The organism is Mesorhizobium waitakense (genome assembly GCF_056431085.1).
Genome location: NZ_JBWKME010000115.1, coordinates 1 through 55,854 on the forward strand (window position 1 = coordinate 1; position 55,854 = coordinate 55,854).

At 62.1% G+C, this 55,854-nt stretch carries 53 protein-coding genes and 3 tRNA genes (1 of these 56 only partly in view); 26 read left to right on the plus strand and 30 right to left on the minus strand.

Annotation, left to right across the window (positions count from 1 at the left end; translation table 11 throughout):
- From AC07FD_RS24465 to AC07FD_RS24475, 3 genes are all read left to right on the plus strand, one after another.
- On the plus strand, positions 1-198 hold a 198-nt coding region (locus AC07FD_RS24465; RefSeq protein WP_478351940.1), incomplete at its 5' end, for a hypothetical protein.
- A 146-nt stretch (positions 199-344) separates the two neighbouring features.
- Positions 345-1,217 carry a DMT family transporter gene (locus AC07FD_RS24470; protein WP_478351941.1) on the plus strand — a complete coding sequence of 291 codons (873 nt, stop codon included), beginning with the start codon at positions 345-347 and terminating at the stop codon, positions 1,215-1,217.
- Positions 1,218-1,365: 148 nt separating this feature from the next.
- Positions 1,366-1,503: a hypothetical protein gene (locus AC07FD_RS24475; protein WP_164548697.1), complete on the plus strand. Its 138-nt coding sequence runs from the start codon at positions 1,366-1,368 to the stop codon at positions 1,501-1,503.
- A 111-nt stretch (positions 1,504-1,614) separates the two neighbouring features.
- Here AC07FD_RS24475 and AC07FD_RS24480 read toward each other — a convergent pair whose 3' ends face one another.
- The gene (locus AC07FD_RS24480; RefSeq protein WP_095091667.1) at positions 1,615-1,869 is read right to left on the minus strand and encodes a GlsB/YeaQ/YmgE family stress response membrane protein; all 255 of its coding nucleotides are present in this window, start codon (positions 1,867-1,869) and stop codon (positions 1,615-1,617) included.
- Positions 1,870-1,999: 130 nt separating this feature from the next.
- Between AC07FD_RS24480 and AC07FD_RS24485 the strand changes: the two genes are divergently transcribed.
- The 3 genes from AC07FD_RS24485 (at position 2,000) to AC07FD_RS24495 (ending at position 3,967) form a co-directional block, all read left to right on the plus strand.
- Positions 2,000-2,464, plus strand: coding sequence for a YidB family protein (locus AC07FD_RS24485; RefSeq protein WP_478351942.1), 465 nt, complete (start codon positions 2,000-2,002; stop codon positions 2,462-2,464).
- Positions 2,465-2,860: 396 nt separating this feature from the next.
- A complete protein-coding gene (locus tag AC07FD_RS24490) occupies positions 2,861-3,451 on the plus strand; it encodes an ankyrin repeat domain-containing protein (RefSeq protein WP_478351943.1) in 591 nt (196 codons plus the stop codon).
- Positions 3,452-3,457: 6 nt separating this feature from the next.
- Positions 3,458-3,967 (plus strand): YHS domain-containing (seleno)protein, encoded by a 510-nt coding sequence (locus tag AC07FD_RS24495; RefSeq protein WP_478351944.1) that lies wholly within the window; start codon positions 3,458-3,460, stop codon positions 3,965-3,967.
- An 11-nt stretch (positions 3,968-3,978) separates the two neighbouring features.
- Here AC07FD_RS24495 and AC07FD_RS24500 read toward each other — a convergent pair whose 3' ends face one another.
- From AC07FD_RS24500 to AC07FD_RS24510, 3 genes are all read right to left on the minus strand, one after another.
- Positions 3,979-6,156 carry a tetratricopeptide repeat protein gene (locus AC07FD_RS24500; RefSeq protein ID WP_478351945.1) on the minus strand — a complete coding sequence of 726 codons (2,178 nt, stop codon included), beginning with the start codon at positions 6,154-6,156 and terminating at the stop codon, positions 3,979-3,981.
- Positions 6,157-6,737: 581 nt separating this feature from the next.
- A tRNA-Gly gene (locus AC07FD_RS24505) sits at positions 6,738-6,811 on the minus strand.
- 89 nt (positions 6,812-6,900) lie between these two features.
- Positions 6,901-6,985 (minus strand) — tRNA-Tyr (locus AC07FD_RS24510).
- Positions 6,986-7,184: 199 nt separating this feature from the next.
- Here AC07FD_RS24510 and AC07FD_RS24515 point away from each other — a divergent pair.
- Positions 7,185-8,033, plus strand: a complete 849-nt coding sequence (locus AC07FD_RS24515; RefSeq protein WP_478351946.1) for a TrmH family RNA methyltransferase — start codon at positions 7,185-7,187, stop codon at positions 8,031-8,033.
- 115 nt (positions 8,034-8,148) lie between these two features.
- On the opposite strand, the gene AC07FD_RS24520 is transcribed toward AC07FD_RS24515, so the two are convergent.
- The 3 genes from AC07FD_RS24520 to gcl form a co-directional block, all read right to left on the minus strand.
- Positions 8,149-9,084, minus strand: a complete 936-nt coding sequence (locus AC07FD_RS24520; RefSeq protein ID WP_478352009.1) for a 2-hydroxy-3-oxopropionate reductase — start codon at positions 9,082-9,084, stop codon at positions 8,149-8,151.
- 92 nt (positions 9,085-9,176) lie between these two features.
- On the minus strand, positions 9,177-9,974 hold the full coding sequence (gene otnI, locus AC07FD_RS24525) for a 2-oxo-tetronate isomerase (RefSeq protein ID WP_478351947.1): 798 nt from the start codon (positions 9,972-9,974) through the stop codon (positions 9,177-9,179).
- Positions 9,975-9,998: 24 nt separating this feature from the next.
- Complete coding sequence (gcl, locus tag AC07FD_RS24530) at positions 9,999-11,780, minus strand: glyoxylate carboligase (protein ID WP_478351948.1); 1,782 nt, start codon at positions 11,778-11,780, stop codon at positions 9,999-10,001.
- Positions 11,781-11,992: 212 nt separating this feature from the next.
- Between gcl and bhcR the strand changes: the two genes are divergently transcribed.
- Complete coding sequence (gene bhcR / locus AC07FD_RS24535) at positions 11,993-12,814, plus strand: HTH-type transcriptional regulator BhcR (protein ID WP_095091670.1); 822 nt, start codon at positions 11,993-11,995, stop codon at positions 12,812-12,814.
- A gap of 16 nt (positions 12,815-12,830) precedes the next feature.
- Here bhcR and AC07FD_RS24540 read toward each other — a convergent pair whose 3' ends face one another.
- From AC07FD_RS24540 to AC07FD_RS24550, 3 genes are all read right to left on the minus strand, one after another.
- Positions 12,831-13,073 (minus strand): hypothetical protein, encoded by a 243-nt coding sequence (locus tag AC07FD_RS24540; protein WP_478351949.1) that lies wholly within the window; start codon positions 13,071-13,073, stop codon positions 12,831-12,833.
- Between the two features lie 153 nt (positions 13,074-13,226).
- On the minus strand, positions 13,227-13,529 hold the full coding sequence (locus AC07FD_RS24545) for a BA14K family protein (RefSeq protein ID WP_478351950.1): 303 nt from the start codon (positions 13,527-13,529) through the stop codon (positions 13,227-13,229).
- Positions 13,530-13,787: 258 nt separating this feature from the next.
- Complete coding sequence (locus AC07FD_RS24550; protein WP_095090675.1) at positions 13,788-13,979, minus strand: hypothetical protein; 192 nt, start codon at positions 13,977-13,979, stop codon at positions 13,788-13,790.
- A 538-nt stretch (positions 13,980-14,517) separates the two neighbouring features.
- On the opposite strand from AC07FD_RS24550, the gene AC07FD_RS24555 reads away from it, so the two are divergent.
- Positions 14,518-14,593, plus strand: a tRNA-Thr gene (locus AC07FD_RS24555).
- Positions 14,594-14,715: 122 nt separating this feature from the next.
- Positions 14,716-15,258, plus strand: coding sequence for a hypothetical protein (locus AC07FD_RS24560; RefSeq protein ID WP_478351951.1), 543 nt, complete (start codon positions 14,716-14,718; stop codon positions 15,256-15,258).
- 156 nt (positions 15,259-15,414) lie between these two features.
- On the opposite strand, the gene AC07FD_RS24565 is transcribed toward AC07FD_RS24560, so the two are convergent.
- Positions 15,415-15,981, minus strand: coding sequence for a DUF2569 family protein (locus AC07FD_RS24565; protein ID WP_478351952.1), 567 nt, complete (start codon positions 15,979-15,981; stop codon positions 15,415-15,417).
- A gap of 113 nt (positions 15,982-16,094) precedes the next feature.
- A complete protein-coding gene (locus tag AC07FD_RS24570) occupies positions 16,095-16,709 on the minus strand; it encodes a TetR/AcrR family transcriptional regulator (protein ID WP_478351953.1) in 615 nt (204 codons plus the stop codon).
- Between the two features lie 93 nt (positions 16,710-16,802).
- Between AC07FD_RS24570 and AC07FD_RS24575 the strand changes: the two genes are divergently transcribed.
- Genes AC07FD_RS24575 through AC07FD_RS24595 form a run of 5 tightly spaced genes read left to right on the plus strand, consistent with a single transcriptional unit; the run spans position 16,803 to position 21,380 of the window.
- The gene (locus AC07FD_RS24575) at positions 16,803-17,894 is read left to right on the plus strand and encodes a polyamine ABC transporter substrate-binding protein (RefSeq protein ID WP_478351954.1); all 1,092 of its coding nucleotides are present in this window, start codon (positions 16,803-16,805) and stop codon (positions 17,892-17,894) included.
- Positions 17,895-17,907: 13 nt separating this feature from the next.
- Positions 17,908-18,774 (plus strand): ABC transporter permease, encoded by an 867-nt coding sequence (locus tag AC07FD_RS24580; RefSeq protein WP_478351955.1) that lies wholly within the window; start codon positions 17,908-17,910, stop codon positions 18,772-18,774.
- Between the two features lies 1 nt (position 18,775).
- Positions 18,776-19,558: an ABC transporter permease gene (locus AC07FD_RS24585; RefSeq protein WP_477399302.1), complete on the plus strand. Its 783-nt coding sequence runs from the start codon at positions 18,776-18,778 to the stop codon at positions 19,556-19,558.
- Positions 19,555-20,619 (plus strand): ABC transporter ATP-binding protein, encoded by a 1,065-nt coding sequence (locus AC07FD_RS24590; RefSeq protein WP_478351956.1) that lies wholly within the window; start codon positions 19,555-19,557, stop codon positions 20,617-20,619. Before AC07FD_RS24585 ends, AC07FD_RS24590 begins: the two co-directional genes overlap by 4 nt.
- A gap of 2 nt (positions 20,620-20,621) precedes the next feature.
- A complete protein-coding gene (locus tag AC07FD_RS24595; RefSeq protein WP_478351957.1) occupies positions 20,622-21,380 on the plus strand; it encodes an MBL fold metallo-hydrolase in 759 nt (252 codons plus the stop codon).
- Between the two features lie 8 nt (positions 21,381-21,388).
- On the opposite strand, the gene AC07FD_RS24600 is transcribed toward AC07FD_RS24595, so the two are convergent.
- The 6 genes from AC07FD_RS24600 to AC07FD_RS24625 all read right to left on the minus strand — a co-directional run bounded on the left by AC07FD_RS24600 (position 21,389) and on the right by AC07FD_RS24625 (position 27,671).
- Positions 21,389-22,093: a TetR/AcrR family transcriptional regulator gene (locus AC07FD_RS24600; RefSeq protein WP_478351958.1), complete on the minus strand. Its 705-nt coding sequence runs from the start codon at positions 22,091-22,093 to the stop codon at positions 21,389-21,391.
- Between the two features lie 110 nt (positions 22,094-22,203).
- The gene (locus AC07FD_RS24605) at positions 22,204-23,631 is read right to left on the minus strand and encodes an amidase (protein WP_478351959.1); all 1,428 of its coding nucleotides are present in this window, start codon (positions 23,629-23,631) and stop codon (positions 22,204-22,206) included.
- A gap of 89 nt (positions 23,632-23,720) precedes the next feature.
- Complete coding sequence (locus AC07FD_RS24610; protein WP_478351960.1) at positions 23,721-24,755, minus strand: extracellular solute-binding protein; 1,035 nt, start codon at positions 24,753-24,755, stop codon at positions 23,721-23,723.
- A gap of 40 nt (positions 24,756-24,795) precedes the next feature.
- Positions 24,796-25,596, minus strand: coding sequence for an ABC transporter permease (locus AC07FD_RS24615; RefSeq protein WP_478351961.1), 801 nt, complete (start codon positions 25,594-25,596; stop codon positions 24,796-24,798).
- A complete protein-coding gene (locus tag AC07FD_RS24620; RefSeq protein WP_478351962.1) occupies positions 25,589-26,509 on the minus strand; it encodes an ABC transporter permease in 921 nt (306 codons plus the stop codon). Before AC07FD_RS24620 ends, AC07FD_RS24615 begins: the two co-directional genes overlap by 8 nt.
- A gap of 4 nt (positions 26,510-26,513) precedes the next feature.
- Positions 26,514-27,671, minus strand: a complete 1,158-nt coding sequence (locus tag AC07FD_RS24625; RefSeq protein WP_478351963.1) for an ABC transporter ATP-binding protein — start codon at positions 27,669-27,671, stop codon at positions 26,514-26,516.
- A 184-nt stretch (positions 27,672-27,855) separates the two neighbouring features.
- Between AC07FD_RS24625 and AC07FD_RS24630 the strand changes: the two genes are divergently transcribed.
- On the plus strand, positions 27,856-30,930 hold the full coding sequence (locus AC07FD_RS24630; RefSeq protein ID WP_478351964.1) for a caspase family protein: 3,075 nt from the start codon (positions 27,856-27,858) through the stop codon (positions 30,928-30,930).
- Positions 30,931-30,946: 16 nt separating this feature from the next.
- Here the strand turns inward: AC07FD_RS24630 and AC07FD_RS24635 are convergent, their stop codons facing one another.
- On the minus strand, positions 30,947-31,903 hold the full coding sequence (locus AC07FD_RS24635; protein ID WP_478351965.1) for an NAD-dependent epimerase/dehydratase family protein: 957 nt from the start codon (positions 31,901-31,903) through the stop codon (positions 30,947-30,949).
- Between the two features lie 666 nt (positions 31,904-32,569).
- On the opposite strand from AC07FD_RS24635, the gene AC07FD_RS24640 reads away from it, so the two are divergent.
- A complete protein-coding gene (locus AC07FD_RS24640; protein ID WP_478351966.1) occupies positions 32,570-33,343 on the plus strand; it encodes an NAD kinase in 774 nt (257 codons plus the stop codon).
- A gap of 194 nt (positions 33,344-33,537) precedes the next feature.
- Entirely contained in the window at positions 33,538-35,130 is a 1,593-nt protein-coding gene (locus AC07FD_RS24645) for a DEAD/DEAH box helicase (RefSeq protein WP_478351967.1), read from the plus strand.
- An 89-nt stretch (positions 35,131-35,219) separates the two neighbouring features.
- Here the strand turns inward: AC07FD_RS24645 and AC07FD_RS24650 are convergent, their stop codons facing one another.
- Positions 35,220-36,134, minus strand: a complete 915-nt coding sequence (locus AC07FD_RS24650; protein ID WP_478351968.1) for a LysR family transcriptional regulator — start codon at positions 36,132-36,134, stop codon at positions 35,220-35,222.
- A 97-nt stretch (positions 36,135-36,231) separates the two neighbouring features.
- Between AC07FD_RS24650 and AC07FD_RS24655 the strand changes: the two genes are divergently transcribed.
- Positions 36,232-37,113, plus strand: coding sequence for an NmrA/HSCARG family protein (locus AC07FD_RS24655; RefSeq protein WP_478351969.1), 882 nt, complete (start codon positions 36,232-36,234; stop codon positions 37,111-37,113).
- A gap of 47 nt (positions 37,114-37,160) precedes the next feature.
- Positions 37,161-37,433, plus strand: coding sequence for a DUF2798 domain-containing protein (locus AC07FD_RS24660; RefSeq protein ID WP_457154898.1), 273 nt, complete (start codon positions 37,161-37,163; stop codon positions 37,431-37,433).
- A gap of 331 nt (positions 37,434-37,764) precedes the next feature.
- Here AC07FD_RS24660 and AC07FD_RS24665 read toward each other — a convergent pair whose 3' ends face one another.
- The 8 genes from AC07FD_RS24665 to AC07FD_RS24700 all read right to left on the minus strand — a co-directional run bounded on the left by AC07FD_RS24665 (position 37,765) and on the right by AC07FD_RS24700 (position 46,232).
- Positions 37,765-38,370 carry a hypothetical protein gene (locus tag AC07FD_RS24665; protein WP_478351970.1) on the minus strand — a complete coding sequence of 202 codons (606 nt, stop codon included), beginning with the start codon at positions 38,368-38,370 and terminating at the stop codon, positions 37,765-37,767.
- A gap of 244 nt (positions 38,371-38,614) precedes the next feature.
- Positions 38,615-39,265: a YiaD family glycine zipper/OmpA-like lipoprotein gene (locus tag AC07FD_RS24670; protein ID WP_095090696.1), complete on the minus strand. Its 651-nt coding sequence runs from the start codon at positions 39,263-39,265 to the stop codon at positions 38,615-38,617.
- A 153-nt stretch (positions 39,266-39,418) separates the two neighbouring features.
- Entirely contained in the window at positions 39,419-39,787 is a 369-nt protein-coding gene (locus AC07FD_RS24675; protein WP_478351971.1) for a GFA family protein, read from the minus strand.
- A gap of 137 nt (positions 39,788-39,924) precedes the next feature.
- The gene (locus AC07FD_RS24680) at positions 39,925-40,299 is read right to left on the minus strand and encodes a hypothetical protein (protein WP_095090697.1); all 375 of its coding nucleotides are present in this window, start codon (positions 40,297-40,299) and stop codon (positions 39,925-39,927) included.
- A 193-nt stretch (positions 40,300-40,492) separates the two neighbouring features.
- Positions 40,493-40,912, minus strand: a complete 420-nt coding sequence (locus AC07FD_RS24685) for a GFA family protein (protein WP_478351972.1) — start codon at positions 40,910-40,912, stop codon at positions 40,493-40,495.
- Positions 40,913-41,050: 138 nt separating this feature from the next.
- A protein-coding gene (prfB, locus tag AC07FD_RS24690) for a peptide chain release factor 2 (protein WP_477417861.1) occupies positions 41,051-42,182 on the minus strand; the annotation gives its coding sequence in 2 pieces (ribosomal slippage) (positions 41,051-42,115 and positions 42,117-42,182; 1,131 coding nt in all).
- A 117-nt stretch (positions 42,183-42,299) separates the two neighbouring features.
- Complete coding sequence (locus tag AC07FD_RS24695; RefSeq protein WP_477228494.1) at positions 42,300-44,756, minus strand: penicillin-binding protein 1A; 2,457 nt, start codon at positions 44,754-44,756, stop codon at positions 42,300-42,302.
- Positions 44,757-44,969: 213 nt separating this feature from the next.
- Entirely contained in the window at positions 44,970-46,232 is a 1,263-nt protein-coding gene (locus tag AC07FD_RS24700; RefSeq protein WP_478351973.1) for an N-acetylmuramoyl-L-alanine amidase, read from the minus strand.
- Positions 46,233-46,885: 653 nt separating this feature from the next.
- Between AC07FD_RS24700 and AC07FD_RS24705 the strand changes: the two genes are divergently transcribed.
- A complete protein-coding gene (locus AC07FD_RS24705) occupies positions 46,886-49,849 on the plus strand; it encodes an Rne/Rng family ribonuclease (RefSeq protein ID WP_478351974.1) in 2,964 nt (987 codons plus the stop codon).
- 189 nt (positions 49,850-50,038) lie between these two features.
- On the opposite strand, the gene AC07FD_RS24710 is transcribed toward AC07FD_RS24705, so the two are convergent.
- Both AC07FD_RS24710 and AC07FD_RS24715 read right to left on the minus strand, forming a co-directional pair.
- Positions 50,039-50,986: a glutaminase gene (locus tag AC07FD_RS24710; RefSeq protein WP_478351975.1), complete on the minus strand. Its 948-nt coding sequence runs from the start codon at positions 50,984-50,986 to the stop codon at positions 50,039-50,041.
- A gap of 4 nt (positions 50,987-50,990) precedes the next feature.
- Positions 50,991-52,139 carry a pyridoxal phosphate-dependent aminotransferase gene (locus AC07FD_RS24715; RefSeq protein ID WP_477287645.1) on the minus strand — a complete coding sequence of 383 codons (1,149 nt, stop codon included), beginning with the start codon at positions 52,137-52,139 and terminating at the stop codon, positions 50,991-50,993.
- A 145-nt stretch (positions 52,140-52,284) separates the two neighbouring features.
- On the opposite strand from AC07FD_RS24715, the gene AC07FD_RS24720 reads away from it, so the two are divergent.
- The 5 genes from AC07FD_RS24720 to accC all read left to right on the plus strand — a co-directional run.
- Positions 52,285-53,679 carry a M48 family metalloprotease gene (locus AC07FD_RS24720; protein WP_478351976.1) on the plus strand — a complete coding sequence of 465 codons (1,395 nt, stop codon included), beginning with the start codon at positions 52,285-52,287 and terminating at the stop codon, positions 53,677-53,679.
- Positions 53,680-53,749: 70 nt separating this feature from the next.
- The gene (locus tag AC07FD_RS24725; protein ID WP_477397440.1) at positions 53,750-54,553 is read left to right on the plus strand and encodes a DsbA family protein; all 804 of its coding nucleotides are present in this window, start codon (positions 53,750-53,752) and stop codon (positions 54,551-54,553) included.
- A 148-nt stretch (positions 54,554-54,701) separates the two neighbouring features.
- Positions 54,702-55,136 carry a type II 3-dehydroquinate dehydratase gene (aroQ, locus tag AC07FD_RS24730; protein WP_095090709.1) on the plus strand — a complete coding sequence of 145 codons (435 nt, stop codon included), beginning with the start codon at positions 54,702-54,704 and terminating at the stop codon, positions 55,134-55,136.
- Between the two features lie 26 nt (positions 55,137-55,162).
- Positions 55,163-55,621 carry an acetyl-CoA carboxylase biotin carboxyl carrier protein gene (accB, locus tag AC07FD_RS24735; RefSeq protein WP_478351977.1) on the plus strand — a complete coding sequence of 153 codons (459 nt, stop codon included), beginning with the start codon at positions 55,163-55,165 and terminating at the stop codon, positions 55,619-55,621.
- Positions 55,622-55,631: 10 nt separating this feature from the next.
- Positions 55,632-55,854, plus strand: the 5' portion of a protein-coding gene (gene accC / locus AC07FD_RS24740) for an acetyl-CoA carboxylase biotin carboxylase subunit (RefSeq protein ID WP_095090710.1). The gene runs 1,121 nt beyond the window's last position; 223 of the gene's 1,344 nt are visible here — the first part of the coding sequence; its start codon is at positions 55,632-55,634; its stop codon lies beyond the right edge, outside the window.

Genomic DNA, 55,854 nt, shown 5'->3' on the forward strand with positions numbered 1-55,854 from the left:
CGTGCCGATGTTCACATGAGGCTTGTTACGCTCGAATTTACCTTTTGCCATAGTCTCTTTCCTTGGACGGCCTGGACCTTCAGTTCAGTCGAATGCGGGGCGATTAGCGACAAAGGCCAAAAAACACAAGCGTCTTTTGGCCGGGTGCCGTCTCACTCAGTCCGAACCATTGATCCGATTGCGGGGATGTGGCGCTGATATAGGAAGGGGCGAGACGAAATGAAATGGGTGGCAGGCGGATCGATCGAAGCCGCCACGGCGCTGTCTTGCCTGCCATCCGTGTCTGATTCACCGACGGTTCATGGCCCATTGCGGTCGTCATCGAGGTCTGATTTCTTCGCCGGATGCATTTCATCCCGACCGCCATCCGCGGCCCCCTGTTCATGATCGTCTCGACCGGGTCGTATCTCGTCAACGATACGATGATGAAACTCGCGACGTCGGGCCTGCCGTCCTACGAAGTGCTGTTTCTGCGCGGTGCGGCGGCAACGCTCTGGGGTTTCCCGCTGTTGTTCGCGCTGGGCTACGGCAAGCAGATTCCGCTGATCTTCGACAGGCACGTGCTGCGCAGGAACCTGCTCGAGCTGGCGGCGATCCTCTGCTACGTGGTGGCGCTCGCCAACATGCAGATCGCAGATTCGACGGCGCTCGGTCAGATCACGCCGCTGTTGATGCTGGTCGGCTCCTCGATCCTGTTCGGCGAGCGGATCGGCGGCCAGCGCATGGCGCTGATCGGGCTCGGCTTCATCGGCGCGCTGATGGTGGCGCAACCGACCATGCAAGGCATTTCGGTCTACGCCTTGCTGGCGCTCGGCAACGCGACGCTGTCGGCGGCACGCGACCTTGCCGGCAGGCGGGTTACGGCCGAGGTGCCGGGGATGATCGTGGCGATCTCCGCCGTCGTGGTGGTGCTGATCGGCTCCGGTGCCGCGCATCTGGTTTCCGAACGCTGGGTCATGCCCGAGGCGCGCCATCTGCTGCTGATGGCAGGCGCCGGATTTTTCCTGATCTTCGGCCACTTCTTCATCTTCATGGCCTACCGCGTCGGGCCGACCAGTGCGGTAGCGCCGTTCTACTATTGCTTCACCGTCTGGCGGTCATTTCGGGCCTGTTGGTGTTCGGGCAATTTCCGAACGCGCTCGCTGTTTGCGGCATCCTGCTGGTGGTGGGCAGCGGACTTGCCATCGTCTCGCTGGACCAGCGCAAGCGCCGGCTGACGGTCGTCGCCTAGCCCTACCCAAGCAGGCCAAGCGGACGCTCACCTGCGTCTTTCAGCGCGCTGTTGCCGAGCCGAAAAAGATCGTCTAATCGGCGAAGACCGCCCAATCCAAGACGCCATGATCAATCAGCCAAGGGAGTTTCCCCATGACGGATTTTGACCAGAACAAGAACTCCGACGCCGAACACAAAGCCGCCATCCGCAAGTCGCTTGTCGGCTGGGCGGTGTTCATCGCGGGAACGCTGATCTTTTTCGCCGCAGCCGACGCAGTGCTGATGCCATAGGTCGCGTACCGGCCCGAAGCTGGTGCTCAGCAGAAATTCGAAATTTCAGACGATCCGGTCGGCCCCTGGAGCGGTTCATCGTTTCACGGAAACGCAGACCGCTCTACCACTTTACGCCCGTCCTCCGCTGAACTGGTGGTAGGCCCACAACACGACCACCGCGCCGATCACGGCAACGATCAGGCTGTAGATGTTGAGGCCGGTGACGCCCGACGCACCGAAGGCGCTGAAGATCAGGCCGCCGACAATGGCGCCGACGATGCCGAGCACGATGTCCATCAAAATGCCCTGGCCGCTCTTGTTGACGATCTTGCTGCCCAGGAAGCCGGCGATGACGCCGAGTATGATCCAGCTGATGATTGACATTTTTTCCTCTCCATCCACCCGCCAGCCAAACATTTTCATAGGATTGTCAAAAGCTCAAGCCAGCTTGAAATTCCGCCCGCATGCCCCATTGTTGAGGTGGGGTTGGGCTGGTCGTTATGGAGGATCCACTATGGGACTTTTTGACAACGCCGTTCCCGGCGGCAACATCACCAAACCGCTGATGATCGCGCTTGGCGCGCTGCTGGTCGGAAAAATGCTGAGCGGCAGAAGTGCCGAACAACCGGACCAGAGCGAGACCCCGGCCCCGACCGGACCTGCTCCCACCGGAACGACCTCCGCCGACGGCGGCCTGCTCGGCGGATTGGGCGGCCTGCTCGACAAGCTCAGGGATGCCGGCCACGGCAATGTCGCCGACTCATGGGTCGGCACAGGGCAGAACCAGTCGATCAACGCCAATGATCTCGGCGCCGCGCTGGGGCCGCAGGTCATTCACGAGATCGCGCAGCGGACGGGGATGGACGAGCAGGAACTGCTCAAGCAGCTGTCCACGGCCCTGCCCGGCGTCATCGACAAGCTGACGCCGAACGGCCAGGTGCCGCAGCAGCATCAGGTTGCGTCCGCGTTCAACAGCTAGCGCGGGCGCAGACATCTACACAGTGGAGGAGCGCTGCGCGGCTTGCCGCGCGGTGTTTCGACTTGGAGATCGTGCGGACGAAGGTCTGTCTGGGTGAACACTCCAAGGTCAAACCGTCACCCTGAAGGACCGATTTTTGACCCGGAGCAGACTCTCGCAGGCGAAGATGCACATGATCGCTTTGCGCCGCATCTCGGGCACTACGACGGTCCCGTCCATTCACCAAAAGCGGACATCGATGGAGCAGAGGCAACAGACAGCTTTGCGCCAAGTCTGGTCGTTCGTGGCGCAATCCCAAGCGGACATTTCATTTTTCCCGGCAACGTCGAACTGCCACAATGCGGAGCACTGTCGTCCCGAACTTGTACGCTATCCTCGCGCGTGATATCGATACTGATGCGTGGACTGCTGATACTTGTCGTATTGGCGCTTGTCGCGACCAATGCAGCGGCGGGCGACTTGTTGTTCGACGCCATAGCTGCCGGCGACAAAGTGGGTGTCGAGCAAGCTCTCGCGAGTGGCGCCGACGTTGACACCCGGGCACGCGACCAAGCAACCCTTCTCATAGCTGCAGCACTCGACAACCAGCCGGAAATCGCTGAATTCCTGCTGGGCAAGAGTGCCGACGTCATGGCGCGCAACTCGGGCGGCTTCACCCCACTTCATGCGGCGGCCTTCTCGGGCAGCCTGCCGATCGCCAAGCTGCTGCTGGAAAAAGGCGCGGTGCTCGACGATTCCGCCAACAAGGCGGGTGCTACGCCGTTGTTGGTGGCCGGCGAGGAAAACCACGTTGAACTGGCCGAATTCCTTATTGCGAAAGGTGCCGATGTGAACCATCCCGAGGGCCATGGCTACATGCCGACAACGCGCGCATTCTGGAAGGGCAACACTGATATCATACGACTGTTCAAACGCCATGGTGCTACTTGCCAAGCTAAGATCCTTGGCGAAGCGGACGCGGCGAAGTGCGCCGAAATCCACGATTAACGGAGGATGCAGATGAGCACGATGAATAAGTCACGACTGGTTCGGAATTTGGGGGCGGTTGCCCTGGTCGCGATAGCTGCGGTCGCCGGCGCGGGATCGGCCTGTGCCGACGATTCGGTAAACACCGGCTATTTCGGCGGTGTGGCGATCATGGGCTACGACACGGTCGCTTACTTCACTGACGGCAAGGCCGTGAAGGGATCCGAAGAGTTCACTTATGACTGGCTGGGGACACCCTGGCATTTCGCCAGCAAGAAACACTTGGAAATGTTCATGAGCGAACCGGTCAAGTACGCTCCTCAGTATGGCGGCTACTGTGCTGCCGAAGTCGTGGGCGGAGGGGTCACGATCAATGTCGATCCGGAAGCATTCAAGATTATCGACGGCAAGCTCTACCTGATCTACGACGTCGGCAATGCGGACCACTTCGCCGCGCATGCAGCTGAAAATATACCGAAAGCCGATGCCAACTGGCCGAAGGTGGCGGCCAATTTGGAGCTCGACAAGTATCACTGAGACGCGTGCATCTACTGAACCACCGCGAAGTGGAATACCTTGCTTGAGTTGACGAAGGAATAGCCACCGCCTCCATCGTCGCTGCGTTTATAGACAGGTCCGCAGTCGGGGCGCCCGAACATATTTTCACTCTGCTCGCACAATAGGTCGCCATCGACAAAGACGGTCTCGGTGAGTAGTCGCGTCGTCGAACGGAACGCGGCCTTGCCGTCCTTTCCGACCTGCAGGATGGCTGGCTGAAGACCGGGCTCAAGTTGACCTTGCAACGTATGGCCAAGGACAAGGGAGTTAATCTCGTCTCCCTTCAACTGGTCGTGTTGGTCGGCGATGAAGCCGAACGGCCATTCGGGCAAGCCCGCCTGCTGCAGCGCGTCAATGATGAGAGCCGAATCCCGGGGGTTACGATATTGGACACCGTTGAGCCGCAATGCCGACAATGAATCGTACCCCGGTGTCGACATGGAACTTAGTCCCTCGGCGATCGCCGCCCTCGCATCCGGCAAGCGGCCGGCGCGGACGTAGGCGGCAGCGAGGGTAATTCTGAAATCTCCGACCGACGGCGCATCGTCTCGCGTGCGTTCGAGCGCCTCGATCGCCTTCTCGTTGCTGCCCTGGACAAGAAAGACCAGACCGGCAATTTGCCGGTTGATGGCCGAAAGGTTGGGATCGAGCCTGAGCGCTGTCTCGACCGCTGCGGCTGCCTCGGCATGATTGCCGGCGAACAGTTGCACGTATCCCAGAGCTATTTGCGTCTCCGCATCGCCGGGGCCGAGTGCGACGGCTCGCTCGGCCGAAGCGATGGCTTCCTCGTAGCGGCGATCCACGACCTGCATGATGCCAAGAATCGCATAAGGCGACGAAAGGTCCGGGTCGAGTTGCAGCGCACGGCTTGCCTTCTCATAGGCGCGCTTGCGCGCGGGCGCGCTCTGCATGATGTCGTTGAACGATTCGCGCCAGATATAGACTGTCGTGCTTGCATCCGCCGCGAAGGCTTCGGCAAAAGTGGGGTCGAGCTCCTCCGCCTTGTCGTAGAGCGGAAGCGACTCCCGCAACCCGGCCCGTCCGCCGGTGCGTGCCGCCTGCTCGGCTCTGAGATAGTAGTCGTAGGCCTCTAGATCTTCTGTCGGCGGACGCGCCATCCGCTCGCTTTCCACCGTTGATGGTTGCAAGCCGAGCGCCTTGGCGATCTCCCGGCTCATCTCATCCTGGACGCCAAACACGCCGGCCATACCGCGATCGAACCGGTTGGCCCACAGATTGTCGCCCGTTGCCGTATCGATGAGTTGGGCATTGAGGCGGATTTGCTCGCCGGTGCGGCGGACGCTCCCCTCGACGACGAAGCGGACGCCAAGGTCGCGCGCGACTTCTGCCAGCGCTGCAGGCTTGTCCTTGTAGGCGAACACCGAGTTGCGCGCGATGACGTCCAGACCGGAAAGCTTGGTGAGGTCGGTGATCAGATCTTCGGTGATGCCGTCAGCGAAATAGTCCTGGCCTGGATCGCCGCCGAGGTTTGCAAATGGCAGCACGGCAACCGATGGCCGCGATGGCACCGAGAACTTCTGCCACGCAAAAATGCCGGCAATCGCGGCAATCGTCAGGACGGCGGCGCCAGCCAGGATCATGACGCGCAGGCCCGGCCGGTGGGGCGCGGCCGTGACCTTTCCCAATGCCGCGGGATCGAGCAAGAGTCGATAGGCGCGCACCGGATCGGCGATATTCTTGAGGCGCTGCTCTCCCAGACTGGCAAAGCCGACGTCCACCTTGTGCACCGCGTGGTCGAACGCCGTGCCCGAGATGCAAATACCCCCGGGCTCCGCCATTGCCTCCAGGCGCGCGGCAATGTTCACGCCATCGCCATAGATGTCATCGCCCTCGACGATGACGTCGCCGAGATTGACGCCGATGCGAAACCGGATCTGCCGCGCTTCGGCGGCGCCCCGATCGCGCTCCGCCATTCGGCGCTGGATCACGGCAGCGCACTGGACGGCATCGACGACGCTGGCGAACTCGACGAGCGCGCCGTCGCCCATGAGCTTGATAATGCGGCCGTGGAATTCCTTGATCGCGGGGTCGACCAGTTCGCGACGGCAACCCTTCAATCGTTCGAGCGTGCCTACCTCGTCCTCGCCCATGAGGCGGCTGTAGCCAACCACATCGGCAGCAAGTATCGCGGTAAGCCTTCGCTCCATACCTGCCTGCGCCCTCCCCGGTCGATCAAGCGGCTTCGCTGCAGCCTATTCTAGTCCCGCGTCGGACGCGAGTGCGCGCGACCGCTATCCCGAGGATGTCGGGGTTACTCAGTATGCGCAACGCTCCGATCCTTCCAACCGCGAGTTCTGAACGGAATGCTCTTCGACAAGATGTCCGCTTAGGTCAACAGCGCCGACTTGGCTGAATGTCCGCTTTGGAGGCCGAAATGCGGTGGGAATGACCAGATCGGGTCAGCTCACGACATCAGACCTTGAAGGTACAACGTCCGCCATCGCTCTTCCCCACACAACAAGCGGACCTACTGCTTCCGGCCCACTGCGGTCATCTGAGAACTAGAGGCGGATGGCCGCTTCTGTTTGCTCGGTCTGGCAGATGAGCCGAAAGGCGGCTTTCCACCCGTTTCGCGCACGTCCTTTCAGTGCCGCTCTCTGTCGAGGGTAAGCTCAGCAAGCTGAATATCTGCAGCGGACCGTTAGGAACAACAGCGCAGTACTGACAGGCGCAATGACACGACACTATCGATCTCAGGAAAAATCTCGTATAAATATCAAACAGTTAATGGAGCGGGTAGCGGGAATCGAACCCGCATATTCAGCTTGGAAGGCTGCTGCTCTACCACTGAGCTATACCCGCGCCTTGCACTGAAGTACCGGATTCCCCCGAAAAGCGCCATGCACTTTTCGGTCCGATGCTTTCGCGTTTCAGGGCTTCCGGGCCGGCAGTGGTGGAGAGGGTTGGATTCGAACCAACGTAGGCTAAGCCAACGGATTTACAGTCCGTCCCCTTTAACCACTCGGGCACCTCTCCAGTCTGCCGCCGGAGCCATGCAACGAGGCATTCACGCCAATCCGGACCCGAGTTAAGGTCTTCTCCGAAACCAGCGAAGCGCCTTATGGCGGCAAGGCCATTGGGTGTCAACCGCGCAACCGGCGTTTTTCGATGTTGTTCGCCGGCTGCGGCGACGAGCCATATCCTTGGCCTGAGGAGACGGCTATAGAAGCCGGCCATGAGCGACAAAACCAACACCCCCAAAGACACCCATTACGCCAAGCTGCGCCGCGCCTATCGCGACGAGAAAAGCGGCGGCGCGCCGGCGTTCAGGCCCCGGCAGCCGGTTCCGCCGGGCGAACATGCCGCGGACGGCCTGGTGCGGCTCTATGGCCTGCACACGGTGCGGGCGGCACTCGACAATCCGCGCCGCAAGATCAGAAAGATGCTGGTCACGCGCAATGCGGCCGAGCGCCTGGAAATCGCCGATATCGCCGCCCTGCCCTTCAAGGCGGAACTGGTCGAACCAAGGGACATCGACAAGATCACCGGCTCGGACGCCGTGCACCAGGGCGTGCTGATCGAGGCCGAACCGCTGAAGCCGAAGCGGCTTGATGCACTTGGCGATGCCAGGCTGGTGCTGGTGCTCGACCAGGTCACAGATCCGCACAATGTCGGCGCCATCCTGCGCTCGGCGGTCGCCTTTGGCGCCGGCGCGCTCATCACCACGGCACGCTACAGCCCGCAGGAATCGGGCGTGCTGGCGAAATCGGCCTCCGGCGCGCTGGAGCATATCGACCAGATCGAGGTGAAGAACCTGGCCGACGCGCTCGGCCAGTTGCACGAGGCCGGGTTCCAGACCATCGGTCTCGATTCGGACGGGCCGGCGGAACTCGAAACGAGTTTTGCCGGTGACAGAATAGCGCTGGTGCTCGGCGCCGAGGGCAAGGGCCTGCGCCAGAAGACGCGCGAGACGGTGACGACGCTGGCGCGGCTCGACATGCCCGGCGCCATCCGTTCGCTCAATGTGTCGAACGCCGCGGCGATCAGTCTCTATGCGGCGCGGGCATTTTTGAAGCGCGGTTGAGCCTCACGCCAGACATCTCGAAATGCGAAACGGGCTCCAGCGACGGACGCAGGAGCCCGTTCTTCGACAGGCCCGAGTTGGCGGCTTGGGAACGTTGCGCCGCCCTCTCCCTGACCTATGCCGCTTTGCCTTTGACCCCGGCGGCCTTGCCGCCAACCTCGAAATTGGCCATCCGCTCCAGCGCCCTGACCAGCGCCGAGTGATCCTCCTTGGCGCCGCTATTGGCGGCGCAGGAATTGAACAGCTGCTGCGTGGTCGAGGTGTTGGGCAGCGACACGCCGAGTGCCTTTGCCCCTTCCAGTGCCAGGTTGAGATCCTTCTGGTGCAACTCGATGCGGAAGCCCGGTGCAAAGGTGCGCTTGACCATGCGCTCGCCATGCACTTCGAGAATGCGCGAGGCCGCCAGTCCACCCATCAACGCCTGCCTGACCTTGGCCGGATCGGCGCCGGCTTTCGATGCAAAAACAAGTGCTTCGGCGACGGCTTCAATGGTCAGCGCGACGACGATCTGGTTGGCCACCTTGGTCGTCTGGCCGACGCCGTTCGGCCCGACCAGGGTGATGTTCTTGCCCATTTTCTCGAACACGGGCCTGGCGCGCTCGAACGCCTTGTCCTCGCCGCCGACCATGATGGTCAGCGACGCCGCCTTGGCGCCGACTTCGCCGCCCGAAACCGGCGCGTCGAGATAGTCGCAGCCGAGTTCGTTGATCTTTTTCGCAAACACCTTGGTCTCGATCGGCGAGATCGAGCTCATGTCGATCACCAGCTTGCCCTTGGTCAGGCCAGACGCGACGCCGTTGTCGCCGAACAGCACATCGGCGACCTGTGGGGTGTCAGGCACCATGGTGATGATGATATCGGCCGCCTTGGCCACGGCGGCATGGCCGGAGACTGATTTCAGTCCCTTGGCTACGAGGTCAGCCGGCGGCTTCGATCGATGGTCGCTGGCAATGACCGTATAACCCGCATCCAGCAGATGCCCCGCCATCGGCGCGCCCATGATGCCGAGACCGATGAAGCCGATGGTTTCCATTGTGGTCCTCCGTCGTATGTCTTTGTCGAGGCTGCGTTCCTTCGCGCCCCCTCTGGCCTGCCGGCCATCTCCCTCACGGGTGGGGAGATTGGCAGCTTAAGCGTCGGCAGCTAAGCCGCCGCACTTCCCTGTCCGGCCAGTTCCCTGAACCAATCCAGCCCAGCCTCCGTGCCGGCCTTTGGCTTGTATTCCGCGCCGATCCAGCCGGAATAGCCGATGCGGTCGATATGCTCGTAGAGGAAGGGATAGTTGATCTCGCCCGTCCCCGGCTCGTGACGGCCGGGATTGTCCGCAAGCTGGATATGCGCAATGCGGCCGAGGTTTGCCTCGATGGTACGGGCGAGATCCCCCTCCATGATCTGCATGTGATAGATGTCGTATTGCAGGAACAGGTTCTTCGAACCGATACGGTCGATCAGCGCCAGCGCCTGGTCGGAATAGTTGAGGAAGAAGCCGGGGATATCGAGCGTGTTGATCGGCTCGATCAGCAGCCGAATGCCGGCCTGCTCCAGTTTCTCCGCCGCAAAGGCCAGGTTTTCGGCGAAGACATCCTCCAGCACCTTGCGGTCGGCGCCCGCGGGCGCGACGCCGGCAAGGCAATTGACCTGCTGGCAGCCGAGCGCCTGCGCGTAGGTGATCGCCTTGGCGATGCCCTGGCGGAATTCCGGCACGCGATCCGGCAGCACGGCAATGCCTCGCTCGCCCTTGCCCCAGTCGCCCAGCGGCAGATTGAACAGTACCTGCGTCAGGCCGTTTTTCTTTAGCCGGGCGGCGACTACCTCGGGCGCGTGATCGTAGGGGCCGATATATTCGACGCCCTTGAAGCCCGCGCGGGCAGCTGCGTCAAAACGGTCGAGGAACTCATGCTCGCCAAAGAGCATGGAAAGATTGGCTGAGAAACGCGGCATTTCTTTTTCTCCTTTTCCGCTGATCTAATCCAGCATCACGATCGCCGTCGGCGCGTCTTCCTGATGTTCGGCAAGGTCCTCGAATTCGGTGATCTTGTCGATCTCGGTGCCCATGGAGATGTTGGTGACACGCTCGAGGATGAATTCGAGCACGACCGGAACCTGGTGCTCCTTCATCAGCCGCTGCGCTTCCTTGAAAGCGGCGGCGAATTCCTCGGGCTTGCGCACCCTGACAGCCTTGCAGCCCATCGCCTCGGCAACGGCAACATGGTCGACGCCATAGCCGGCCTCGGGATCGCCTGAGCGGTTGATGTTCTCGAAGGCGAGATTGACCTCGAAATCCATCGAGAAGCCGCGCTGCGCCTGGCGGATCAGTCCGAGATAGGCGTTGTTCACCACGACATGGAGATAGGGCAGCTTGTGCTGCGCACCGACCGCCAGTTCCTCGATCATGAACTGGAAATCATAGTCGCCCGACAGCGCCACGATGGTGCGGTCGGGATCGGCGGCGCGAACGCCAAGGGCTGCCGGCAAGGTCCAGCCGAGCGGGCCGGCCTGGCCGCAATTGATCCAGTTGCGCGGCTTGTAGACATGCAGGAACTGCGCGCCGGCGATCTGCGACAGGCCGATCGTGGTGACATAGGTGACATCGCGGCCGAACGCCTTGTTCATCTCCTCGTAGACACGCTGCGGCTTCAGCGGCACCTGGTCGAAATGCGTCTTGCGCTTCATGGTCTTCTTGCGGCCCTGGCATTCCTTCGCCCAGCCCGACCAGTCGCGCAGCTTGCCCGCCGTCTTCCACTCGGTGGCGACGTCGAGCAGCACCTTCAGCGCCGCGCCCGCATCCGAGACGACGCCGAGATCCGGCGCGAAAACACGGCCGATCTGAGTGGGTTCGATGTCGACATGGATGAATTTCTTGCCCTTGGTGTAGACGTCGACCGAGCCGGTGTGGCGATTGGCCCAGCGGTTGCCGATGCCGAAGACGAAGTCTGCCTCCAGCATCGTCGCATTGCCGTAGCGGTGCGACGTCTGCAGCCCGCACATGCCGGCCATCAGCCGGTGGTCGTCGGGGATGGCGCCCCAGCCCATCAAGGTAGGGATGACCGGCACGCCTGAAATCTCGGCGAATTCGATGAGCAGATCCGATGCATCGGCGTTGATGATGCCGCCGCCGGCGACGATCAGCGGCTTTTCGGCCGCGTTGAGCATCGCCAGCGCCTTTTCAGCCTGCGCGCGCGTCATTGCCGGCTTGAACGGCGTCAACGGCTCATAGGCATCGATGTCGAACTCGATCTCGGCCAGTTGCACATCGACCGGCAGGTCGATCAGCACCGGCCCCGGCCGCGAGGAGCGCATCAGGTGGAACGCCTTCTGCAGCGTCATCGGCACCAGATAGGGCTCCATGACGGTGACCGCCCATTTGGCGACCGGTGCGGCGATGGCGGCGATGTCGACGGCCTGGAAGTCCTCCTTGTTCAGCCGCGCACGCGGCGCCTGGCCGGTGATGCACAGGATCGGGATGGAATCCGCCGCGGCCGAATAAAGCCCGGTGATCATATCGGTGCCGGCCGGGCCCGATGTGCCGATGCACAGCCCAATATTGCCAGCCTTGGCGCGGGTAAAACCTTCCGCCATATGCGAGGCGCCCTCGACGTGGCGGGCCAGGACATGGCGGATCGTTCCCCTCGCCTTCAGGGCCGAATAGAACGGGTTGATCGCCGCGCCCGGCACGCCGAAAGCGCAGAAAATACCTTCCTTTTCGAGAACGAGAACCGCAGCATCGACAGCGCGCATCCTGGCCATTTTCCGGCCCTCCACAGGGTTGTCATTGTTGGATAGCTGAGAATGTCATCAAGCCAGCCATTTTTCAATTTTTTCAGAATATTTTTTCATTTTTAAGAAACGGCGATTAGCCGATGAATTTGAACGGCTTTTCGTTTTCCACCGATTTCATGCCCCCACACAATGAAAAACTTTTTCATTGCCTCTCGCGCCAAATTGCAGACAATGCGGCCATGGAAACCACCGAGAAACGCCAGCGCGGTCGGCCGCGCGCCTTCAACGGGCCATCCGAGCCGACTTCGGTGCAGTCGCTCGACCGCGCACTGCGCATCCTGGCCATTGTCGCCGAAGGCAGCGGCCTGTCCCTAAGCGAGATATCAGCGCAAAGCGGCCTTGCCGCCTCCACCGCCTACCGCATGCTGACGACGCTCGAAAACCATGGCATGGTCGAATTCGACACCAGCGACCAGCTGTGGTCGATCGGCGTCGAGACCTACCGCATGGGCGCGGCGTTCCTGCGTCGCCGCAAGCTGGTCGACCGCGCCCGTATCGTCATGCAGGAGTTGATGGAAAGGACCGGCGAGACCGCCAATCTCGGCGTTGCCGAGGATGATTGCGTGGTCTTTGTCAGTCAGGTCGAGACGCACCAGGCGATCCGCGCCTTCTTCCGGCCGGGCACGCGCAGCCCGTTCCATGCGTCCGGCATCGGCAAGGCAGTGCTGGCGCATCTCGAGCCGGAGCGTGTCGGCACCATCCTGCGCAAGGCTGGACTGCAGCGCTTCACCGACAGGACCCTTTCCGACATTTCCGCCCTTGCCCATGACCTGGCAACGATCAAACGGCGTGGCTGGTCGGTGGACGACGAGGAGCGGCACCCCGGCATGCGTTGCGTGGCAGCCGCCATCTTCAATGAATTCGGCGAGCCGATCGGTGGTGTCTCGGTGTCGGGGCCGACCGTGCGGGTGACGCCGGAACGGCTGGCCGAGATCGGCCCTTTGGTGCGCGATGCCGCGGCCGAGGTGACCAGGATGATCGGCGGCGCTCTCTCAGCCTGATGCGGCGCGGGGAGGCTCAACTCCGCGAGTAGGCCAATCGGGCAAAGAACAGGCAAGCAAGCAGACAGCCGACGGCGAACATGCCCCACACCAGCCCGGCCTGTTCAAGAAAAACCTCGCCGCTTTCGGAATTGTAGCAGCGGCCAAGTTCGTTGAAGCAATCCCGCCACAACCAGTAGCGGTCATGCCAGGCCAGCGCGAAAAGCAGTGCGCCGGCTCCCGTGGCGATGGCGAGAACGGCATAAATTGCTTTCTTCATCGGATCGTTGTCTCGCCGCAATGTCTCGAAATCAAGGCCTCGGTACCCGGCCGGGACCCGATCCCATCCCCCTCCCCCCGAACATCTTGCGAACAGCAAAAAGAGGGGCGGCGGGGGCGCCCCTCCTGCAGTTGATTGAGACGCCACCTCCTCTCAGAGCCGGCAGTAGTGACGGTAGCCGTCGTAGCCGACATAGGTGTCGGAGTCCGCATCGTAGCTTGCGTAGCGGTCGAAGCAGCGGCGGACGTGCCACGAGCCGCCGTCTTCGTCGACATAGACGGTGCGGGGCTGCTGGGCGAGCAGGGTGCCCAGGACAAAGCCGCCAACGCCGGCGGCGATGCCGATGCCGAGGTCGTGGTGATGCGAATGCGCGGCCGAGGGCTGGACGGTGCCGACCAGCATGGTGGCGGCGACGGTGGTGGCGATGAGGCCGGAAACGAGTGTGCGCGTGAACATGATGATCTCCTTGCTTCGTTGAACGAGGCGATCCATCCGCCTCTTGATCATCTGTCGTGACGGCAAGGAGAAAGGTTCGAAACTTTTTTCGATTTTCCTGGAGCCGCAGAAATCAACCAGTGTGGAGGCCTGCCGGCGCGATGCCTCCGCGTATCGACGGAAGTCTGGACCTTGGTGTCGAGGCCGGGGGCTCAGCAACCTGGCACATGACGCAAAAAGGGCGGCCGAAGCCGCCCTTTGGGGAATTGGGTCCCTCCATCAAAGGAAAATGATCACCCGGCCATGGTGGTGGTGATGATGATGGTTGTGGTGCCACCACCAATGCTCGAAATGCCTGTAGTGATGGTGGTGATGCATGCCATGGGCTGACGACGTGCCGACCGTGCCGGCGAGCGCGCCGGTGGCGACGAAAATGGCAACGAGGCCTGACGTAAGAGTGCGCTTGAACATGATGATCTCCTGGATCCTTGATCGAGGCGACCCATTCGCCTCTGACCATCAGTCGGCGCGGTGCGGCAAATGGTTCGAAAGGTTTCGGAGATTTTTCGGCGGCGCCGGAAGACGAGTGAATAGCGAATAGCGAGTAGCGAGTAGCGAAAGAGCCGCACTCGCCACCTGGACTATTCGCTATTCGCTATTCCCTATTCGCTACTCCCTACCGCTCACCCCATGCCGGTGACATGGCGAAGCCAGAAGGCGAGTGCGATGAAGCCGATGATGGTGGTGACGCCAGTCCAGTCGACATTGGCCTTCTTCACATCGCTGATGATTTTCACCAGCAGCATCCAGACTACCAAGATTATGGGGAGAATGATGACAAACCTGATCATGCGACACCCCTACTCGAAGCGATTGCACCTGCCAGATATGTAGGAAGCGATTTGGCGGTTTTCAGGATGCCCCTCCCCGGCGGTCCACTCGATGCCGGGTAACCGAAAATGGAGTTTTGTCTTTACTGGCGCAACAAATATGCTAACCGGAGCGCCGTGCCCTTGTAGCTCAGCTGGTAGAGCAGCGGTTTTGTAAACCGAAGGTCGGCGGTTCGATTCCGTCCGGGGGCACCAGCTTCCTGGCAACATGTCAATTCATTTAATAATTTCAGAGCCTTAGGCATTTTTCAGCGCTTTGGGCCGCCGTTCTTGCAGCAGCACCTCGATCAAGGCCTGCGCCCCATTGGTGGCCCGACTTGTGGCGTGTAGTCCACGTGCCAATGCGGCCCGCCGGTTGCATCTCCTTCCAGGATGACGTGTGCACCCCAATTTTGCAGCGCGCGCTGCACTTCGGCTTGCTCGTGAGGATTTCCATGTGGAATGGAAATATCGCGGGCGCGGTCATCCAGATGGTTGCTAACCGTAGCCCCGCGTCCGCGGGCGCGGTGTATTATCTGTTCGAACGCCTCGGTGGTTTGCGATCGGGTAGCGCGAGGATGTTGAACGACCCACGCATCCATCTCGGTAATATGCTGGGCTTGACGATATACCCTCAGGAACTGCGCCCGGTTCGAAAGCCGCCGCTTCGCCATCAACTCAGCCTGGCGGCGGACTGTCCGCACTCCGCCGGTAGCATGTATGGCCATGTGGGGAAATTGGCGCTGGAGTTCACGAATAAGGCCCGCAAGGGTCGTCGGCGGCGAGACACGTTCCCATGTTTCGAGGCTCGGCCGTTGAACACCGTGTCGAATATGGCCGCCGCCAAAATCGGGACGAACCTCAACCGGCGCACGGGTTGACCCGCCATGGAGAAGAGTTCCTGAAATTCTAAGCATTGATGAAATGGCGGCACGGGTTGACTGCTGCTTATGCTAGCATTTTGCGACGGGATCAGCGAGCGGTTTCAGGAATGACCGAGAGCGCTCGCGCTCCAAAATATTCGAATTGCCCCGCTTCTATGTCGCGTTCGCGACCTGGGCGGATGCTTTCACTCTGGTGAACGTGTTGCGCACCCTGACCGATCTGTAGACGTAGGCGACCCAGAGTCCGACCAGGACAAACGAGGTTATGGACGTAGCAAGCGCCTCTCCGGTGACCACTTGCCCAACCGGGACGCCGAAAACCGTGGAAACCCAGATCGCGTCCAGGATGAATACCACCGGAATTGCAGCCCATTGGGTTAGGAAGAGCTGCTTGAACCAAGTGCTCCGCCTCAACATGGCAACGAGCACGACCACTTGAAGCACCAGAAATGCCAGCACCAGCCCAAGCTCGCCGTAGACCACCACGGGTCCGTTCGGCACCAGCATGAGCTGGTTGTAACCATCGCTCGAGGAACCCAATGTGGCGAGCGTACGCAATGGAGCCATGGCCTGACCAATCGCGAGAAGCATCAGCCACCCTCCAATTCCGACGAGCTCCGCCGGATTCTGGACGGGCTTGTAGGCAGATCGAACCGCAAAGAAGACGGGCACTCCGATCAACAACAGAAGTATTGCCCAATGCCAGATGGAAAACTGCATTCACCCCTCCCCTAGAAATACACTCATGGGTTGTAGCAGATTTTAGATTCGACTCAAGAGGGGCTGAGGCGCGGCTTGGTCCAAAAATCGATTCTACTGCCTGCTCCTGACAGTCAGACCGCAATCGCTGCCACGAGAATCCGGTTCTGCCGGCGTATCGCGGCGCGCAATTCCGATATCCTCGCCTCGTCGCGTTTCACGAACTCGATGAACATCATGTTCATGTTGTTGAAGATCAGTTCGCCGAGTGCGGCCCCGTCAATGTCCTGCCGCACCAGGCCGAGCACCTGCAGGCGGGCGATCAGCGCGCGGATCTGTTCGGTCAGTGAACGGTCGAGCGCGGTGTAGGCCTGGCCGAACGGGCTGTCGGGCAGTTGCGTCGAGATCGCCATTGCCTGCCGCCACATCTCCTTGCTGAGATAGTGCAGCGAGTGTTCGATATAGATGCCGATCAGCGTGTCCAGCGCATCGCCGACATTGGCCGGCGGCTTGGCGACGACGCCTTGCCCGGCATTCAGCACCTCGTTGACTTCCAGCGAGACGATGGCGCCGAGGATGTCACCCTTGTTCTGGTAGTAATTGTAGATCGTGCCGACCGAGACCTCGGCCTGGGTGGCGATCGCCTCGATCTTGGCGCCTTCATAGCCGGCCTCGCGAAAAAGCTCGGCCGCCGCCTCGATGATGCGGCGGTGCCGATCCGCCTTTTGCCTAGCCCGCAATCCGCTCATATCAGCCTCTTTGCCATAAAAACCGAATTGACTCAATTTTAGAAGTGGTTCAATTTTTTGCAAGAAGCCACAAAGGCAAAGGGAGAACACTCGATGTCCGCTGAATCCGCATCCAGGAATCCGCTTTCCGTTTTGAAGAGCCATCTGCGCACGGCGTGCGCCGCCACGGCGCTGCTGCTCGGGGCCGGCAGCGTCGCCGAGGCCGCCGACCTCAACGCACTGATCTGGTGCGATCATTCCGATCCAGCACTTCTGCAGCCCTTCGAGGAGGCCAACAACGTCAAGGTCAACGTCAAGGAATTCGAGGGAACCGGCGCTGGGCTGGCCATCGTCGAGCAGTCGCAGCCAGGCGACTGGGACGTGATGGTGATCGACTCGATCGACGTGCCGCGCGGCGTCGAAAAGGGCCTGTTCGAGCCGCTGCCCGACGACAAGCTGCCCCTGGCCGACATGTTTCCCCAGGTGAAGATGGACGGCTCCACCGTGGTCGGCGGCAAGCGCTACGGCATCACCGAAAAGTTCGGCTACAACACGATCGGCTACAACAAGACCAAGGTCGACCCGGCCGACATGCAGTCGATGGCGGCGCTGACCGGCGACAAATACAAGGGCAAGGTCGCCATCTACGATTATTATCTGCCGGTCATCGGCATGGCCGCACTCGCCATCGGCAAGAAGACGGCTGAGCTGACCGAAGCCGACCTGCCCGCCCTCAAGGACGAGCTTCTCAAGATGAAGGCCAATGCCAAGCTGGTCGGCGAGGTGACCGCCAGCCAGACGGCGCTGGCGACCGGCGAAGTCGATATCCTGGTCGGCGGCGGCGAATGGGTGACGGCCGGGCTGGCCAAGGAGAACCCGGCTCTCGATTTCTCCATTCCCAAGGAAGGTGCGGTGCTGTGGTCGCAGTCGCTCGCCATGTTCAAGGATTCAAAAAACAAGGACATGGCGCTGAAATTCATCCAGTACGTCATGAGCCCGGAAGGCCAGGCGCGGCTTGCCACCTCGTCCTGCTACTGGGGCATGCCGGCGAACACCAAGGCAGCGCTGAGCGACGACCAGAAGAAGATCCTGCGTTTCGACGAGCAGCCGGGCTTCCTCGCCCGCGCCCAGGCCTATCCGGCGCCGAATGCCGACCTCGACAAGAAGATGCAGGACATGTGGACCGAAATGCTGCAGGCGAAATGAGCTGATCCCGCTGATGAACTCAGCCGGAAACAACGGGCGTGCCCTGCCCCGGGCGGGCCGCGCCCTGCCCTGGGCGCTGGTCACGCCGGCACTCGGCTGGACGCTTTTGTTCTTCGTGCTGCCTTTCATCACCATGGGGCTGTCCAGCCTGACGGCGCATGAGGGCGGCGGCTTCACGGTGTCCAACTACAGCCAGTTCTTCACCAACCCTTCCTACTGGCAAGCGATGGTGAATTCGCTCGAGGTGACGGCGATCGTCACAGTCGTCTCGGTGCTGCTCGCCTATCCCTTCGCCTGGATCCTGGCCGAACAGGTGCCGGAACGCTGGCAAAGGCTGGCGCTGATGCTGGCCGTGCTGCCATTCTGGACCTCCTATGTCGTGCGCTCCTATTCCTGGCTGCTGGTACTGGCGCAGAACGGCGTCATCAACCGGGCGCTGACGGGCATCGGCGTGGTCGCCGAACCCCTGCAACTCGCCAACACACGTTTCGCCACCGTCACGGGCTTCGTGCATTTCTTCGTTATGCTTTTGACGCTGACGATCTTCGCCAACCTGAAGCAGTTGAGCCCGAGCTATCGCAAGGCGGCCGCCGATCTCGGCGCCGGGCCGGTGCGCACCTTCCTGCATGTCATCCTGCCGCTGACCTTGCCCGGCATCATGGTCGGCGCCTTCCTCACTTTCGTGCTGTGCATCGGTGACTACATCACGCCGCAGATCCTCGGCGGCAACAACGAGCTTCTGATGCCGCAGCTGGTGATGATGCAGATCGGCCGGCGCGGCGACTTTCCGCTTGCGTCGGCGCTGTCGATCATCCTCATGGCGGTGGTCACCATCGCCTACCTCGCCTGTGCCCGCTGGCTGAAGATCGAGCGGGCCTAAGATGCGCCGGATTGTCCGCATCGTATCCTGGCTCTACGCGCTTGCCGTCTACGGCTTCATCTTCCTGCCGGTGGTCGTGCTGGTGCTGTTCTCGCTCCAGTCGACCTCCTTTCCGATCCCGCCCTTCACCGGCCCGTCGTTGCGCTGGTACGACGCGGTTCTCTCGGACACACGGCTGACCTCGGCGCTGGTCAATTCGCTGCTGGTGGCCTCCATCTCGTCGCTGGCCGCCGTCACGCTCGGCTTCCTTTCCGCCTGGGGCTTTGCCCGCTTCGTCCTGCCCGGCTCCGGCCTGCTGCGCGGGCTGATCACGCTACCCCTGACGGTCAGCTATCTCATCATCGGCATGGGTCTGCTGGTGCTGTTCAACTGGGCCGGCGTGCCGAAATCACTGCTTGCCGCCGGCATCGGCCATGTCGTGATCAACCTGCCGCTGTGCTTTGCCATCATCTACAGCCAGATGGGCGACCACCAGATCAACATCGAACGCGCCGCGCGCGACCTCGGCGCGCCGGAATGGAAGGTGCTGCTCCTGATCACCGTGCCGGTCATGGCGCCGGCCATATTCGCCGGCTTCTTCCTGTCGATGACCTTCTCCTGGGACGAGTTCGTCATCTCCTTCCTTTTGACCCGCTTCGACACGACATTGCCGGTCGAGATCTGGAACCTGCTGCGCTCCGGCCTCAATCCCAAGACCAACGCCGTCGGCTCGCTGGTCTTTGCCGTCTCGATCGTGCTGGTCGTGCTGTTCGAACTGACATTGCTGCGCAGGAGAAGAGCATGACCGCGCCTTTGGTCGACATAGACTGCGTCTCGCATCGCTTCGGCCAGCAGACCGTGCTGAAGAACGTTTCGCTCAAGATCGAGCCGGGCAGCTACACCGTCCTGCTCGGACCGTCAGGCTCGGGCAAGACGACGCTGCTGTCCATTCTCGGCGGCTTCGTCACCCCGAGCGAAGGCAAGGTGTTCATCCGCGGCGTGGACTGCACCTCGGTGCCGCCGGCCAAGCGCCCGACGACGACGGTGTTCCAGGACTACGCGCTATTTCCGCATATGAGCGTCGGCAGCAATGTCGGCTTCGGCCTGCGCATGCAGGGCGTCGATGGCGCGACGCGAGCTGCCCGGGCGCGCGAGGCGCTGGCGCTGGTTGGACTGGCCTCTTCCTTCGACAAGAAACCGCACCAGCTCTCCGGCGGCCAGAGGCAGCGCGTGGCGCTGGCGCGTGCGCTGGTGATCGAACCGGCGGTGCTTTTGCTCGACGAGCCGCTTGGCGCGCTCGATCTGAAATTGCGCCGCCAGATGCAGGACGAGTTGAAGGCGATCCAGAAGCGCGTCGGCACCGCCTTCATCCATGTCACGCACGACCAGGAAGAGGCGATGGCGCTGGCCGACCATTGCGTGGTGATGAATGATGGGCGGATCGAGGATGAAGGGCCGCCCGAGAGCGTCTATGCCCGGCCGGCGACACGCTTTTCCGCCACCTTTATGGGCGAAAGCACGATCCTGGCCGGCACCGTCACGGAAGCCAGGGACAGGACCAGCACTGTCGCGACGCCGGTCGGGCCGGTTTCACTGCCGAGTGCCTTGCCTCTGGGCTCGGCTGTCGGGCTCGCCATACGGCCGGAGCACCTTGTCCTCAGCGCGGCCGGCGGCGGTGTCGGGCTTGGCAGGGCCGAGGTCAGCGACGTCGTCTTCCAGGGCAGCTTCAAGCGCGTGCTGGCGGTTTCCGTCGAAGACCCTGCGCTACAGTTCATCGCCAGGCTTCCGGCCTCGGCGGCAGTCCAGCCGGGCGACACGGTTGCGGTTTCGTGCGATACCGACCAGATCATCCTCTTGACGGACTGAACATGGGCACGCTTCCGGTCATTGACGCCCCGGACTGGTACGAGACCATCCGCATGAGCGATGGCGTGACGCTGATCCACGAACCATGGATCAAGCCGTTCTTCCGCTGCAACATGTGGCACGTGCGCGGCCGCGACCGCGATCTCCTGTTCGATACCGGTCTCGGCCATTTCAGCCTCAGACGCCATGTGCCGCTGGTGACGGAGCGAAAGCTGACCTGCGTGGCCAGCCACACGCATTTCGATCATATCGGCTGCCATCACGAATTTCCCGACCGCTGCGTGCACGCGGCCGAGGCGGAAATCCTTGCCGATCCGCGCAACGAATGGACGGCCGCCGGCACTTACGCGACCGACGAGATGTTCGATCGTATACCGCAAGGCTGGGACACCGCGCGCTACAGCATCCTGCCTGCCCCGGCCGACCGCCTGCTCGCGCATGGCGATGTCATCGATCTCGGCGACCGCGCCTTCGAGGTGATCCACACGCCCGGCCATTCGCCCGGAGGCATCGCGCTCCACGAGAAGAAGACCGGCATCCTGCTTTCCGGCGACATCATCTATGACGGCCCGCTGATCGACGACGTCTATCACTCCGATATTTCCGACTACATGGCGACGCTGCTCGGCATGCGCGACCTCGATGTCTCGGTCGTGCATGGCGGCCATTTTCCGAGCTTCGGCAAAGTGCGTTACCGCCAGCTTGTCGACGAGTATCTGGCGCAGAAGCGGCCGGCCGGCTGCCATCTGCGACAGCCCTAGGAAACGAGTTAGCGCATCAATTCGAAGTGTCGCGGAAACGACTGATGCAGCAGCATCAGCATCGTCTTTCTCAGCACATCGGAATTGCCCGCCGGGGGATTGAGATGATCCCAGATCCACGCCCCATGGACGAGATAGTTGAGGCTTTCAGCCAGCGTGTCCGGGTCGACATCGGTGTAGCCGCCGCTGCGCTTGATTTCGATGAGCAGATCGCGCGCCTCGGCATTGTAGCTGAGATCGCTCGGCAGGCCGATCTCGTTGTAGATCTGCATGCTCTTGCGGTCGCTGGAGAACACGACAAAGACCGAGACCCATTTCGGATGCTGCCGCGCAAATCTTTGCGCGCATTCGACCGCGCCCATCAGCCGCTCGACCGGCGATAGGCCGGGCACGCGCACCAGCGTCGCCCACAATTCATCGTACTGATCGCTAAGATACTGCAGCACGGCGCGAAACAGGTTCTCCTTGCTGCGAAAGTGGAAAACCACCAGTGCGTTGGAGGATCCGACATGCTCGGCGATGCGCTGCATGGTGACGCTTGCCAGACCTTCGTCGGCGATGAGATCGATGGTGGCGTCGATGATGCGCTGGATGCTGGCTTCGCCGCGCTCGCGCCGGCGATCCCTGGGAGCGGGATCGAGCCGCTCGTCGCCACCCTCTGCGACCACTGCCCTGGGTGTCCTCTGTGCCGCGGCTGCCTTGCGTTGCGCCATTCCTGTCCAGCCTTTCAAACCTTGCGGCGGAGCATCCAGCCCCGCGCGCCGGCTCACCATAACCGAAGCCAGAGATCAAGAGCCAGTGCGGCAAGTGCCACACTGGCTGATCACAGCGACGGTCGCGTTTCGGTGTCTGTGTACCATTGGCCCTGAGCCGTCTCATAGGCCAGCGCCGCCCGGAAGACATCGGCGTCGCAATAGGTGCGGCCGACAATCTGGATCCCGGTCGGCACGCCATTCGTCGCGCGGCCCGACGGCATGGACAGAACCGGGCAACGGCTCAGCATGTTGAATGGCGTCGTCATCACCCAGCCAAGCGAAGGGTTCACCTGCTTTCCGTTGATCTCGACGGTGTCCCTGGTGTGGTCGAACTCCGCCGGCACAGAGGGAAGCGCATTGGTCGGGCAGATCAGCACATCATATGTCTCCAGCAACGGCCCGAGCGTCTGGTACATCCTGGCCGCCACGTCGAGGGTTGCGACAAAATCCGTGGCCTTCGACTTTTGCCCATCTTCGGCAAATTGCCGTGCATAGCTGGTCATATCCCCGCCGTGCTGCTTGAGCAGTTGCGCCAGCGAAGCGCCGAAGAGGTGCTCCAGATAGGCAATGCCGGCCTTGAGCACCTCGTCGCCCCAGCCCAGATCGACCTCCTCGACGGTGGCGCCAAGTGAGCGGAACACGTCGCAGGCGGCGAGTGTGTTTTTGCGCACCTCCGTATCCACTTCGAAGGACCCAAGGTCCATCGAGAGAGCAATCTTCCAGCCCTTGATCGGCTTGTAGTCGAGTGGCAGGCGCAATTTCGGACGCAGCGTGGCGATGTCGAGCGGACTTGGTCCCGCCATGACATTCTGCAACAGGATCGCATCCCCGACGTTTCGCGCCAGCGGCCCGGTGTGGCAATAGAAGTCGAGATTGAACGGCGGCTCGTCCGGGTTGCGGCCATAAGGCGGCTTGAAGCCGACGAGACCGCAAGCGGACGCCGGAATGCGGATCGACCCGGCAATGTCCGAACCGGTGGCGATCGCCGATGTGCCCGAGGCCAGCGTTGCCGCCGCGCCGCCGGACGAACCACCCGGCGTGAAGTCCGGGTTCCACGGATTGCGCGTGACGCCCCAGCGCCTCGACCAGGTATAGCCGGCGCAGCTGAATTCGGGCGTTGCCGTGCGTGCATGGACGATGCCTCCGGCCTTGATGATGCGCTCGTTCATCGTCGAAGTGTGGCCGCCAATGGCATCCTTCGACAGCAGCGAGCCGTGCGATGTCGGCTTGCCCTTGATGTAGCTCTCGTCCTTGATGCCGATCGGCAGGCCCTCGAGGGCGCCGGTCCTGGCCCCCCTGGCGTATTTCGCCTCAGCTTTTTTGGCCAGCTCCATCGCCTCGTCGAAATGCGTAAAGGTGAAGCAGTTGATTGCCGACCTGGTGGCTTCGGCGCGGTCGATGGTCGCCTGCATCAATTCGACGGGCGAGAGTTTCTTCGCCTTGAACAGCCGCAGCGCCTCGCTGGCCGGCATGTAGCAAAGGTCGAGATCAGTCATGGGAAGTCTCCTGCGATCGCCGGATCGCCTTTGGCATGGACGGGAGGTGGCCGCGCCGCGATATCGCGGCGCGAGAAACCCGGGTCGGGCTATTTCTGCAGGTCGGTCCAGATTTTCGTGTAGAGCGCCTGCACTTCAGGCGGACAGGCCGGCATGAACTGGCCCTTGCCGGCGAACTCGGCCGGAACGTTGACCTCCGGCGCGTTCTTCATGTCGTCCGGCATGAAGGCTTCCGAACCTTTGATGCCATTCGAATAGCGCGCGAAGGCCGAGATCAATGCGGCGTTCCGCGGGTCCATGATGAAGTTCTGGAAGAGCTTGGCGTTCTCGACGTTCCTGGCGTCCTTGAGGACGGCGACGTTGTCCATCCAGATCGGGTAGCCCTCCTTGGGATAGCCATAGACGATCTTGTCGTTCTGCAAGCGCTGGCGGAGCGAAATGCCGTTCCAGTTGACGCCGGCGGCGATGTCGCCCTTGCCGAGGCCATCGACGGCGCCGTAGTCGAAGGACAGCCATTTCGCCTTGGCCTCGACCAGCTTGTCGCGCACCTTCTTCAGCACCACCTTGTCGTCGGTGCAGTATTGGCCGCCTTCGTAGGCGATGGCGAGGAACATGACGTCACCCATTTCGGGCACGACATTGATCTTGCCGACCAGTTCGGGCGGTGGGTCGAGGAAGATAGCGGACGTGTTCACGTCGCCGGAATAGACCGACTTGTTGACCGACACGCCCGTCGTGCCCCACTGCCACGGAACGGTATATTTGCGACCCGGATCGAAGGGGACATCGACCCATTTGGGATCGACGTTCTTGAAATTCTCCATCTGGTCGGGGCGCGATTCAAGCAGCAGCCCCTCGCTGATCCAGATCGGGACGACGCTTGCCGACGGCACGACGATGTCGAAACCGGCACCGCCCTGGCGGATCTTGGCGAGTGCTGTGTCGTTGGAATCGAAGTCGGTGACGGTGACCTTGACCTTGTACGTCTCCTCGAACTTCTTGATGAGATCGGGGCTGGTGTAATTGCCCCAATTGTAGATGTTGAGCTCACCCTCGGCGCGGGCCACACCCGTCACGGCCAGCAGCGACAGCCCGACGGCCGTCGCGGTCAGTTTCCAGTTCATGCTCCATGCTCCCATTGTTGGGACCGTCGGCGTTGCCGCCTCAGGTCCGTTTCCTGCTGATGAAAAAGAAAGCCGTGACGATGCCGATCGACAGCACGAGGAAGGCCGTCGAGATCGCATTGACTTCCGGCGTGACGGTCCGCCGGAGCTGGCCGAGCATGTAGGTGGGCAGCGTGTCCTGGCCGCCCGATTTGACGAATTCGGTGATGACGACGTCATCCAGCGAGACGACGAAGGCGAGCATCAGTCCGGCGAGGATACCCGGCCAGAGCAATGGCAAGGTCACGTGCAGGAATGTCTTCCACTTCGTTGCGTAGAGGTCGGCCGCCGCGGTCTCCAGCGCCAGGTCCATGCTTTCAAGCCGCGCCCGGATCGGCAGATAGGCGAACGGGATGCAGAAGGCGGTGTGCGCGGCGACGAGGTAGCCGAGGCCGGAATAACCGGTCCAGATCTTGATGCGCGAGAACACGATCAGCAACGCCACCGCGGTGACGATCTCCGGCACCATCAGCGGCTGGTTGATGAAGGCGTATTTGAGGGTCAATCCCGGATACGGTTTGGTCCTGGTCGTCGCCAACGCCGCCATCGTGGCGGTGATCGTCGCCAGCACGGCGGCCACGGCGGCAATCTGGAACGAGCGGATAGACGCCTCGATGACCAGCCCATTGTTCCAGGCGATGTGGAACCAGCGCAGCGAGAAGCCTTTCCAGATCACAATGGAATCATTGTCGTTGAAGGCGTAGACCACGAGCGTGGCGATCGGCAGGTAAAGCAGGAAGAAACACAGCATCGCCACGCTGACGAAGCCGTTCTGCCGCCGGACGTCGAAGCGATTAGCCATGGGCGCCATCCGACCTTGTCGTGTTGCGGACATAGAACAGCAGCGCCACCATGACGATCGCCATCAAGGTGATCGAAAGCGCCGCACCGAGCGGCCAGTTTCTGCCCTGGCCAAACTGCAGCTCGATCAGGTTGCCGATCATCAGATTGGTGCCGCCGCCGAGCACCCTCGGCGTCACATAGGCGCCAAGCGAGGGGATGAAGACGAGGATCGAGCCGGCGACGATGCCCGGCGTGACCAGAGGGATGATGATGCGCTTCAGCACCTGGGACCGCGTCGCGTAGAGGTCGTAGCTTGCCTCGACCAATCGGAAATCGATCTTCTCCATGCTGGCGTATAGCGGCAGCACCATCAGCGGCAGGAACACGTAGACCATGCCGGCCAGGACGGCGAAATTGGTATAAATGAGCTGGACAGGATGGTCGGTGATCCCAAGCAACTGCAGCACCGAATTGATGATGCCGTCATTGCGCAGCACCTGCTGCATGGCGAAGGTGCGGATCAGAAGGTTGGTCCAGAACGGGATGGTGATCAGGAACAGCCAGATGTCGCGCCGGTGATCCGGCCGTGTGGCAATGAAATAGGCGGTGGGGAAGCCGAGGATCAGGGTCAGCACAGTGGTTGCCAGCGACAGCGACACCGAGCGCCAGAAGATCGACAGATATGCGGTGGCCAACGACAGCGTGTCGTCGAAGACGTCACGCTCGAACAGTACGCTCACCCAGGCATCGGTCGAGAACTGCCATTTCACATCGCCGTAATTGCCTGGCGTCAGGAAGGAATAGACGACCACGATCAGCAGCGGCCCAACGGCAGCGAGGAAGACGATCAGCAGCGCCGGGGTGGAAAGCAGCCAGCGTGACCTGATGTCGTGGCGTTCGGCCTTTTCGGCTACCTCTGTTGCGGTCGCCATGGCCCTAGTCCTTCAGCACTTGGGCAGCATCGTCGCCGATCGATATGCCGACCTTGTCGCCGTTTTCGAAGCCGCAGCTGGCGCTGCGCGAGTTCTGCTGGCGCACCATGAAGACGTCGCCTTCGTCCAGCCGGACATGGATGTGCGTGTCGGTGCCGAAATAGACGACGGTCTCGATCGTGCCGGTCAGGTCGCCGCGGCCTTTGACGAGCTTGGCATGCTCAGGCCGGACCATCAGCGTTGCGTTGCCGCCTGCGCGGAAACCCGCGGCGGCGGTCGCGCAGATCGTCGCACCCGAGCGCAAGGCGATCCGCGCCCGGCCATTGCCTGCACTTTCGACCATGCCGGTCAGGAAGTTCGCCTCGCCGATGAAGTCGGCGACGAAGCGTTCGGCCGGGTGGTCATAGACGTCCCAGGGCGTGCCGACCTGCAGGATGTTTCCCGACGACATCACGGCGATGCGGTCCGACATCGTCAGCGCTTCTTCCTGGTCGTGGGTGACGAAGATGAAGGTGATGCCGGTCTCGTGCTGCAGCCGCTTCAGTTCGATCTGCATTTCCTTGCGCAGCTTGTAGTCGAGCGCCGACAAGGGTTCGTCGAGGAGCAGCACTTTCGGCTGCGGCGCCAGTGCCCTGGCGAGCGCCACACGTTGCTGCTGGCCGCCTGAGATCTGGCTGGTGCGCCGGTTCCTCAATTCCTGCATGTGGACGAGTTTCAGCATCGCGTCGACACGAGCCTCGATCTCGGCCTTCGGCTTGCCAAGCATCTTCAGGCCAAAGCCGATGTTGTCGGCGACCGTCATGTGCGGAAACAGCGCATAGGACTGAAAGACGGTGTTGACCGGCCGCTTGAACGGCGGCAGCGGCGCGATGTCCTGGCCGTAGAGCAGGATTTCGCCGTCAGTCGGATAGTCGAAGCCGGCGATCAGCCGCAGCAGTGTCGTCTTTCCGCAGCCCGACGGGCCGAGCAGCGTGAAGAATTCATTTTCGTGTATCGCGACGGAGACGTTGTCGAGCGCTCTGACCTGGTCCTGACCGGTTCCCCGAAAGATCCTGGTGACGCCCTTCGCCTCAACGGCGGGCCGTATGGCTGTCAAGATATTCCCCTCTCCTCCGTGGTCATTCACCGGCGGAAACCGGCTGACCAACTTGATCCTCGCCATCAGCGATAACTATGACTAAACATACAGTCAATATCTTTTTGCGACCACCAGCACGGCATCGACCATTGACGATGCGGCCGATGCGTCGGTGAACCCGTCATGATATGGTCGAGGACGAGGCCATTGATGAATTGGGGCAAGTCGTGGCGTGATCGCCGCGGCCCTCAGGGTTTGGATCAAGGTCATGCGCCTGTTTCTGGCGGCCGTGCTGCTGATGACCATGGCGCTCTTCTCCGCCGCGCGCGGCGAGGAGCGTATCGCGCTGGTCGTCGCCAATCCGGCCTATGAGGGCGCACCGGCCATCGCCAACGCCGAACTCAGCGCCGAACTCGTGGCAGCGAGCCTGCGATCGCTTGGGTTCACGGTCCGGCAAGTGTCCGACGGCGACCGCGCCGATGTGGCGCACGCCATGTATGATTTCGCCAAATCGCTGAGTGCCGCCGATTCCATTGGTATCTTCTACTATGTCGGCCATACGGCGCAGGCCAATGACCGAAACTATCTGCTGACGCGCGATACGCGGACCGGCTCAAAGGAAGCGGTGGACCAGACGGCACTGCCTCTCGATCTGTTCATGCAAGCGCTCGAAGCCACACCGACATTGAAGGTGGTTGTGCTGGATAATCCCGGTGACGCGAACAACCCCACCCCGGGCGTGATGCAAGGTCTGGCGGCGGTCGGTCCGCTGTCCAGCGCCATCGTTGCCTTTTCCGCCAAGCCGGGACGTGTGGCGCTGAACGAAAACCGACCGGTCACGGTGTTTGCCGACGCGCTCACGGCCGCGCTGACCAGGCGGGGGGTGGACGTCGGCACCATACTCGCCTCGGTCGCGCAAACCGTCGCGGAGAAGACGCTCGGTGCCCAGTGGCCGTGGGTGGCATATGGCCTTTCGGCAGACAGCCATTTTGTACCGACGCCGGACGGGCCGGTCACCGCGGCACCTGCACCGACCGAGGCGCCGCCCGAGGCGGCCGCGCCCGAGCCCGCACCGGCGCCGCCGATGAGCGCAGACGGTGGCGGCTACGACAGCCCGCCGGGCGGCTACGATCTGGGGAGCGGCGGCTCGGCCATGGACGGCGGTGAGTACGGCTCCGGCGGCTACGATGGCAGCAGCCAGGGTTCCGGCAATCCCGACGAAGCCTCGACGGGAAACAGCGCCGACGAAGCCGCCGCATACGAGGAACACAAACGCCGGGAACAGCAGCGCCAGCAGTATGAAGAGCAGGCCCGACGGCAGTACGAGGAGCAAAGAAAGTATCAGGAAGACGCGGCTAAGGCTGCAGCCGCGGCTCAGAACAATCTCGGCGATACCTATCCAAAGGACGGCCAAGCCTCCGGCATGGAACCCGCCCCGCCTCCAGACGTACCATCGACCATGGAGCCACCTGCCCCGCTGCCTGACACGGCGACATCTGAAGAACCTCCGACCTTGCCGCCGGCCCCGGCGCCAGTGCCCGCCCCGCCGCCTGTCGTTGTGCCGCTTTCTCCGTCACCCGATTTTCCAGCGACCGCCAATGCGCCTTCGACGCCGGCTTTGGATCCGCCTCGCGCAACGATTTCTCCACCTGTCGACACCAATCCGATCGAAATCGTGCGGCATCCCACCATCGATGCGCCGGACGAGATTGTCGCCGGCGAGACTGTGACCGTTTCAATCGCGCTGACCGAGGCGCAATTGACGCCCGAAGTGAAGGTGAAGGCAGCGCCCGGCTCGTCTGTGACGGCGGACGGTGCGCTTTCCATGGCGATGCCGGCGGGAACCGACGCCTGGCCCATCGACATCGATCTCTTCGCCTCCGGCTTCGACCTCGCCGATGGCGGCAAATGGAGCCGGCAAACGACACTCTACCGCGAAGGCGACAGTGATGTCGTCCGCTTCGACCTCAAGGCGCGGCCCATTGCAAGGGACAGCAAGCCCGCCCAGTTCATCGCCCGTATCTATAGCGCCGGACGGTTTCTCGGATCGGCATCGCGACCCGTCATTGTTCGTCGAACGGCGCCCGTCGAAGCCAGCGCCCGAGATGCGACAGCCAATCGCGCTGCCGCACCCGCCATGCTGATGCTCGCCTCCGCCCCACCGCAGCCGGCGGTGACCGGCAGCGTCCAACTTGGCAATGCCAGTCCCGACGACGTCCCCGATCTCGATGTCACCATCCTTTATGACGATCCGAACGGACTGGGTCCTGGCCAGATCATCATCCATTCGCCGCATCTGGCCGGCCCGGTGACCGACATCTTCTCGACGCCACCGCAAATGACGGCATGGCTGGATTCCGAATACCGGCGGCTGCTGCAGCTCGGGTTGAGCTTGCGCGGCGCGGTATCGTTGCAGCAGCCTGTCGCAAGCAGCGACCCGGACGCGCAGAAGCGCTTTGTCACACTGGCCGCCGAGGGTTTTGGCGACGCGCTCTACCGCGATTATGTGCCCGCGGCGTTCAAGGATGTGTTCTGGTCGCTACGCGACAAGGGCGAACTGCATTCGATCCAGGTCACCTCGAACAGCCCCACGCTGCCGTGGGAGCTGATCCGCCCGCAAAGTGCCGACGGTGCAACCCGCGACGGCTTCCTCGGCATGAGCTACCGGCTGGCCCGCTGGGCGCCGCGCAGCACCTCCTCGCAGGTCGACAATCCACTCGTCCGCATGGCTTTCACCGGCGTCGCGGCCGTCGCTCCCTCCTATGTCGACAAGCAGTCGCTGCCATTCCAGGAGGTCGAGATAGACGCGTTGAGCAAGCTCGCCGGCTACCGCCGCTTCGATGGCGATTTCGTCTCTTTTGAAAAACTGGTCGGCGAGGTCTCGACCGGCTTCATCCATTTTTCCGGCCACGGCGAGGTCAACCAGCCGAGCAGCGGCCGGCCGGTGTTTGCCATCGACCTCGTTGACCAGTCGCTCGATCCCGATACCTGGCGCGCGCTGGTCAGCGCCGCGCACGGCAAGGGCAATCCGTTCTATTTCTTCAATGCCTGCGACACGGGCAAGTCCCAGCTGCTCGGCGGCTTCGTGCAAGGCTGGGGCCCGGCGGTCCTGGCCGGCGGCGCATCGGGCTTTATCGGCGGCATGTGGCCGCTGACCGACCGCGCCGCCGCCGCCTTCTCGAGCGACTTCTATGGCGGCATCAGCGCGCGGCTCAAGGACGGACCGGTTTACCTCGCCGAGATGCTGCAAGTGGTGCGCAAGCGCTTCTATGAAACCGGCGACCCGACCTATCTTGCCTATACGTTCTACGGCAACGCCAATCTGCAGGTGGTGGCGCAGTGAGCGGCCGACTCTTGCGTCACATCCTGGTCGCGGCGATCTGTTGACGAAACCACTCGAACGTCCGCCCGATGCCGTCCTGATAGCCGATTTTCGCTTCCCAACCAGGAAGGACATGCCTCGCCAAAGTCAGGTCCGGGCATCGGTTGGTTGGATCCTGGGGAACCGGAGGTCGGTGCTCGATGCGGCTGCCAGGGACAAGCGAGCTGACGAACTCAGCGATGCGCAGAACCGAAACCTCTTGATTGTTGCCGATGTTCAGCGGACCGCGGTGCGAGATGCTGTCGCGCCAGAAGAAACGTTCCAGTCCCTCGACGATGTCGTCGACATAACCCCAGCTGCGCGATTGGGAGCCGTCGCCGTAAACCGTCAGGACCCCTGTCGTCAGAGCCTGGATGACAAAGTTCGAAATGGCGCGGCCGTCGTCCATCCGTGTTCGCGGCCCATAGGTGTTGAAAATCCTGACGACACGAACATCAAGCCCGCTGACCCGCTGCTGCTCGAACAGCAATGCCTCGGTGCAGCGCTTGCTTTCATCATAGGCGGCCCTGGGACCTGTGCAGTCCACCGATCCCCTGTAACTTTCGGATTGCGGGGAAACCTGGGGATCGCCGTAAATCTCCGAGGTCGAGGCAAAGCAGAAACGACCGCCGGGCTTGAGCAGCGTCAGAAGATTGAGCGCACCACCTATGTTGGCCTTGATCGTGCGTATCGGCTCGCGCATGTACCAAATCGGCGAAGCGGGCGACGCGAGATGGATGATCTCGTCAAAGCGCTGACTGGATGAAAAGCTTTCGGCGTCGGCAACCTGGAGGCTGAAACGCGGGTCGGTGACATGCGCAATGTTGTCTCGCGTGCCGGTCCATAGATTGTCGACGACGACCAGTCTTTCCAGATCGCTTCGCCGCAGCAGACGGTCGATCAGATGTGAGCCTAAGAAACCGCAGCCACCTGAAACCAACACGCTGCGCGACATGGAAAATTCCCGCTCCAGACACCCGGCCAGTCAACGCGCCGCAGGGCTTGTTTCCCAAGAACATCGAATAGCTGGCTACCGCCACCGACCCAAAGTTCATCCGCCAATCAAGGTTCTCATCTACGTCGCGAAGGGCCGCAGGCGCAACGAGCAAGCTTTGTCGCACGCCATCGACGCGCGCGGGCCACCGGCCTCGGCTCAGGGAGAAACAACAAAATGTCTTCGGGAGTTACAGCGCCCGTTGTGGGCATGGCGTTCCGGCTGCGTCGCCGCAGCGCGACGCCGTGGGCTGAGGCCGAAAGCTCATCTCTTCGGACTGGCGCACCAGTGCGGCGAAGACAAGAGCGAAGCTTCCCAGCATCAGAAAGACGATGATAAGGCGTGCTACCGGCACTATGTCGGCCTCGATTGGCTAGGCCCCCGCCACCATCCACTGTCGGCTAACATGACCGATGCGGCTTTACGATAGTTTAACCCTCGTCTTAACCATCACATTCGCGTTGCCTTTGACATGATGCGCGAACGGCAGATCTGCATCTCGCCGTTTTGCGATCGCCTGCCGGCCGGAACAACGGCTCTCTTTGCAGACGTACCCTGCCCATGCTACCCCGGCGCTGGCGCGGCCCCGGCAACCGGCTGCCGCCAATCGGTCGTCATCGGGGAGCCATGAGCCAAACCGCCAGCCGCATCGCCTTCGTCTCGTCCGACACCGCTGACGCCAAGACGGCGCTGGAAAGCCTGTCGGCGCGCTATGGACAATCCTCCATCGAGGATGCCGGAATCGTCGTCGCCCTTGGCGGCGACGGCTTCCTGCTGCAGACCCTTCGCGACACGATGGGGACGGGCAAGAAGGTCTACGGCATGAACCGTGGCACCATCGGTTTCCTGATGAACGAATATCGCTCCGGTGGACTTACCGAGCGTCTCGCGGCCGCCGTCGCCGAAACGATCCGCCCGCTGGAGATGCTGGCGGTGACCTCGGAAGGCGAAACGGTTTCAGCGCTGGCGATCAACGAGGTGGCGCTTTGGCGCCAATCCTATCAGACGGCCAAGATCCGCATCACCGTCGACGAGCAGGTACGGCTCGAGGAACTGAGTTGCGACGGCGTGATGATCGCGACGCCTGCCGGGTCCACCGCCTACAATCTTTCCGCGCATGGGCCGATCCTGCCGCTAGACGCGCCGCTGCTGGCACTGACCCCGGTCAGCCCGTTTCGCCCGCGCCGCTGGCGCGGCGCACTGCTCTCCAACAAGGCGACCGTGCGCTTCGACATCCTCGAGCCGGAAAAGCGGCCGGTGAACGCCGCCGCCGACCATACCGAGGTCAAGGCGGTGACCTCGGTCACGGTGCGGGAATCATCAACCGCGACGGCAACGTTGCTGTTCGATCCCAATCATTCCTGGAACGAACGCATTCTCGCCGAGCAGTTCCGCTATTGAGCTAGCGCAGTGATCAACGCCTCGATTAAGCATCGCGATTAAGGTTACAACTTCACAATCGTGCCATTCCCGCCCGTTTCTGTTGACAAATCGTGGGCTTGCGCCTAATCGCAATACCAATCTTGCAGGCGCGTGGCGCTTGCCGCGACACACATGCTGTTGCGCTTCCCCGAACCAGCCAAAGACAACAACACTTGTCCTCAGACACCACGACCGCTCCAGAAGCGTTGACCTTTTCAGACCTAGGCCTGTCGCCGAAGGTCCTTTCCGCAGTCACCGATGCCGGCTACACCCAGCCGACGCCGATCCAGGCCGGCGCCATCCCGCACGCGCTTCTCGGCAAGGACGTGCTGGGCATCGCCCAGACCGGCACCGGCAAGACGGCATCCTTCGTGCTGCCCATGCTCACAAGGCTGGAAAAGGGGCGCGCCCGCGCCCGCATGCCGCGCACCCTCATTCTCGAGCCGACGCGTGAACTCGCGGCTCAGGTCGAGGAAAACTTCGTCAAATACGGCAAGAACCACAAGCTCAACATCGCGCTCTTGATCGGCGGCGTATCGTTCGACGAACAGGACAAGAAGCTGGAGCGCGGGGCCGACGTGCTGATCGCCACGCCCGGCCGACTGCTCGACCATCGCGAGCGCGGCAAGCTGCTGCTCAACGGCGTCGAAATCCTCGTCATCGACGAAGCGGACCGGATGCTCGACATGGGCTTCATCCCCGACATCGAGCGCATCTGCGAGATGATCCCGTTCACCAGGCAGACGCTGTTCTTCTCGGCGACGATGCCGCCGGAAATCACCAAGCTCACCGAGAAATTCCTGCACGCGCCGGTGCGCGTCGAGGTCTCGAAGGCCGCGTCGGCCGCCACCAACATCATCCAGCGCCTGGTCAAATCCGGCTCCAAGCCGTGGGACAAGCGCGAGACGCTGCGCAACCTGATCAAGGCCGAGGACGCGGAGCTGAAGAACGCCATCATCTTCTGCAACCGAAAGGTCGAGGTGTCGGAGCTGTTCCGCTCGCTGCTGAAGTATGATTTCGATGCCGGCGCGCTGCATGGCGACATGGACCAGCGTGCGCGCATGCAGATGCTGGCCAATTTCCGCGATGGCAAGCTGCGCTATCTCGTTGCTTCCGACGTCGCCGCACGTGGCCTCGACATCCCCGACGTCAGCCACGTCTTCAACTACGACGTGCCGATCCATGCCGAAGACTATGTCCATCGTATCGGCCGCACCGGCCGCGCCGGGCGCTCGGGCAAATCCTTCACCATCGCGACCAAGTCGGACACCAAGTATATCGACGCCATTGAGCGGCTGATCGGCAACAAGATCGAGTGGCATGATGGCGACCTGTCGACGGTGGTCGCCAGCGAAGGCGGCGAGGACGATGCTCCGCGCCGTGGCAAAGGCGCGCCGCGCCGTGCCGGCCGCAAGGACGACGATCGCAAGGACAGGGGCGAGCGCAAGAGGGGCGGCGAACGCCGCTCCAAACACAGCGAGGAAGACGCCCCGCCCGTCATTGCGCAGCAGCACGAACAGCCTGACGTGGCAGAGACCGCAGTCACCGACATCGGCGAACGCCGCGCGCGCAAGGATGCGATCCGCTCGGAAAACACCGAGCGCAAATCATCCGATCGCAACGAACCCCGCGCTCCGGAACGTGGTGACACCAGGCCGCAACGCGACAGCAACCGCCCTGCCCGCCACCGCCAGGAAGACAACGACACCACTGTCGGCTTCGGCGACGACATGCCGGCCTTCATGCGGATCGTCGCCAAGGTCTGATCCCCAGCCGCGCGTCCAGAGGATGCGCGGCAACGGCTTGATCTGCCCGGTCAGTCCTGACCTGGGAACCTTCAAACAGTCTGTCGATGCTACAGGCTTTTGAGTTCCAGGCGGGATGCCAATAGATCCAGAAACGCGCGAACCTTGGCTGAAGATGACCGGCCTTCCTGCCACAAGGCGTGGATCGGCACCAGCGCCGGCTCGAATTCAGTCAAAACCAGTTCGACGCGACCATCGTCCACCAGATGTCTTATCTGCCAAAGCGGCGAGAAGCCCAAACCCAGTCCGTGGATTGCGGCAGCATAGACCGAGGTCATCAGATTGGAGCGAAAAGCGCCTGAGACCTTGACTGCCCGGGGTTTCCCGTCGACCTGAAACGTCCATTCACCTGGACGCTCGTTAGCGGTTCTGACGATGCAGCTGTGCTCACTCAGTTCGAAGGGATGGGTCGGCCGGCCGCACCGCGCAAAATAGGAAGGCGCGCCGAACACAACGCGACGCAACGCTCCCAGGCGTTTGGCTTTCAAGTTGGAGTCCGGCAAGTCGCCGATGCGTATTGCCAGATCGAGACCTTCAGCACCAAGATCGGCAAATCCATCGGAAAGTTGAAGATCGACCTCGACCCGGGGAAACGTCCGCATGTATTCGGCGATGACAGGCATCAGGACGTTCGGCCCAAACAGAACCGGCGCCCCGATGCGCAGGACGCCCGATGGCTCCGATCGTTGATTGATCGCTTGAAGACTTGCGTCGTTTATCTCGTCGACCGCGGGCTTGATCCGGTTGAAAAAGGCTGCCCCGACTTCACTCGGTGTCGAGCGACGCGTTGTCCTGTGGACCAACTCGACGCCGACTGATTCCTCCAACGCCGCCAAGGATCGGCTGACCGACTGCAGCGAGCGATTCAGCCGGCGTGCAGCAGCCGTCAGACTTCCAAGCTCGATGATCGCGATGAAAGCCTCGAAATCGTCTATCCGGCTCATGCATTCTCCGATCATCGACATAATCTATCACAGTTCAGGACAATTGTAACGCCGTTTGCGACATCGTACCTCTCTGCAAGTTGTCCCGCGAGGACAGGCTTGATGGAAGGGAGTTGTCATGGAAGCACCCAATCCAACCGTACTGGTTGTTGGCGCCAGCGGCCGATTTGCCGGATTGGTCGTGCCCGAACTTGTGCGCCGCAATGCCACGGTTCGCGCGCTCGTCCATGATCCGGAGAACGCCGAGAAGGCCCGAATGCTAGGGGCATCCGAGGTCGCCACTGGCGATTTACGCAATCGCCGGAGCCTCGAAAGCGCTGTCGAGGGCGTTGACGGGGTCTTCCATATTGGACCGGCCTTTGCCCCCGATGAAGCCGCCATGGGGGTTGCCATGGTTGAAGCCGCTGCGCAGGCGGGCGTTCAGAAATTCGTCTTCTCGTCGGTGATCCAGCCGACCAATACGAAGCTGAAAAACCATGCAAGCAAGGTGCCAGTCGAGAACGCTCTCTACTCGACGACGATGGAATATACGATCCTGCATCCTGCCAATTTCATGCAGAATATCGCAGCGGCCTGGCCGTCGGTCGTTGAGCACGGTGTTTTCTCGGAACCGTTTCCAAAGACGGCGAAGGTGGCGCGTGTCGATTACCGCGATGTTGCTGAAGTGGCAGCGATCGCCTTGACCGAAGCGCGACTGTCCCATGCGACGATCGAGCTCTGCGCGGGTATGCACAGCCGGGAAGAGATCGCGTCGATGATGGGAGAGGAACTTGGCCGCCCGGTCATCGCGGGCGAGCCGACATTTGCCGAGTGGGCTGCGAATGTCCGCCTCCCCTACAACGACCTCCAGATGCAATCGTTGGCCAGGGTATATGGCCACTACGCCCTCCATGGCCTTGGCGGGAACAGTCTGACATTGCGCGCCGCTCTGGGCCGCGAACCGCGTTCGTTGCGCAGCTTCATTCGCAACCTGGCCCTGCAAACGGCACACGCCACCTGATCGCGCTCAGCCGCGCATGCGTCCACTTTCTGAACAGGAGATACTTGATGCGAGCGTCATCGGACAAAGTTTTGAAATCGAGGAAACTACCGCCCTCCTACAATGCGCTGGTAATGCCATTCGTTCTTTCCATCTTGATGTCGAGCATTGTTTCGGCAGTATCGACGCTGATCAATGCGGGCTGGACAACCGGTTTCGTGGCGACCTGGCCGTATGCATGGGGAGCATCATGGCTTGTGGCGTTTCCGAGTCTGCTGCTGGTCTTGCCGATCGTTCGCCGGATCGTGGCGGCAATTGTCGATCAGCCGACCTCGTCCTGATGGCGTAGCCAGGGACTGATCCCAACCGCTTTCGAGGGCAAGCCAGCCATCGGCTTGCCCTCACGGTAAGCTCCTACCGGTTCATCGTTTCACGGAAACGCCGAACCGCTCCAACTCTTGCTTTGACGCAGTTCCCTGAGGGAAAGCGCTATGCGCGTTCCCGGGAAAACCGTCTCAGACTTCTCCGGGGAATTGCCACTTTGTTTGGATGCAATTCCGGACGGAAAACCGCTTCACACTTTTCCTGGAATTGCCTCTTTGTTTGGACGCAATTCCGGACGGAAAACCGCTTCACACTTTTCCTGGAATTGCTCCCAGCCTGGCTCGCCCGTTACATCGGGCCAGGCATCATCTTGGTCGGTTTCTCCAGCATCGGAAACTCGGCCTTGTTGCATTTCACCTTCGGGTTCGTCGGACTGAACAGGCCATTCGGATTGTCCACGAACCAGGCGTGAAGATCGTAGTGGACGAACTCCCTCGGGATGAGCGGATAGTGTCCCTCCATCGGGCCCATGAAGGTTTGGCCGAACAGCTTCGGCGGCGCCTTGATGTCCGGCGTCAGCGGCACCAGCCATTCGGCGCCGACCAGGCGCAGGCCTTTTTTCGTCGGTTCGTAGATCAGCACATTGGGGTGCATCGGATCGAGTTTTTGGCCGACACTTGGGACGTTGACGAAATGGATACCCATGGCGCCTTTCGGGTAATCCATCGTGCCCGGTATCTTTTCTCCGCTGTAGTAAACGCAGCCGACCGTCGATAGATAGAGGTCGCGGACGGCGGTGGTGTAGTCTTCATATTTGGCAAGCGACTTCTTCAAGGCGTCTATGTCGGCCTTGCCGGCATCCTCGGCCTGAGCCGTGGCGACGCCCAACCATGCGCCCACAAGAGTGGTTAAAGCGAGGACGCCGCAGCGCCCAAGGCTGGCTGTTCTTGTCATGCATTCCTCCCAGATTTTCTGAATCTGGCCGTGCAAGACCGAGGCGGGAAAAAATGCTGATTGCGCGGCCAGTTGTATCCGCCTCATCCCCTCCGGAACAGGGTCGATGCTATTCCTTTCCGTGGCTGCGGGAAACTAGTTAGTTAGAACTAGCTAATTCTCTGAGCGCCAATCTGCGCCGCCATCCGCTCAAACAAAAACGGCCCCACATATGGGGCCGTTTTGCATTCGCTTGCCGGACAAATCAGGTGAGCGGCGACAGCTGGATCTCGACGCGGCGGTTCTGGGCGCGGCCTTCGGCCGTCGCATTGGATGCGATCGGCCGTGTCTTGCCGAAACCGGTGACGGCGAAGCGGCGCTGATCGACGCCCTGGCCGGACAGGTAGTTGGCGACCGCCAGCGCACGCCGCTGCGACAGATCGAAATTGTGCTGGTCGCCACCGGTCGAATCGGTGTGGCCGAAAACGTCGACCGTGGTCTGCTTGAACTTCTTCAGCACCAGCGCGACCGAATTCAGCACCTGGTAGAAGCCGGGCTTCACGGCATCCTGATCCGTGTTGAAGGTGATGTCGGACGGCATGTTGAGGATGATCTGGTCGCCGCTGCGGGTGACGCTGACACCGGTGCCCTGAAGCTGTCGGCGCAGCTCGGCCTCGTTCTGGTCCATCGTGGCGCCGATGGCACCGCCGGCAAGTGCGCCGATACCCGCGCCGATCAGTGCGTTGCGGCGGTCGTTGCCGCCGGCAAGCAGGCCGAGGCTGGCACCTGCCAGGGCGCCAAGACCGGCACCCGCGGCGGTGTTGGAAATCTTCTGGTCGCCCGTGTACGGATCGGTGGTGGTGCAGGCGCTCACAAGCAAAGCCGTCGCCACAACGACGAGCACAGTCTTTTTCATAGGATCGTCCCTCTCCAGATCACGCCACTGCGATGGCGCCAAATCAGCCCTTCCCGCGACTTGTAACATGAAATGCGGCGAAAAGCGGAACGGCAAAAGCTGCCGCAACGGCTTTTCCCCGGCGCCGATTGGCCGGTCGGCCTCATGGCGAGGCTACCAGAGATTCTTGCCGTCGATGACGACCACTTCGACCTTGTCGAGATCGAAATCGTCGAAGAGCCGCGAATTGACACTGGTCTTGGGATTGTCGAAATCAGGCTCGCCGGTCGACCAATCCGGCGTTTCCGTGAAGGTGCCGCAGCCGCATGTGGCGCAAAAACCGTGCTTTACGGTTTTTGATCCCCATTGGTAGACGGAAACGTTCTCCGGCGGGCTGGTGAGCTTGAACTGCGACGGAACGTAGTAGGCCCAGAGCGAGCCGCGTTTCGAGCAGAACGAGCAGGTGCATTGCGTGACCGTCCGTGGCGCCTGCGAAACCTCGAATGTCGTCCCCTTACAATGACAGCTAGCCTTGATGGTCATCAACGAACTCCTCCTGTCGCCCGCCGCCTCGCACGGCAAAGGCAGCATAAAGAGGCGCTCCTGACAACTCTCTGTCAGCAGAGGCGCCAGACGGCGCGCAGTTTGAACTTTCCGGCCTGGATCCTGGACAGACAGGCCTAGAAGGACGACGGCGGCACGAACAGGCAGATGGTCTTGCCGGCATCGAGCCCGGCTTCATGCGCGCACCAATGGAACTCGCCGTCGGGCGAATCCTTGATTCGTCTGTCGCTGTAGGCCAACACCTCCCCGGTGTCCTTGATGACATAACCTTCCGGGCGCTCGCTGATCGAGGTTTGCGACACCTCATGGCAATCGTAGTTGGCGCAGCAGGCGAACGGATAGCTCCAGCCTTGCGGCTTCGCCGCGGTCGGCTTGGCATCATGCGCCAACGCCGGCGAGGACAGCATTGCTATCATTGGAATTGCAAGCAGGGAAAACAGGAGTCGGCCGGCCGGTCGAACGGCTTTGGCCGATCTGGGTGTGGCAGACATGGAAACGTTCCTTTCAAACGAGCCATAAAGCGTTTCGCTTGCCCGTTCCCCGAACGTCTCGTCCCAGCGGCCGGATCGTCAGCTAGCAGATATGCCGCGCCCAGCCATAAATGCTTTTTGTCTCCCCTCAACGCGGTGATGGTGAGCGCAAATGTGAGTCGGCGCAAGAAATTGCTACGTGGCCGACCGACGCCTATCCGTCGCCAGATCCGGCAATCACGTGCTCTTGATATTGTGGCAAGTCGTCGGTGATGGTGAACCAGCCCGCCTTGGAGCCCACGAAGATATGGGCGGACGGGCGGATGGACGGATCGTCGGCGAGGGTTCCCATCGCCACGTGGACAAAAGCGCCCTCGCGAACCAGCGAATAGAGCAATGAGCCGCACAGCCCGCAATGCGCATCATGGCCGCTTTGATCGCCGAAGATCAGAAACTTGTCCTCGCCTTCGCTCAAGGCAAATTTTTCGCGCTCGATACCGGCGAACGGCTTGAAGGCCGAACCCGTGGTTCGTCGGCAATTGGAACAGTGGCAGTTGGCAGCGTAAACAAACTCGTCCCGAACGGCGTATTGCACAGCGCCGCACAGACATTTTCCGACAAGCTTGCGAGCCATCGTCCTATCCAGGTCTTTGGGGCCGCGGTTCTGCATCTTGCTCCATCCCGATGGAATCAGGACGGAATTCTATCTCAGTGTTTGAACATGATCCTTTCCGAAAACCGGTACCCAGTTTTCGGGATCATACTCCCAGGACTAATCCAGATCCGCCACCGCTTCACCCGCACCGCCTTCGATGCGCTGCGACAAGGAGGCTTCCATGAAATCGTCGAGGTCGCCATCGAGCACGCTCGACGGGCTGGTGCTCTCGACGCCGGTGCGAAGATCCTTCACCAACTGGTAGGGCTGCAGCACATAGGAGCGGATCTGGTGACCCCAGCCGATATCGCTCTTCGACGCTTCGGTAGCGTTGGCAACCGCCTCGCGCTTCTTCAGCTCTTCCTCGTAGAGGCGCGAGCGCAGCATCTCCCAGGCCTTGGCCTTGTTCTTGTGCTGCGACCGTTCGGCCTGGCAGGCGACCGCGATGCCGGTGGCAAGGTGTGTGATGCGCACCGCCGAATCGGTGGTGTTGACGTGCTGGCCGCCCGAGCCGGACGAGCGATAGGTGTCGATGCGGACATCGGATTCGGACACGTCGATCTCGATCGTGTCGTCGATGACCGGATAGACCCAGATGCTGGCGAACGATGTGTGACGGCGCGCATTGCTGTCATAGGGCGAAATGCGCACCAGGCGATGAACGCCCGATTCCGTCTTCAGCCAGCCATAGGCGTTGTGGCCCTTGATCAGCAGCGTGGCGGACTTGATGCCAGCCTCTTCGCCGTCATGCACTTCCAGCACCTCAACCTTGAAGCGGCGCCGCTCGGCCCAGCGCGTGTACATACGCAAAAGCATCGAGGCCCAGTCCTGGCTTTCGGTGCCACCTGCGCCGGCATGGACTTCGAGGTAGGTATCGTTGGCGTCGGCCTCGCCCGACAGCAGCGTCTCGACCTGGCGGGCCTTCGCTTCGCCCTGCATCGAACGGAGCGCGGCTTCCGCCTCGGCGATGACGCCCTCGTCGCCCTCTTCCTCACCGAGTTCGATCAGCCCGATATTGTCTTCCAGCGCCTGCGTCAGGCCTTTCACCGAGGCGATGCCTTCCTCGAGGCCCTGCCGTTCGCGCATCAACTTCTGCGCTTCCAGCGGTTCGTTCCAGAGGCTGGCGTCCTCGGCGCGCACGTTGAGGTATTCAAGCCGCTTTATGGCCTGATCCCAGTCAAAGATGCCTCCTCAGCAGGGTAATCGCCTGCCTGATCTCGTCGACAATATTCTGCGTTTCCGCGCGCATGGCTGGCTGTTCTGTCCTGTTTGATGAAATCGGTCGGCGCGATACATAGGGAGGCCGCCGTCGGCTGTAAAGCAAAATGGGCCGGCGCAAGGCCAGCCCATCCGCTCATGAAAATCGTCAGTAGAGGCCGCCGCCGCCGGACTGGATGGCCTGGTTGGCCTGCGGCGACAGTGCACCGCCGGTGGCATTGGAGCCGTCGGCGCCCATGCCGATCACCCAATAGCTGTCGGCAGGCCCGGTACCCGGCTTGAAGGCTTCGATGATGGTGCCGGGATCGCCCGAAGCGGCACGCATGCCGGTCTTGCGATTGATGGCGATCAGATTCATGCCTTCCGGCACCTTGAAGTCGACATTGGGCGTGCCATCCAGCGCCACCCGCATGAAGTCCTTGAAGATAGGTGCCGCGAGACCACCACCGGTAGCGCCATGGCCAAGGCCGCGCGGCGTGTCGTAGCCCATATAGAGGCCAACGACGAGGTTGGGCGTAAAACCGATGAACCAGGCGTCCTTTTCGTCGTTCGTCGTCCCGGTCTTGCCGGCGATGTGGCGGCCGAGTTCGCCGATGGTGGCGCCGGTGCCGCGTTGCACGACACCTTCCATCATCGACGTGATCTGATAGGCGGTCATCGGATCGAGCACCTGCTCGGAATTGTCGACCAGTTCCGGTTCCGGCTGGTTCTGCCATTCGGGCGCATTGCAGCCCTGGCAGCCACGTTCGTCCTGCTTGAACACCGTCTTGCCGTAGCGGTCCTGGATGCGGTCGATCAGCGACGGCTTGATCGACTTGCCGCCGTTGGCCATGATCGAATAGGCCGACACCATGCGCATCACGGTCGTTTCGCCGGAGCCCAGCGCCATCGGCAGATACGGCGCCAGATGGTCGTAGACACCAAAACGCTCGGCATACTCGACGACCAGCTTCATGCCCATGTCGTTGGCAAGCCGCACCGTCATCAAATTGCGCGACTTCTCGATGCCGGAGCGCAATGTCGCCGGACCAGCAACGGTGCCGTCATAGTTCTTTGGCGTCCAGGTCGTGTTGCCGCTCTGGATGGTGATCGGCCCGTCCATGATCACCGAGGCCGGCGTATAGCCATTGTCGAGCGCGGCCGAATAGACGATCGGCTTGAACGAGGAGCCTGGCTGGCGCATGGCTTGCGTCGCGCGATTGAATTCGGACTGCGCGTAGGAGAAACCGCCGACCATGGCCAGCACGCGGCCGGTATGCGGATCCATGGCGATCAGGCCGCCCTCCACCTCGGGAACCTGGCGCAGGCTGTAGGCGCCATCGGCGCCATCGTTCTTCTGCACGAAGATGACGTCGCCCGGCTTCAACACGTCCGCCGGCGACTTGGCCTTGACGGTCTTGCCGTCGACCAGATGGCGCATGGCGAAACCCATGTCGTCCTTGCTGACGGTGCCTTCGACGCGTTCCTTGACGATCTCGCCCGACGCCTGGCGCGCCGGCTGAAGGCCGATCGACAGGCCGGTCTCCGAACTGTCTAGCACTACGGCCAGCGACCATTCGGGGACATCCTCCAGCCCCTTGACGTTGCCCAGCGGCACGCCCCAGTCGCCGGACACGTCGATGGTCGTCACCGGTCCGCGATAACCGCGCAGCGTGTCGTATTTCATCAACCCGTTCTGCATCGCCTTGCGGGCAATCAGCTGAACCTTCGGATCAAGCGTCGTGCGGACGGAAAGGCCGCCTTCGTAAAGCGCATTCTCGCCGTAACGGGCGATGATCTGGCGGCGCACCTCTTCAGTGAAGTACTCGCCGGCGAAAAGATAGGTGCCGTTGCGGCGCGGCGTCACGCCCAGCGGCTCGGCCTTGGCCTTGGCGCCTTCCTCACGCGTCACGTAGCCATTCTCGACCATCTGGTCGATGACCCAGTTGCGGCGCTCCAGCGCGCGATCGGCATGCTTGAAGGGATGGTAGTTGTTCGGCCCCTTCGGCAGCGAAGCCAAATAGGCGGCCTCGGCCACGGTCAGCTCGTTGACCGACTTGTCGAAATAGGTCAGCGCCGCACCGGCGACGCCATAGGCTCCGAAGCCGAAGAAGATTTCGTTGAGGTAGAGCTCGAGAATACGATCCTTGGGATAGGCCTGCTCGATGCGGAAGGCGAGGATCATCTCCTTGATCTTGCGCTCATAGGTCTGGTCCGAGGACAACAGGAAGTTCTTCGCCACCTGCTGGGTGATCGTCGAGGCGCCGACCTGGCGCTTGCCTGAGCCAAAATTCTGCAGGTTGACGATGATGGCGCGGCCAAGGCCGGTCACGTCGATGCCGGGGTGGTTGTAGAAGTTCTTGTCTTCGGCGGACAGGAAGGCCGCCTTGACGCGATCCGGTATGGCCTGGATCGGCAGGTACAGGCGCCGCTCACGGGCATATTCGGCCATCAGCGCGCCGTCCGACGCATGAATGCGGGTGGTCACCGGCGGCTCGTATTTGGCCAGCACCTCGTAGTCGGGCAGGTCCTTCGACAAATGGCCGATGTAGATCGCAACGCCCGCCGCGACCAAAAGGGCCAGCGTCGTGCCGATGCCGAAAAAATAGCCAATGAGACGAATCATACCCGCTCCAGTCCTTGGTTCGGGAATTTCCTAAACGAAGCCGCCTTCCGCGCAAGCTTTCGAGCCGGTCCCAATCCGCAATCGAAAACTCATGTCGCCACCATGTGGACAAAATACGGCAATGCCTGAATTCGTGACCGCAGGCCGTAAATAAAGGCAACAGCTGTTGTCGCCGCGCAACGCTGCCCCTGGTTGTGGGCGACGCGGAGCATGTCAGCCTCCGGTTCCGGCTCCGGTCTTGGCTGACGCGAAAAGCGCGACGGCATTGGTTATACTCTGAGCCGCCTTGCCGCGCCAGTCGGCGTTGAGCAGCTGCGCCTCGTCCTTGGCATTTGAGAGATAACCCAGTTCGACCAGCACGGATGGCACGTCGGGTGCTTTCAGCACCTTGAACCCCGCCGAACGCTGCGGATTGTTGATGAGGCCGACGCTGGTCGAAAGCTGGCCGACCAGCGTGTGGGCGAAGCTCATCGAGAAATTGTGCGTTTCGCGGCGGATCAGGTCGATCAGGATGTCGGTGACTTCCTTGCTGTCGTTCTTGATTTCCATGCCGGCGAACTGGTCGGAGAGATTTTCGCGGTCGGCAAGCGCCTGCGCCTCGGGATCCGAAGCTTTGTCGGAAACGGTGTAGACGGTGGCGCCGCGAATGCCTTTGACACTGATTGTGTCGGCATGGATGGAAATCAGCAGATCGGCCTCGTGCTGCCGGGCAATGCGCACGCGATCATCCAGCCGCAGGAACTCGTCGGTATCGCGCGTCATGAACACATCGTAGTTACCGACGGCCGCCAGCTTGTCGCGCAACTCGGTGGCGAAGGCGAGCGTGACGTTCTTCTCGATGGTGCCGTTCAGGCCCTCGGCGCCGCCGTCGATGCCGCCATGGCCTGGATCGATGACGACAGTGAAGCGATGGCCCGGATTGGACACCGGTCCGGTACCGACCCGCGCTCCCTTGTCGGTCGAGACCGTCGATCCGGTGGTCAGCGCCTGATTGGCAAGTGCCGCGTCGAACTCGCGAGCGGAGGCTGCGGAGATATCGATGGCGATGCGGTAGCCGGTTCCGTCCTCGTTCTTGAGCACATCGAGCTTGTCGACGGCGAACGGTCCCTTGCCGGTGAGGATCAGCCGCGAAACGCCCTCGCCGAGCGCGCCCAGGCGCACGCCCCTGACCAGGCCGCGCGCCTTCAAGTCCTTGGCGTTGATGGCGAATCGCGTATTCGCAAGATCGATGACAAGGCGATTGGGACCGCGCAGCAGGAACCATTTGACATCGGGTTCGCGGTCGAAATCCATGACGATGCGCATCTTGGTGGCATCGCCCGCCATCTTGTAGCCTTTTGCCACCAGAGGCGCGTCGGCGGCATTGGCAACGGAGGACGAGGCAGAACAGATCACCAGCAACAGCAAGAGGCAGAAGGCACCGATGATCCGGCCGCCAACACGACATCCCTTGTCTGTGAAGTCTGCCAGTCCCATCTGTCTTCCAGTCGCTCCCGGTTTGGCGCCAGGCGCCCGTCGTTTCGTCGAAGTGCCGGTCAGGCCGCGAACTCGATTAACGATTGGTATCCAGAGAAGGTTAACCAAGCCTTTTCATGCAAGGGTCGGAGCCTGTTCTTACGTTACGGAACTGCTTTTTGCCGGCATCGGAAATCGGGGTTGCCTTCCACCCCGCCAAATCATAAAAGCGATACTGGATCACTGCAATCCTGGAACCGCCCTCCTCCGCAGCTTCCTGCTACAGGGTTAGATGAAAGGCGGCTCCTTTCGCTTCATGCGAAAAGGGTTCAGGTGATCGCGACGAAATTTCGCAGGTGTGCGCCCGTGGCGGGGGAATCGCCTGCGTGAGGAAAACGGCCGGGTTTGTTCCCGCGCCGGCTCTGTATGAGCAAACAAGCTGGTCCGGTTCGTCCGGGCTTTGGTTCAAAAGGTTCTGCTGGTGACGATGGCTTCAAGCGCAATCATGGAAAGGTCCGCATCAAACCGCGCCAATATGGCTGCGGGCGGCACCGCCATGGCGCTCAAGCGGCGGCCGGCGGACGTTCAATTATCCGGCACCCACACTCCAGACACGCAGCAGCGGGCTTTGCCTCGCAAGCTGCGGCTGACGGCTGCCGGGGGGAAACGAAATAATGCCCAACAAAATGCTGATAGACGCCTCCCACCCGGAGGAAACACGCGTTGTCGTCGTTCGCGGCAACCGTATTGAAGAATTCGACTTTGAATCCCAGGACAAGAAGCAGCTCAAAGGAAACATCTACCTAGCCCGCGTAACGCGCGTAGAGCCCTCCCTTCAGGCAGCCTTTGTCGAATATGGCGGCAACCGTCACGGTTTTCTCGCCTTCAGTGAAATACACCCCGACTACTACCAGATTCCGGTCGCCGACCGTCAGGCACTGCTGCGCGCCGAAGCGCAGGAGGCCGAAGACGAGGAGGACGAGGATGGCGACGGCGATGATCGCCAGAGCCGCGATCGCGGGCGGCGCGGACGCCGGCGCGGTGGCAAAAGCCGCGACCGTGGTGAACACAGGCGCGACGCAGGCGCGACTGGCGAGGGCGAAGGCTCCGGCGAGGCAAGCGAAGGTGGCGATAATGGCGGCGATGTCGTTGTCGAGGAGATCTCTCACACTTCCGAGATCATCGAACACGCGGCCGATACGTCCGAACATGTCGATACGCCCGAACATGCCGATGCGTCCGGGCATGACGAAGGTTCTGCCGAGCAGGACGAAACCGAAACGCGCAACGGCGGCCCGACGTCGATCGCCGCCTCGGTCGAAGCCGATGTGATTTCCGAAGCCGTCCCGCAAGCGGAAGGCAGCGAGGCGCCGTCAGGCGACAATGATCGCGGCATGCTCGAGGAGGTGCAATCCTCGCACCCGGACGACCACGAGGTCGAATCGGTCGGCGCCGAGGATGCGCTGGAAGAAGTGCGCAACCGCCGCAAGCCGGTGCGCCGCCAGTACAAGATCCAGGAAGTGATCAAGCGCCGCCAGATCCTGCTGGTGCAGGTCGTCAAGGAAGAGCGCGGCAACAAGGGCGCTGCCCTCACCACTTACCTGTCGCTTGCCGGACGCTATTCGGTGCTGATGCCGAACACGGCGCGCGGCGGTGGCATTTCGCGCAAGATCACCAGCGCGGTCGACCGCAAGCGCCTCAAGGAGGTCGTTGCCGATCTCGAAGTACCGCAGGGCATGGGCGTCATCCTGCGCACCGCCGGCGAGAGCCGCACCAAGGCCGAGATCAAGCGCGACTACGAGTATCTGATGCGGCTTTGGGAAAATGTCCGCAGTCTCACCTTGCAATCGACGGCCCCTGCCCTGGTCTATGAGGAAGGCAGCCTGATCAAGCGTTCGGTGCGCGACCTCTACAATAAGGATATCGACGAGATCCTTGTCTCCGGCGAGGAAGGCTACCGCGAAGCCAAGGACTTCATGCGCATGCTCATGCCGAGCCACGCCAAAGTGGTTCAGCCGTTCCGCGACACGACGCCGATCTTCGTGCGCAATGGCATCGAGGCGCAACTCGACCGCATGCTGCAGCCGCAGGTGACGCTGAAGAGCGGCGGCTACATCATCATCAACCAGACCGAGGCTCTGGTCGCCATCGACGTCAATTCGGGCCGTTCCACCAAGGAGCACTCGATCGAGGACACCGCGCTCCACACCAATCTGGAAGCGGCCGAGGAAGTCGCCCGCCAGCTCAGGCTGCGCGATCTCGCCGGCTTGATCGTCATCGACTTCATCGACATGGAGGAGAACCGCAACAACCGCTCCGTTGAGAAGCGGTTGAAGGATCACCTCAAGAACGACCGTGCGCGCATTCAGGTCGGCCGCATCTCGCATTTCGGCCTGATGGAGATGTCACGCCAGCGCATCCGCGCCAGCGTGCTGGAATCGACCATGAAGCCCTGCCCGCATTGCGGCGGCACTGGCCATGTGCGGTCCGATTCGTCGGTCGCGCTGATGGTGGTGCGGGCGATCGAGGAATTCCTGCTGAAGGATTCGCGCAGCCACATCACGGTGCGGACGCCGGCGGCGACCGCACTCTATGTGCTCAACCACAAGCGCGGCACGCTGGTGGAACTGGAAAGCCGCTTCGGCCTGACAATCACAGTCGAGGCAGACGATTCGGTAGGCGCGCAGCATTATGCGATCTTCCGCGGCGCGCTGGCGGAAAAGCCGGAAGGCTTTGTCGAGGTGCGTAGCCTGCCGGCCTATGTCGAACCGGATGAGCCCGAGGACGAGATCGTCGTCATCGAGGAAGACGACGAGGCGCCGGTACAGGCCGAACAGCCACGCCAGCAGCAGCCGCAGCAACAACAGCCACGGCCTGCCGCCGGTGGCGAAGAAGGCGAAGGCCGCGACCGCAAGCGCCGCAAGCGCCGGCGGCGTCGTGGCGGCAAGGACCGCGACCGCGAACACGGCGCACCCGCGGACGGATCTTCCGTCTCCGCACCGGTCGCTGAGTTCTCCGGCTCGGCAGCCACTGCCAGCGACGGCGACGCGGAAACAGACGACGACGCTCCTCTCGGTGTTGCCGAGACGTCCGAAACGGTTGAGGCATCGGATGAAGGCCAAGGCAAGAAGCGCCGGCGCGGCAAGCGCGGCGGCAAGCGCAATCGCCGCGAAGACGGTGAAGGCGAAGCCGAGGCAAACGCTGGCGAAACGGTCGAAGCACTCGACCGCGAAGTGGCGGAAAGCGTGGCGGTCTCCAGCGAGCCGGTAGCTGCCGCACCGGCCGAGGAGCCGGTGGCGCTTGCTCCGGCCAATGACGACGCGCCGAGCACGGAAAAGCCGAAGAAGCCACGTCGTGCCGCCAAGCCGAAGAAGGCCGCGGTCGAGGTCGTCGCCGAGGCGCCGACTGCCGAAGCGGTCGCGGAGGCACCGGCCGAGACGCCGGCCACGGCGTCCGACGAGGCAGCGGCAGCGACTGTCGAGGAGGCGCCGAAGGTCCGCCCGTCACGGCGCAAGCCGGCGGCCGTGGATGCGCCGGTCGTGCCGGTGGTGTCTTCGACGGTTGCCGACGAACCGGCGGCCAAGACCGAGGACAAGCCGAAGCGCGCCGGATGGTGGCAGCGGAAAGGCTTTTTCTAAGCCTTTCAGCCGCTTGACTTGATTTCTTGACAAAAAAAATCCCGCGCCGCTCGAAAGACTGCGCGGGATTTTTCATATCTGCGGATCGCTAACGCTGAAGCAACTTCAGTGTGAAACGGTTTCCGCCCGGAGTTGTGTCAAACAAAGAGACGGAGCAGCTCTGCGTTTCCGTGAAACCGATCAACCGCTTTACGGCGCGAAGATCGACCAGTTCATCATTCTGGCCAGCTTTTCCAGCGCGATCGAGCCCAGCTTGGAATTGCCGTTGGCATTGAGGCCAGGCGACCAGACGGCGAGCGAGGCTACGCCCGGCACGATGCCCAGTATGCCGCCGCCGACGCCGCTCTTGCCGGGAATGCCGACGCGGAAGGCAAAGTCGCCCGAGCCGTCATAATGGCCGCAGGTCAGCATCATGGCGCCGATGCGGCGCGCCCGCTCGGCCGACACAACGGAATGCCCGGTCGCCGGGTTCTTGCCGCCATTGGCGAGGAAGCGGCCGGCGAGCGCGAGCTGCCGGCAACTCATGGCGATAGCGCAGTGGTGGAAATAGACACCCAGCGCCAGTTCCGGCGCATGGTTGAGATTGCCAAAGGATTTCATGTAGTTGGCAAGCGCGAAGTTGCGATAGCCGGTGGCGCGTTCGGAGGCCGCGACCTCGCGGTCGATGATGATGGTCTCGTCGTCGGCCAAGAACTGGATGAAACGCAGGATTTCGCCGATCGCCTCGCGCGGCTGGTGGCCGGCAAGCAGGATATCGGAAACGACGATGGCGCCGGCATTGATGAACGGATTGCGCGGGATGCCGTTCTCATGTTCGAGCTGGACGATCGAGTTGAACGGATTGCCCGACGGCTCGCGTCCGACCCGCTGCCACAGCGCATCGCCGACATTGCCGAGCGCCAGCGTCAGGGTGAACACTTTCGAGATGCTCTGGATCGAAAAAGCCTGATCGGCGTCACCCGCCATCAGCACGCGGCCGTCATTGGTGACGGCGGCAATGCCGAACTTCTTGGGGTCGACCTTGCCGAGCTGCGGAATGTAGGTGGCAACAGCGCCGCGATCGGTGCGTTCGGCCATTTCGGCGGCGACTTCGGCCAATGCCTGATCAAGTTTGGGGGCCTGTTCGAGTTCTGGCATGGTGCTACCTCAACCAGCGTTCAATGCGAGCCATCGCCTCGACCATGTCGTCATGGCTGCCGGCATAGGAGAAACGCATCGTGCGGTGCCCCGCCTGGGTGTCGAAGTCGCGGCCTGGCGTCGCCGCGACATGCGCCTGCGCCAGCATCTTTCGTGCGAAGGCCATGCTGTCGTTGGTGTGCCTGGTGACATCGCAAAAGGCATAGAAGGCGCCGTCCATCGGTGCCGCCAGCGGAAAGCCGAGTTCCGGCAGGCGTTTCATCAAGAGCTCGCGATTCCAGGCGTAGCGGCCTTTCACCGCTTCCAGCTCCTCAGTCGCCTTGAACGCCTCGATCGCGGCGATCTGCGACAGTTCCGGCGGCGAGATGTAGAGGCTCTGGGCGACGCGCTCGACCGGCCGCACCAGCTCTTCGGGCAACACCATCCAGCCGATACGCCAGCCGGTCATGCAGTAATATTTCGAGAACGAGTTGATCACCGTCACGTCGCCGCCATAGGCAAGTGAGGTGGTGTCGGGGGCGGCATAGGCCAGCCGATGATAGATCTCGTCGGAGATGACGGCGATGCCAAGCTCCTGCGCCGTCCTCACCAGGGCCGCCAGCTCATCGGCCGGTATGACCGCGCCAGTCGGGTTGGCCGGGCTTGCAAACAGCACGCCTTTCAGCGGCTTTTCACGATGCGCGGTTTCCAGATGACCGGCATGCAGGTAGGCGGCGTCGCCGAGTTCGATCTCGACCACGTCGATGCCGAGCGCGGCCATGATGTTGCGATAGGCGGGATAGCCGGGCGCGGCGATGGCGACGCGGTCGCCCGGATCGAACATCGCCAGGAAGGCAAGGTTGAAGGCGGCCGACGATCCGGTGGTCACCGCGATCCGGCTCGGTGGAATATCGAGGCCATAGTGATCGGCGTAGTGTTCGGCGATCGCCTTGCGCAGCGCGGCGAGGCCGAGCGTGTCGGTGTAGCCGATGCGTCCGTCCTGCAAGGCCTTGGCCGCCGCCGCGCGAACGCCGATCGGCGCAGGGTCGGAGGGCTGGCCGACGGCCATGGAAACAACCGGCACGCCCTGGGCCTTCAGGCGGTTTGCCTCGGCCAGAATGTCCATGGCATGGAAGGGCTCGACATTGCCACGACGTGAGAGCGAAACGACCATTTAACCAGTATTCCCGATGGTTGAAGGCGCCAAACTCGGGCGCATGCGCCGCACAAATGCCCGATTGATGTGAGGATCACAAGTTGAGGAAGTTTCCGGCGCCGACTTTTCATCTTTGGCCCGCTCGTCTACCAGTGGAACCATCATGTTGAGCCGACCCAGATCGACGATTGCCCGGACAGCGCGCGTCTTTGCGACGCTTTCGCTTGGCGTTGCCATCGCGTTGGCGGATTCGGTCAGCGCCTTCGCCCAGAACGTGCCTGTGGTACGCGACGCCGAGATCGAGGCGCTGGTGCGCGATTATGCGCGGCCGATCTTCAAGGCGGCAGGACTGGCGAACGACGGCATCGACATCGTGCTGGTCAACGACCAGAGTTTCAACGCATTCGTCACCGGGCGCCGGCTGTTCATCAACACCGGCGCGCTGATGACGGCCGAGACACCCAACGAGATCATCGGCGTCATTGCCCACGAAGCCGGCCATATCGCCGGCGGCCACCAGCAGAAGCTGCGCGAACAGCTCGAACGTGCCAAGACCATGGCCATCATCGCCACATTGCTAGGCGCAGGCGCCATGGTCGCCGGTGCCACCACCAACAGCCGCGGCCTTGCCGGCGCCGGTATCGGCATGGCGGCGGGCGGCGGCGAGATGGCGCAGCGAAGCATCCTCGCCTATCAGCGCACCGAGGAGATTACCGCCGACCGCTCGGCGATCACTTATCTCAACGCCACCGGGCAGTCCGGCATGGGCATGCTGAAGACGTTCCACCGTTTCCAGACGGCGCTGTCGCTGTCGGGCGCCCAGGTCGATCCCTACCGGATCAGCCATCCGATGCCGCAGGACCGCATCGCCAATCTCGAAGTGCTGGTGAAACAGAGCCCCAATGTCGACAAGGTCGACCCGCCGGCGCTGCAGCAGCGGCACGACATGATGCGCATGAAGATCGCCGTCTATATGGAAGGCCAAGCGGGGTTGGCGCGGCTGATGCGCAAGATGCCCGGCAGCCTTGCCGCACAATATGGCGATGCCGAGTCGACGTACCTGTTCGGCAACATAGCCACCGCGCTCGCCAAGACCAATGCACTGATCAAGGCGCAGCCGAAGAATGCATATTTCCAGGAACTGCGCGGCGACATCCTGATGAAGGCGAACAGGCCCAAGGAGGCCGCGGATGCCTATGCCAAGGCGGTCAGCCTCGACCCGGCGCGGTCGGGATTGCTGCCTGTCTCCCTTGGCCAGGCGCTGATGGCCGTCGGTACGCCTGAATCCCTCAAGAAAGCCGTCGTGCAGATCAACAATGGTCTGCAGCGAGACAAGGAAAATGCGGCCGGTTACCGCTACCTTGCACAGGCCTATGGCGAACTGGGTGACATACCGGGCGCAGAACTTGCCACCGCCGAAGGTCATTTCTATTCCGGCAACTATAAGGATGCTAAGATCTTCGCCATGCGGGCACAGCAGCAGATGAAGCGCGGCGAACCGCGCTGGCTTCGCGCCCAAGACATCATAAACTACGCACCATCGACCAAGATCAAGTGAACCTTCCGGCGGCGCGCTGCGACACAGTCAGACGAACGGGCCGGAAAAACAGGTAGAAGGAACAGGAACGATGAAAAAGGCACTGCTGCTGGGCACCACGGGGGCCGTGGCCGCCCTGGCCATGCTGGCTTTCGGATTCGTGGCCGGAAACCCACAGATTGCCAAGGCCGGTACGGCGCAGCCGGCCCAGACGGCAGCGGCCGACACCAAGATCGACCGCACCGAGGTCGAAGGCATCATCCGCGACTATCTGTTGAAGAACCCGGAAGTGCTTCTGGAGGTTCAGGACGCGCTCGAAGCCAAGCAGAAGGAAGAGCAGCGCATCGCCCATATGGGTGTCATCAAGGATGCCAAGGACCAGATCTTCAACTCGGCCTTCGACGGCGTCGTCGGCAACCCGAACGGCAAGGTCACCATCGTCGAGTTCTACGACTACAATTGCGGCTTCTGCAAACGCGCCATCGACGACATGCGAGCGCTGACCAAGTCCGATCCGGACCTGCGCTTCGTGCTCAAGGAATTCCCGATCCTCGGACCGGATTCGCAAAAGGCGAGCGTGGTTTCGATGGCGTTCCACCTGATGAAGCCGGAAAAGTATGGCGAGTTCCACAACGCACTGCTCGGCGGCCAGGGACGCGCCACCGAGGCGGCGGCGATCAAGATCGCGCTTTCGCTCGGCGCCGACGAGGCGACGCTGCGCGAGAAGATGAAGGACCCGTCGATCAACGAGGCCTTCTCCAAGACCTACGATCTTGCCAACAAGCTGGCGATCACCGGAACGCCGTCCTATGTTGTCGGCAACGAGGTCGTGTTCGGGGCGCTTGGACAGGAAGTGCTGGCTGAAAAGATCGAGGCGGCGAAAGCCGCGCTCTGATCTTGCTCACGAGCGCATTCTCACGGGCACATTCCGCGCGTTGTGGACAGTGAAAGAACGCACTTGCGCTCTTTTCGCAGGCGTCTATGCCCATTATAGAGGGCCCAGCGCGCCGGCTTGATGTCGGCGCCGGGAAAGGTCGGCTTTTTTGAAAACGGTTTTCGTCCTGAACGGTCCCAATCTCAACGCGCTCGGCAAGCGCGAGCCGGGCATCTATGGCGGCAAGACGCTTGCCGCGATCGCCGAGGACTGCAAACAGGCCGGCACAGCACTTGGGCTCGAGATCGATTTCCGCCAGTCGAATCACGAGGGTGACCTTGTCGACTGGATTCAGGAAGCTGGCGACAAGGCCGCCGGCATCGTCATCAATCCAGGCGCCTACAGCCACACCTCGATCGCCATCCACGACGCCATCCGCGCCATCGCGCCGCTGCCCGTCGCTGAAGTCCATCTTTCCAACATCCATGCGCGGGAACCATTCCGCCACGTGTCCATGGTCGCGCCGGTTGCCGTCGGCATGATCTGTGGCTTTGGGCCGCTCGGCTACACGCTGGCCCTGCAGGCGCTGGCCGCACGCCTATGACCGGCCAACAAACAGAAGGCTCGAAAATGTCGATAAAGAAGACCGGTGTTGACCAGCAGCTGATCCGCGATCTGGCGGGCATACTGAACGACACCAACCTCACCGAGATCGAGGTTGAACTGGGCGACCTGAAGGTGCGTGTCTCGCGGCAGGCACCGGCCGTGCACGCGATCGCGGCACCGCAGCCGGCCTATGCACCGTCATCCGCCCAGCCCATTGCCGCGGCAGCCCCGGCAGTGGTCGACGTGGCGAAGAACGCGGTCACCTCGCCGATGGTCGGGACCGCCTATCTGGCGCCATCCCCCGACGCCAAGGCGTTCATCGAAGTCGGCCAGAAGGTCAAGGAAGGCCAGACGCTGCTGATCATCGAGGCGATGAAGACGATGAACCAGATTCCTTCGCCGCGTTCCGGCACGGTGACGGCGATCCTGTTCGAGGATGCGACGCCGGTCGAATACGGCATGCCGCTCGTCGTGATCGAGTAGAGCGGGCCGGATGTTCCAGAAGATCCTCATCGCCAATCGCGGCGAAATCGCGCTTCGGGTGCTGCGCGCCTGCAAGGAACTCGGCATCCAGACGGTGGTGGTGCATTCGACCGCCGACGCCGATGCCATGCATGTTCGGCTCGCCGACGAAAGCGTCTGCATCGGGCCGCCGCCATCGCGCGACAGCTACCTCAACATCCATCAGATCGTCGCTGCCTGCGAGATCACCGGCG

What these genes read in the sequence shown, in the direction of transcription:
- AC07FD_RS24470 (WP_478351941.1), top strand. Translation starts at nt 345, where the DNA reads ATGCATTTCATCCCGACCGCCATCCGCGGCCCCCTGTTCATGATCGTC.
- AC07FD_RS24475 (WP_164548697.1), top strand. Translation starts at nt 1,366, where the DNA reads ATGACGGATTTTGACCAGAACAAGAACTCCGACGCCGAACACAAAGCC.
- AC07FD_RS24480 (WP_095091667.1), bottom strand. Translation starts at nt 1,869, where the DNA reads ATGTCAATCATCAGCTGGATCATACTCGGCGTCATCGCCGGCTTCCTG.
- AC07FD_RS24485 (WP_478351942.1), top strand. Translation starts at nt 2,000, where the DNA reads ATGGGACTTTTTGACAACGCCGTTCCCGGCGGCAACATCACCAAACCG.
- AC07FD_RS24490 (WP_478351943.1), top strand. Translation starts at nt 2,861, where the DNA reads ATGCGTGGACTGCTGATACTTGTCGTATTGGCGCTTGTCGCGACCAAT.
- AC07FD_RS24495 (WP_478351944.1), top strand. Translation starts at nt 3,458, where the DNA reads ATGCAGATGAGCACGATGAATAAGTCACGACTGGTTCGGAATTTGGGG.
- AC07FD_RS24500 (WP_478351945.1), bottom strand. Translation starts at nt 6,156, where the DNA reads ATGGAGCGAAGGCTTACCGCGATACTTGCTGCCGATGTGGTTGGCTAC.
- AC07FD_RS24515 (WP_478351946.1), top strand. Translation starts at nt 7,185, where the DNA reads ATGAGCGACAAAACCAACACCCCCAAAGACACCCATTACGCCAAGCTG.
- otnI (WP_478351947.1), bottom strand. Translation starts at nt 9,974, where the DNA reads ATGCCGCGTTTCTCAGCCAATCTTTCCATGCTCTTTGGCGAGCATGAG.
- gcl (WP_478351948.1), bottom strand. Translation starts at nt 11,780, where the DNA reads ATGGCCAGGATGCGCGCTGTCGATGCTGCGGTTCTCGTTCTCGAAAAG.
- bhcR (WP_095091670.1), top strand. Translation starts at nt 11,993, where the DNA reads ATGGAAACCACCGAGAAACGCCAGCGCGGTCGGCCGCGCGCCTTCAAC.
- AC07FD_RS24540 (WP_478351949.1), bottom strand. Translation starts at nt 13,073, where the DNA reads ATGAAGAAAGCAATTTATGCCGTTCTCGCCATCGCCACGGGAGCCGGC.
- AC07FD_RS24545 (WP_478351950.1), bottom strand. Translation starts at nt 13,529, where the DNA reads ATGTTCACGCGCACACTCGTTTCCGGCCTCATCGCCACCACCGTCGCC.
- AC07FD_RS24550 (WP_095090675.1), bottom strand. Translation starts at nt 13,979, where the DNA reads ATGTTCAAGCGCACTCTTACGTCAGGCCTCGTTGCCATTTTCGTCGCC.
- AC07FD_RS24565 (WP_478351952.1), bottom strand. Translation starts at nt 15,981, where the DNA reads ATGCAGTTTTCCATCTGGCATTGGGCAATACTTCTGTTGTTGATCGGA.
- AC07FD_RS24570 (WP_478351953.1), bottom strand. Translation starts at nt 16,709, where the DNA reads ATGAGCGGATTGCGGGCTAGGCAAAAGGCGGATCGGCACCGCCGCATC.
- AC07FD_RS24575 (WP_478351954.1), top strand. Translation starts at nt 16,803, where the DNA reads ATGTCCGCTGAATCCGCATCCAGGAATCCGCTTTCCGTTTTGAAGAGC.
- AC07FD_RS24580 (WP_478351955.1), top strand. Translation starts at nt 17,908, where the DNA reads ATGAACTCAGCCGGAAACAACGGGCGTGCCCTGCCCCGGGCGGGCCGC.
- AC07FD_RS24585 (WP_477399302.1), top strand. Translation starts at nt 18,776, where the DNA reads ATGCGCCGGATTGTCCGCATCGTATCCTGGCTCTACGCGCTTGCCGTC.
- AC07FD_RS24590 (WP_478351956.1), top strand. Translation starts at nt 19,555, where the DNA reads ATGACCGCGCCTTTGGTCGACATAGACTGCGTCTCGCATCGCTTCGGC.
- AC07FD_RS24595 (WP_478351957.1), top strand. Translation starts at nt 20,622, where the DNA reads ATGGGCACGCTTCCGGTCATTGACGCCCCGGACTGGTACGAGACCATC.
- AC07FD_RS24600 (WP_478351958.1), bottom strand. Translation starts at nt 22,093, where the DNA reads ATGGCGCAACGCAAGGCAGCCGCGGCACAGAGGACACCCAGGGCAGTG.
- AC07FD_RS24605 (WP_478351959.1), bottom strand. Translation starts at nt 23,631, where the DNA reads ATGACTGATCTCGACCTTTGCTACATGCCGGCCAGCGAGGCGCTGCGG.
- AC07FD_RS24610 (WP_478351960.1), bottom strand. Translation starts at nt 24,755, where the DNA reads ATGAACTGGAAACTGACCGCGACGGCCGTCGGGCTGTCGCTGCTGGCC.
- AC07FD_RS24615 (WP_478351961.1), bottom strand. Translation starts at nt 25,596, where the DNA reads ATGGCTAATCGCTTCGACGTCCGGCGGCAGAACGGCTTCGTCAGCGTG.
- AC07FD_RS24620 (WP_478351962.1), bottom strand. Translation starts at nt 26,509, where the DNA reads ATGGCGACCGCAACAGAGGTAGCCGAAAAGGCCGAACGCCACGACATC.
- AC07FD_RS24625 (WP_478351963.1), bottom strand. Translation starts at nt 27,671, where the DNA reads ATGGCGAGGATCAAGTTGGTCAGCCGGTTTCCGCCGGTGAATGACCAC.
- AC07FD_RS24630 (WP_478351964.1), top strand. Translation starts at nt 27,856, where the DNA reads ATGCGCCTGTTTCTGGCGGCCGTGCTGCTGATGACCATGGCGCTCTTC.
- AC07FD_RS24635 (WP_478351965.1), bottom strand. Translation starts at nt 31,903, where the DNA reads ATGTCGCGCAGCGTGTTGGTTTCAGGTGGCTGCGGTTTCTTAGGCTCA.
- AC07FD_RS24640 (WP_478351966.1), top strand. Translation starts at nt 32,570, where the DNA reads ATGAGCCAAACCGCCAGCCGCATCGCCTTCGTCTCGTCCGACACCGCT.
- AC07FD_RS24650 (WP_478351968.1), bottom strand. Translation starts at nt 36,134, where the DNA reads ATGTCGATGATCGGAGAATGCATGAGCCGGATAGACGATTTCGAGGCT.
- AC07FD_RS24655 (WP_478351969.1), top strand. Translation starts at nt 36,232, where the DNA reads ATGGAAGCACCCAATCCAACCGTACTGGTTGTTGGCGCCAGCGGCCGA.
- AC07FD_RS24660 (WP_457154898.1), top strand. Translation starts at nt 37,161, where the DNA reads ATGCGAGCGTCATCGGACAAAGTTTTGAAATCGAGGAAACTACCGCCC.
- AC07FD_RS24665 (WP_478351970.1), bottom strand. Translation starts at nt 38,370, where the DNA reads ATGACAAGAACAGCCAGCCTTGGGCGCTGCGGCGTCCTCGCTTTAACC.
- AC07FD_RS24670 (WP_095090696.1), bottom strand. Translation starts at nt 39,265, where the DNA reads ATGAAAAAGACTGTGCTCGTCGTTGTGGCGACGGCTTTGCTTGTGAGC.
- AC07FD_RS24675 (WP_478351971.1), bottom strand. Translation starts at nt 39,787, where the DNA reads ATGACCATCAAGGCTAGCTGTCATTGTAAGGGGACGACATTCGAGGTT.
- AC07FD_RS24680 (WP_095090697.1), bottom strand. Translation starts at nt 40,299, where the DNA reads ATGTCTGCCACACCCAGATCGGCCAAAGCCGTTCGACCGGCCGGCCGA.
- AC07FD_RS24685 (WP_478351972.1), bottom strand. Translation starts at nt 40,912, where the DNA reads ATGGCTCGCAAGCTTGTCGGAAAATGTCTGTGCGGCGCTGTGCAATAC.
- AC07FD_RS24695 (WP_477228494.1), bottom strand. Translation starts at nt 44,756, where the DNA reads ATGATTCGTCTCATTGGCTATTTTTTCGGCATCGGCACGACGCTGGCC.
- AC07FD_RS24700 (WP_478351973.1), bottom strand. Translation starts at nt 46,232, where the DNA reads ATGGGACTGGCAGACTTCACAGACAAGGGATGTCGTGTTGGCGGCCGG.
- AC07FD_RS24705 (WP_478351974.1), top strand. Translation starts at nt 46,886, where the DNA reads ATGCCCAACAAAATGCTGATAGACGCCTCCCACCCGGAGGAAACACGC.
- AC07FD_RS24710 (WP_478351975.1), bottom strand. Translation starts at nt 50,986, where the DNA reads ATGCCAGAACTCGAACAGGCCCCCAAACTTGATCAGGCATTGGCCGAA.
- AC07FD_RS24715 (WP_477287645.1), bottom strand. Translation starts at nt 52,139, where the DNA reads ATGGTCGTTTCGCTCTCACGTCGTGGCAATGTCGAGCCCTTCCATGCC.
- AC07FD_RS24720 (WP_478351976.1), top strand. Translation starts at nt 52,285, where the DNA reads ATGTTGAGCCGACCCAGATCGACGATTGCCCGGACAGCGCGCGTCTTT.
- AC07FD_RS24725 (WP_477397440.1), top strand. Translation starts at nt 53,750, where the DNA reads ATGAAAAAGGCACTGCTGCTGGGCACCACGGGGGCCGTGGCCGCCCTG.
- accB (WP_478351977.1), top strand. Translation starts at nt 55,163, where the DNA reads ATGTCGATAAAGAAGACCGGTGTTGACCAGCAGCTGATCCGCGATCTG.